Genomic DNA, 57,671 nt, shown 5'->3' with positions numbered 1-57,671 from the left:
CATTGCACTGAGTATGGCTTGCTCTGAGTGTGAATCTAAAGCAGATGTTGCCTCGTCAAAAATTAAAATAGGGGATTTTTTTAAAATAGCCCGTGCGATTGCGATACGCTGCTTTTCACCGCCTGATACCTTTAATCCACGTTCACCTACAAGCGTTTGGTCACCTTTATCTAGGCTGTTAATAAACGCCCTTAAATGGGCCATATCAATTGCTTTGTTTATTTCATCTGCGCTGGCATCTGGGCGACCGTATGCAATGTTTTCTACAATAGTGGTGTTAAATAACACGGTATCTTGGGGCACAATAGCAATGGCTTGTCTTAGGCTTGCCAGTGTTACCTTATGGATGGGCTGTTCATCAATATAGATTGCGCCGCTGTTGAGTTCATAAAAACGATAGAGCAGGCGAGCAAGGGTACTTTTACCTGCGCCACTGGCACCGACAACGGCGACTTTACTTCCTGCTGGCACGTTAAAACTCAACTCATTCAAAATTGGCCGATCGCTGTCATAATGAAACTTAACATTTTCAAAGCGAATAGCGCCTTGTGTTAATGTTAAAGGTTCTGCTCCAGGACCATCATTAATGCTTGGTTTACGTGTTAATAGCCCTAGCATGTTTTCAAGATCAGTGAGGGCGCGGCGTATTTCTCTGTACACAAACCCTAAAAAGTTCAGAGGTAAAAATAGTTGGATCATGTAGGCGTTGATCATCACTAATTCACCAATTGTTAGTGTGCCAGTGACGACCTCTAACGCGCCTAGCCACATGAGTACCGTGATAGCTGCGGCAATGATCAAGGCTTGGCCAGAATTAAGCGCAAGTAACGATAAGCGATTTTTTAATCGTGCTTGTTCCCAACGTGCTAAAAAAGTGTCGTATGTTGAGGCTTCATATTCTTCGTTATTAAAATATTTTACCGTTTCGTAATTTAGTAAGCTGTCTATGGCACGGGTATTGCTGTTGTTATCTGCTTGATTAGCTTCACGAATAAAGCGGTTTCGCCATTGTGTAACGACCACTGTAAAAGTGATGTAAAGTGCAACTGCGAGTAAGGTGACTAACGCAAACCAAGGCGAAAATAAAGTAGCAAAAATAACCGCGACTATCAGAATTTCAAATAGCGTAGGTATAATATTAAACATTAAAAATCGCATTAAGAAACTCAACCCGCTGGTACCGCGTTCAATGTCACGGCTTATACCGCCAGTTTGTCTATCAAGATGAAATGCCAGCTCTAATGAGTGCAGGTGCTTAAATACTTTTAAACCAATATGACGCATGGCATGCTCAGTGACGCGGCCAAACAAGGCATCGCGTACTTCACCAAAAAATACGCTTGCAAAGCGCAGCCCACCGTACAGTAATAGTAATGCGACTGGCACTAGAATAATGTCTTGTAGGTTAGCATCTACGCTGTCGATTATTTCTTTCAGCGCCCATGGCATAAGTAAAGTTGCACCTTTTGCGGCAATCAAAGCTAATGCAGCAAGTGTTACACGGCCTTTAAATACCACAAGGTATGGCCACAATGTAAGAATGCTTTGTTTTAGGTTCATTGCATCTGGATGTTTACTCGTTTGCGTACGTTTGCCCATACCGCGCATGATTTTCCCTTGAAAGTTAAATAGAGCTATTGAATTTTACTAATAGACACCCAATAATAGTGGGGTAACTTACTTTAGATTAAAAAATGACTCAACTTCGCTTATTTATCACTGCTTTAATTTTATTTGCTGCGCTATTTAGTGTGCAGGCAAATGCTGTTGACGGTAATAACGATGTTGTGCAAAAGAATAATGTTAACGTGATGTCTGTGTTAGATAATACACCAGATAGTATTATAAACTCCTACCTATCTGTTTCAAAATCTGCATTTGTAAAAAATAGCGTTAAAAAACAGCCTGAAGATTTAGGTTTTAAAGCTTTACAGCCTCGTTTAACGGCAAATAACTCATCTTTGTTTTTATATCAACGTCAAGTTGAACCAAACTATGAAACTATATTTGAATTTTTTGCCCCAAGTCTTGCGCGTGAGCTTTATTTACGCCCCCTTGAGCCACCCATTATATCTCCTTGGTTTATTGTTTATGAAGGCAAAAAGTCACGTATAAGCGGCTGGAAAGACGCTAATTTACAATATAGTGCAACGCGTACCTACCATATTTAATTTTTCTTTATAATTTTTCGGTTTGAACAACAAATAAATTAATGCGCCTGCATGGCGTGAAATCGGTGCGCGCGCCGGTTTAAAGGACGAATTATGTTAAAAAAATCATTAAAGAAACCGCTATTACAGCGTTTTAAAATTAGCTATGTAGCAATGTTCATTGCACTACTATTATTAGCTGTTAGTGCGTTACCAAATTTATACCCCTCTAAGTCATGGCTTAATATCTCTATTGAGAGTCAGTCGCAGTTAATTAAGAATATACCTTCACAAAAATCAGTCATCGACTTTTTAAATCAGCATAACTTTATGGTTGATCAATCCACCTTGGGGTCAAAATCGGATTCATCCTCTATTAATGTGTTGCTGCAAGTACCTACCAAAAGTGCGGCAGCGCAGCGGGCATTGAAAAGTGAATATCCTTATTTTGATGTAAAAATAGTAACTCATCAAACAAGCCCTGCTTGGTTACAACAGCTTGGTTTAGAACCGATAAAGTTAGGCCTAGATTTAAACGGAGGTGTATTGTTTGTTTTGGATGTGGATTTAGTAAAAGCGCAACAAGAGCAGCTAGATAGCGCTTACGAGCAAACAAAAAGCATTATTCGTGATGAAAAAGCACGGGGTGTTCGAGTGCAAAAAAACGAACAAGGTTTTGAGCTACATGCTTTACGCAGTGCAAAAGAGAGCTTGATTGGCGTACAAGCGCAAGTACTAAAACGTTTTCAGCGCTTAGTTGCAACTAAGCAAACACAAGGAAGTATGACCACAGTGGCGTTTAGTTTTAGTGAACAAGGAAGTAGCACTTTTAATAAAGAGGTTATGAGTCAAACATTAACAACGCTTAGAGGGCGCATTGAGGAGCTTGGTATCACCGAAGCACTCACACAGCGCCAAGGCAAGCAACGCATTAGGATTGAATTACCTGGTGTGCAAGATCCTGCAGAAGCTAAGCGAATTATTGGCGCTACGGCATCTCTTGATTTTTATCAGCTAAAAGAGATCGGCGGTAAAACCTTTAACCTACAAAATGGCGGGACGATTAATTTAGATCCCATTGTTATTTTTTCAGGCCAGCATATTAATAATGCTCACTCTGGGCGAGATGAGTGGGGAAAACCTTTGGTGCAATTGAGCTTAGATAACCAAGGTGGGGAGGCGATGTCAGCGTTTTCAAAACGCAATATCGGTAAGCCAATGGCCACTGTGTATTCTGAATATTATAAAAATGCGCAGGGTGAGGTGGTCAAAAAAAGCGAAGTGATAAATGTGGCAAATATTGCTCAGCATTTAAGTCGTCAATTCAGTATTACTAATATGCAAAGCCCACAAGCAGCGCAAGACTTAGCATTGTTACTACGTGCAGGTTCATTAACTGCGCCTGTCACAATTGTGCAAGAACAAACGATTGGGCCAAGTCTTGGCGCTGAAAACATCACGAATGGTTTAGCTGCGCTGATGCTGGGAATGGGGATCACACTTGCTTTTATGGCTATTTGGTATCGTGGCTTAGGGCTGGTGGCTAATGTCGCACTGGTGCTTAATTTAACAGCTTTGGTTGGCTTAATGTCACTGTTACCAGGGGTTGTGTTGACCTTGCCTGGGATCGCGGGTTTAGTACTGACCATTGGTATGGCTGTAGATACGAATGTGATTATTTTTGAACGTATTAAAGAAGAGCGTCGTAAAGGGCGTGCACCATATCAAGCGATAGAGCAGGGTTATCAGCAAGCATTTACAACTATTTTTGATGCCAATATTACGACCATGATCACTGCAATTATTTTATTTAGCATTGGTTACGGGCCGATTAAAGGCTTTGCGATCACGCTTGCGCTTGGTCTGATCACGAGTGTATTTACAGGTGTTTATGTTTCAAAGGCGTTAAGCCAAGCTGTGTATCTTAAATTAACGAGCAAAACAGGAGCACAGGCATGAAAAAAACTTACTCTAAAATAAAAACGGGCACCACCTTACGCTTATCGGGTTTGGTCTTTAGCATTTTACTTATTATTTTTTCAGTGACGGGTATTGCGACAAAAGGGCTCAATTTTGGTCTTGATTTTACAGGTGGTTATTTAACTGAATTTACGACATCAATAGCGATGAGTGAAGCTCAAATGGCGCAGAAGCTAAGCCATTACCACCCCGATGAGTTTACTTTAAGTGCGCAATCTAACCAACATTTTCAATTAAGAGAATCAGCGCAGGCAAGCAATACGCCATGGCTACAATCATTAACGCAAGACGATACGTTAGGTGTTCAGGTTGTGTCATCGTCTTATTTAGGCTCGCAAGTTGGTGACGAGTTATTTGATGAAGGTCTTTTAGCGTTGTTCTGTGCAATGGTTGCGGTCATGATTTATTTGGCACTGCGGTTTGAGTGGCGTTTAGCATTGGGCGCGGTGGTTGCCTTAATGCATGATGTAATTGTCGTAGCGGGTATTTTTGCATGGCTGCAACTTGATTTTAATTTAACGGTATTAGCAAGCTTGTTAGCCATTATTGGTTATTCATTAAATGATTCAATTATTGTGGCTGATAGGGTACGTGAATTGTTACGCTTAGATACAAAAATGCAAAAAACCAGTGTTAATACTGTTATTAACGAGTCAATTAAAAGCACCTTAACGCGTACTTTGATCACCTCAGGAACGACACTGGCTACAGTTGCAAGCGTATGGCTATTAGCGGGAGCGCCATTAGAAGGTTTTGCAATTGCACTATTTACAGGGATATTAGTAGGGACGTTATCCTCTATTTGTATTGCGGTGACATTGCCGCAACTACTAGGTTTAACACATGAAAATTATCAAACTAAATTGGATGAAAAAAGCCAAACTTTGCTAGATATGCCTTAAAATAAATAAAAACCGCAGCGAATAAGCTGCGGTTTTCAGTATTATGACTATTAACTAAGGTTTATAGTAACGACTTCGGCAGTATCTTGCTGCGAGTCTTGTGAAGGCTGTTTTGGGATCTCAGGTTTATCTAATGCGATATCCCCACCGTCAATCACTTCACCCGTTTTTAAATTCTTAAAATCAAATAATTTATTATCCGCTAAGTGCGATGGGGTGACATTTTGCATCGCAGTAAAAATACTTTCAACACGCCCTGGGTGCTCTATATCCCACTGAGCTAGCATTGCTTTGGTATGTTTACGTTGTAAGTTTTCTTGCGAACCACACAAATTACATGGAATGATAGGGTATGCTTGACTGATGGCGTATTGTTCTATATCAGCTTCTTTACAATAAGCTAGCGGACGAATAACCATGTGCTCGCCGTTATCGCTCATTAATTTAGCTGGCATACTTTTAAGTTTTCCGCCGTAGAACATGTTTAAGAACAGTGTTTCAATCATGTCGTCACGGTGATGGCCTAACGCTATTTTGGTAGCGCCCATTTCGTTTGCAGTGCGGTATAAAATACCACGGCGTAAACGCGAACATAAAGAGCAGGTGGTTTTGCCTTCAGGAATAATATCAGTGACGATGCTGTAGGTATCTTCTTCAACAATCTTATATTCTATATCTTGAGTATCTAAGTACTCAGGTAACACATGTTCAGGAAACCCTGGTTGCTTTTGATCAAGGTTAATAACAAACAGCTCGAACTTGATTGGTGCAACACGTTGGAGATGTTTAAGCATATCAAGTAGGGTGTAACTATCTTTGCCACCAGATAGGCAGACCATGATACGGTCGCCTTCTTCAATCATATTGAAGTCCATAACCGCTTGACCGGTTTGACGACGTAAGCGTTTTTGTAACTTAGATAAGCTGTGTTGAGCTTTGGCTTGAACAGAATGCGACATTACGCCCCCTTGTGAACTATGCGTAAAAATAAGGGGCGCATTATACGCCGAAAGCAGCAATGCTCAAAACATATTTATAGCTTAATTTTTTGTTAATGGGCTGACGTAGCCATCGGGTTTAAGCGCTAATACATCGCAATCGAGGCTATCGATTACATGCTCGGCTGTATTTCCCACTAATGCAGCGCTTAACCCAGTGCGCCCTACAGTACCAATAACCACTAATTCGCTATTTAAACGCGCAGCAACATCAGGAATAACATCTTCGGGTAAGCCTTCTTCAATGGCACACGCTTGGTGTGAAATATTATGTTTGCTAGCCAGCGTATGTGTTGATTCTATATGATGCTTTTTGACTGATTCGTTATATACGCTTGGGTTGAACTCAGGTATTTCGATCGCAATGTTTACAGGCGTTGCTGGATAAGCATTCACAAGGCTTAATTTTGCGTTAGCAAGTTCACATAAAAATTGGGCATCTTTAATAATTCGGTTGTTAAGTGCAAGATGCTGTTCATTCTCACTAATTGCGTTTACGGCTGCAAGAATATTCCCGTTCTCTGGCCACGCATGTTCTTTGACGAGTAACACAGGTGCTGGGCATTTTCGGATCAAGTGCCAGTCGGTTGGGGTAAAAATAACAGATTTAAGAGTGTCATGTTTATGCGTGCCTTTAATGACGATATCAAATTGCTCGCTGATCACTGTATCTATAATGGCTTCATAAGAGCGATTATGCCAAACAACTTTACTTTGTATTTTAATGTCAGGGTATTGGGCTAAAATTTCATCAAGCCATGCTTGGCGATCTTTAACCACGGCATTACGCATTGCTTCGCGCTCATCGCCAGAGAGCATAGTTGTCATTTCATATGAAAAGTCGTAAATGCTCATAAAAGCAGTGATAACGGCACCAGACTTTTTGGCTAAATCAATAGAGCGAGATAAACCATGCTGAGAATCAACGGTTGGGTCAATAACGGCAAGTATGCGTTTGAGGGTGTTCATGAGCTGTTCCTTAACTACTGTATACCTATCGAAGGATATAATTTACATTTCAGACTCATTAGAGTGTAACGTAAATAGCGAGTAGTTAAAGTAACAGCATACTTTATGTTGTGCTAGATCAAGGTTTATTTCGGGTGGATAGCTGCGGCATCACGTAATCCATCACTGTCGAGGATTGTAATGAACTTACCCTCAACTTTTATTAGGTCTGCTTTTTGAAAGCGGCTTAACAGTCGGCTAATTGTTTCGACAGTAAGACCTAGATAATTACCAATTTCACCTCTTGTCATCGTAAAGCGAAACTCTTTACGCGAAAAGCCACGCTCACCAAAACGATTTGATAAATTATAAATAAAACTAGCTAAACGTTCTTCAGCAGACTTTTTATTTAGTAGCAACAACATTTCTTGATCATAGTTAATTTCATTGCTCATTAAACGCATAATTTGTTGACGTAGTTTAGGCAATTTACCTGACAGTTCATCTAATGTATCAAATGGAATTTCGCATACCATTGAAGTTTCTAGTGCTTGCGAAAAGCTTTGGTGGGCCATTTTATTAATAGCATCAAAACCAACTAAATCACCGGCTAAGTGAAATCCTGTTATTTGTTCATCGCCTTGCTCAGATAAAGTATATGACTTAAATGAACCTGAACGAACAGCAAAAATGGCATTTAAACGCGCACCTGATTCAAATAAAAAGTCGCCTTTGTGCAGTGGTTTTTTACGTTCGATGATTTCATCAAGTTTATCCATTTCTTGACCATTGAGTGTAAAAGGTAAGCATAATTGACTGATACTGCAATTGTTACAGCTAATCGTGCAGTTAGTCTTTGCTTTATTGTGTGATAAATTCATCTGTTATATCCATAAAATGTCGGCGCACTAGTCCCTTTAGATTAATGCACTAGCTTGTCAGTTGCAATAATAAGTAGATAAACGCCATACCAAATCAGTAGGCTGCCCATCGTTATCCGCGCCCAAGGGTGATTAAGTAGCTTATGCAATGCTTGTGCGCCCATACCTATACTGAGCATCGCAGGGAAGGTGCCTAGAGCAAAAAATAGCATAACCAGCGCGCCTTCAAATGCGCTATTGCCGGTCATCGCCCAAGTTAATGCAGAATACACTAAGCCACACGGTAACCATCCCCATAATACGCCGTAACCTAGGGCTTTAGGAAGTGAGTTAATAGGCATTAAAAATTTATTTAGTTTAACAATATGCTGCCATACCATTATTTTTCCGAGCGATTCTAGCCATTTCAAACTTGCACCTAAACGCATTACGTAAAGGCCAACTAAAATCATAAAAAGTCCACTTAAAAATGCCAATGCAAGAGAAAGCCAATGGCTTTGATTAGCGAAATGGCTGCTTAAACCCGCCACAAGTGCACCTGCGGCCATGTAACTGGCAGCTCGACCAAGGTTGTAGGCGATTGAAAAGTAGATTGGTTTTGTTTTATCAGTTGCAAGCTGTAAAGAACTGGCAATACCACCGCACATAGCTATGCAGTGGCCACTACCAATGAGACCCATCACAAATGCACTAATAAATAGAGGGTCAATCATTACTTTTGTTATGTTGTTCTTTATCATCTTCAAACAAGATACTATGGCCTTGTTTATTTAAATCAGAAAACTGTTCGCCACGGACAGCCCAGAAAAAAACACCAATTGCGATCATAACGAATAATATAGCAATTGGAATTAGGATATAAATTATACTCATAACTTTAATAACCTCAGGGAGTTACAGATCACAATAATGGAACTTGTGGACATACCAATCACTGCCATCCAAGGCGCTACTAAGCCCAATGCTGCAAGTGGCAGGATAGAACCATTATAAAGCAACGACAGTGCTAAGTTTTGTTTAATTATCCGCCGTGTTTTTTTAGATACGATAAGCAAATGCTCAATTGCGGCTAAGTCACTGTTAAGTAAAACTACGTCAGCTGTATTTTTTGAAATATCAGCACCTGTATCCATTGCAATTGACAAGTGAGCGCTGTTAAAGACAGGACTGTCGTTTACGCCGTCGCCCACCATAGCAACAATTTCATTTTGCTTTGACCAAAGTTCAACTTCACTTTGTTTATCTTGAGGCAGACAACCTACTTTGAAACTATCCAACTTTAACCTTTGAGCAATCTGTTGCCCCGCACTCGACGCATCCCCTGTTAACATATGGCATGTTAAGCCTTGAGCTTGCAAAGAGGCGATTAAGGGTGCTGCATTGTCTTTTACTTCATCAATAAAGTAAAAATTTGCGACAGGCTGTTTATCAACATAAAAAGTTGCTTGTGCATTACATTTACTGTTATCGAACCAGCCACTCTTACCGATAGCGTAATGATGATTATCATCGTGACCAGAAATACCAAGCCCTGGGTGCACGTTAATATCATATAAATGGCGCTGCTCAGGTGTGTACTTATTAAATGCTGTCGCGATAGGGTGCTCTGAATAGCTTTCAAGTTGGGCAGCAAGAGCCAATACTTGTTGTTTAGAGATACTATCAACCAATAAATCAACAGAGTCTATACTGAAACGCCCTTGAGTTAATGTGCCTGTTTTATCAAATGCAACACGTGTTAATTGTGGTAATGTTTCAAGTACATGAGCTTGTTTTATCAGTATCCCTTTGCGAGTTAACGTTGCGACTGCACAGGTCAATGCGGTTGGAATAGCTAAACTCAACGCACAAGGACATGTTGCGACAAGCACAGCAATAGTGATCCAAAACGCATGTGCGGGGTCAACTTGATACCAACCAATGGCTGTTAATGAAGCAAAAACTAATAAACAAGCGACAAACCACTGCGCAACTTTATCTGTTATTTCAACTAACTTAGGGCGTGTGGCGAGTGCGCTGTGTTGTAGTTTAATGATTTGGTTAAGTAAGGTATTTTGGCCTATCTTGTTTATTTCAATTGTGATCACACCATCATGATTTACAGTGCCAGCAAATACTTGATGGTCAATGTATTTCTTAACAGGTAAATGCTCTCCCGTCATCATGGATTCGTCAACCGTTGTGGTGCCCGAGCAGATAACGCCATCGGCTGGAATGGTTTCACCAGGCTTTATTAACACGCGATCATTTAGCTTTAATTTTTTAGCCGCAATTATATGTTCTTGGTCGTCTTTATCTAACGTGCGAGCGGTTAAAGGTAATAGTTTTTGTAAGTTCGCAGTAAATTCACTTGCTTTGAGACGAGCGCGAAACTCTAGATATTTACCGAGTAAAAGTAAGAAGGTAAACATGCAAATAGATTCAAAGTATACTTCACCGACTTGCATAACTGTGGCGTAACTACTGGCAATATAAGCACCAAATATTGCTAATGATACGGGCAAATCCATATTCAATTGTTTTGCTTTAAGGCCATTAATCGCATTAGTTAAAAAGGGTAACGCACTATATAAAATAACAGGGGAGGCAAGGATTAGGCTGATCCAGCGGAAATATTGCTCAAAATTTTCTTCCATGCCTGAAAACATACCGAAGTACATTGCAAATGCAAACATCATCACTTGCATTGTCATCAAACCAGCGACACCTAATCGGCGTATATAGGCTTTAGCGACTAACTGTTTTTGACTTGCTTCTATATCAGCTTGAAAAGGGTAGGCTTTATAGCCAATTTCCATTAATGATTTGATTAATTCACTTAGTGGAGTACGTTCTTTGTCCCATTGGATCATAGCGCGATTAGTTGATGTATTTACATCGACTCGTTTAATCGCCGGTATATTTAATAATTGTTTTTCAATTAGCCACGCACAAGCTGCGCACGTAATCCCTTCAACAGTTAGTAATACCTCACTAATATCATTAGTCTGAGATATAAATTCGTCTTGAATATCGGGGTTATCATAACTGGTGATGAAGGCCAATTGCTCTGGAACGAGCTGCTGAACTTTACCTGCTCGAACAGTCCTAAATTTATAATAGTCAGTCATACCTTGACTGACTATTGTCTCGGCTACAGTTTGGCAGCCAATGCAGCACATTGGTTGTTCGCTACCATCAATATTAACGGTAGCGCTAAAGCCTGAAGGCACACTTTCAAGGCAATGAAAGCAATTATTAGACATAATACTTGGACTACTTATATTCAGGGCTTATAGAAATACTTTGCTCACTTGGCAAAGTAATGTTTTCTTTTAGTTTCCAGCTACCATCAACGGGCTCGATAAATACAGTGTATGTTCCATTTACAAAACTAGGAATAATGGCTGTGAATTCACTTTTTGCGTTGGGCGTCAGGTGTATATCAAAATCATGAGCTTGGATTGTTCTATGATAAAATGATAACTTTAAAGAGTGAATATTGCTTGTGTCACCCTTGGTAAATTTAAAACTTACTTTATCTGCTTCAACACCAAGTTCACCATGCAAGTATAAAGCCTTTGCTTTATCAAATTTACTCAGTTCTAAATTAATCGCTTTACCTTTTTTATAATAATCATCGACGACCATATCGGGGCCATTCCCAATTGCCGTAATAAATAATGATATGCAGCCAATGATAGTAATTGCTGGGAAAAAGATTAAGAACCAAGGCCAGAAATTTTTATACCAAGGAGTAGGGTTCATAAGTAAGCTTAATTTGTTTACGGTGTAGGTATTTTATAGGATTTGAATTAAAAAGACTAAAAAAAAGCCTCCAGATGGAGGCTTTTTTGATCTTAATTAATCTATTGAATTAAAAGATTAATATTTAAACATTTAATTAACGTTTTGCTTATTTATCTTGCGATAAACTGTAAACATAAGCCGTTAATAGATGAACTTTGTCTTCACCTAAAATGTCTTTCCACGCAGGCATTACACCAGCACGACCGTTATTTAATGTTTCTTCAACAGCACGTTGAGAACCACCATATAACCAGATGTTATCTGTTAAGTTAGGAGCACCAAATGGTAAGTTATGGGCAACAGAACCTTTACCATCAACACCATGACATGCAGCACACATGGCAAACTTAGCTTCACCTGCTTTCGCATCTTTTTGGTTAACAGTACGACCTGATAAGCTTAAAACATGCGCGGTCATTTCTTTAACGCCTTGTTCGCCTAAAGCAGCACCCCATGGTGGCATTGCAGCAACACGACCATAAAGTAGTGTTTCTTTAATTTTGTCAGGCGTGCCGCCGTATAACCAGTCTTTATCCGTTAGGTCAGGGAAGCCGTGACCACCACGAGCATCTGAACCGTGACACTGCGAACAGTTCTGAGCGTATAAGCGTTGACCAATTTCAAGTGCTTTGTCGTCTTTAACAAGCATTTCAATATCTTGGCTAGCATAGCCTTCAAATATAGGGCCAAAACGTTTATCTGCATCAACAAATTCTTGATCTAATTGAACTCGCTGACCGTTAGCTAGTGCATCTTCAGTTGCCTTTTTAGACTCTTCTAAAGAAGTAATACCTTGGTTAGAACTAGTCCATTTAAATACGCCTTCCCAATTACCTAAACCTGGGTAAGCGGCAAGGTAGTATACTGACCATGCAAATGTTGCAAAGAACATGTAAGTCCACCACTTAGGCAGTGGGTTGTTTAGTTCTTCAATCCCATCAAACTCATGCCCACAGCTTTCACCCTCTTCAACCCCAGCGTAGTTCTTTAAGTTCCACACTAGTAGGCCAAAAATAATAAATAGGCACGCAAGGGTTAATACAATAACCCATATACTCCAAAAGCTAGTCATTTCTCAGACCCCTTTTCCTCGTTAGAGATTGTTTTGTTATGCTCTTTTTCATCTTCGAAAATGGCATTAGCAGCACTGTCAAAGCGTGTTTTGCTACGCTTGCTGAATGCCCACACAACAATAACAATAAATAATACTAAAATTATCAGAGTTAAAACGCCTCTGTATGTTCCGTAATCCATAATTAATTACTTCAAGTGCGTGCCAAGCTGTTGCAAATAAGCAATAAGGGCTTGCATTTCTGTCGCACCCTTGTTGTTATTCATTGCATCAACTTTGGCAACGTCTGCTATTAGTTCCTCATCACTACCGTACCCTAAACCTGGGTGTGCCGGGTTTTCTGGGTTAATAGCAAATGTGTCACGGAAAATTTTAAGTTTTTTAAGAGTCAAGCTAGTATCAACGCGATTCTCATCTAACCAAGGGTATCCTGGCATATTCGATTCAGGTACCACAGCACGTGGGTCCATTAAGTGAGCATAATGCCAATCGTCTGAGTAACGTTTACCTACACGGGCAAGATCAGGACCAGTTCGCTTTGAACCCCACTGAAATGGGTGATCCCATACTGACTCACCAGCTACAGAGTAATGACCATAACGCTCAACTTCATCACGAAAAGGGCGAATCATCTGTGAGTGACAGTTATAACAACCTTCACGTACATAGATATCGCGACCTTCCATTTCAAGCGCGTTTAATGGACGAAGTCCATCAACAGGCTTAGTTGTGTCGTCTTGGAACATCAGTGGAGTAATCTCTACTAATGCACCAAAGCTGATTGCAAACACAGTTAAGATAGCCATCAGGCCAACGTTCTTTTCAACTATTTCATGCTTATTTTGTGATTTTTTATTGCTCATCATCTCACTCCGTTATGCTAATTGTGCTTGCGCGTCTAATTTCAACGAATCATTCTTCGCTGCAATTGTACGGTAAACGTTATAAGCCATAACTAGCATGCCCGCTACGATGAATACACCGCCTACAAAGCGCATAACATAGAAAGGGTGTGACGCTTGTAGCGATTGGACAAAGCTATACATTAATGTACCGTCAGAATTTACTGCACGCCACATTAGACCTTGCATTACACCTGAAATCCACATTGCAACGATGTATAAAACAACACCTACAGTATGTAACCAGAAATGGGTATTAACTAGTTTCACGCTGTACATACGTCCTTGCGAGAATAGAGCAGGGATAAGGTGATAAATAGCACCAATAGATATCATTGCAACCCAACCTAACGCACCAGAGTGTACGTGACCTACGGTCCAGTCAGTGTAATGAGACAGAGCATTTACAGATTTAATCGCCATCATTGGGCCTTCAAAGGTAGACATACCATAGAAAGACAATGAAACAACTAAGAAACGAAGTACTGGGTCAGTACGTAATTTATGCCATGCACCTGATAGAGTCATTATGCCATTTATCATACCGCCCCATGAAGGAACAAATAAGATGATGGACATAACCATACCTAAACTTTGCGTCCAATCTGGCAGCGCGGTGTAGTGTAAGTGGTGAGGACCAGCCCAGATGTATAAAGAAATTAGAGCCCAAAAGTGAACAACTGATAAGCGATAAGAGTACACCGGACGACCAGCTTGTTTTGGTACAAAGTAGTACATCATACCTAAGAAACCAGCAGTTAGAAGGAAGCCAACAGCATTGTGACCATACCACCACTGAACCATTGCATCTACGGCGCCTGCATAGATGGAATATGATTTAGTTAATGACACTGGAACAGCCATACTATTTACAATATGCAATACAGCAACAGTGATTATAAAACCAGCATAAAACCAGTTAGCAACGTAGATGTGCGATACTTTACGCTTAATTAACGTGCCAAAAAACACGATGGCGTAAACAATCCAAACAACGGTGATTAAAATATCAATCGGCCATTCTAGTTCCGCATACTCTTTAGAACTTGTAATACCTAGTGGTAATGTGATGACCGCAAGCACGATAATTAACTGCCAACCCCAAAATGAAAAGGCGGCTAATTTATCTGAGAAAAGGCGCGTTTGACAAGTACGTTGTACGACATAATATGATGTCGCAAAAAGTGCGCTTGTACCAAATGCGAAAATTACTGCGTTCGTGTGTAACGGACGTAGTCGAGAGTATGTTAACCATGGTGTATCGAAGTTAAGTGCTGGCCAAGCTAATTGGGCAGCAATCAGAACCCCAACACTCATGCCAACGATGCCCCAAATCACTGTCATAATAGCGAATTGGCGTACAACTTTATAGTTATACTCAGTTTGTGATGCTACTGTTTGGCTCATTTTCTGGCTTCCGCTGCAATAAATGCGTTTAGAAATGAATTACCCACTTTAAAAAGTGGGGCCTACTATTACTTCACAAGTATGTTACCTAAAACCCTCAATGCCATGACTGCTTCAGAAAACAAACTCGCGAAACCCTTATTTTGCGGGGAAATGATAAATTTTTTGGCCTAAAAAAGATAGGTCAATTGCATAAAATTATGACATCAATCAATTTTTATCATGTAGTTGTTTACTTTTTGACACACTTTCTTAGTAATTGACTCTGATCGTTTCACTAAACTTGTATTTTAATAGGGGAATTATTAGTATCGCCCTTTACTTTGCTCAAGGATTACAATGTCAATTAAGCATATTATAGTGTTTATTTTTACACTTACCTTATTAATTGCCTGCGATCCGATCACAGCAAATAAAGATGAGATAGCAACAAACTCACAATGTCAGCCTAATCAAGCTTGCACATACCCAAAAAAAGCTAAAATATGGTTAAGTGAGCACCTTATTTCTCCTGAAACTCCCTTTAAAATTAATGTCTCCCTTAGCGACGGTAATATTATCCACAGCGCGAAACTTGAAGGTGTGACTATGTATATGGGTTACATTCCGCTGCAGTTTAAATTACAAGATAATGTGTTGACTGCAAATGCAATGGTCGGTATTTGTTCAGAACGAAACATGACCTGGAAACTGATACTTGAGCTCAAAAACCAAAAAAATCAGATAGAGTCTGTTTATTATTATTTTACAGTAATCTATTAGGGCGTGTTGACCTTTGTGGATTGAAATTTGTTCAACCTAGGGGCGATTTAATCGCGGCGCGAGGTTTGTAACCTAGCGGGCTAAGTAAAAACCGAGTAACAAAGAGTCAATCGCCCCTAGGAAGAACCCTTTGGGCAGCGCATGTTTGGTATTTATACTGCGTTATCACCTATTTATGGGGAACAACCACACGACATAGGCTCTGCCTTGCCTAAATACCAAACATACTGCTGCCAAATCAATCACGAAAGGTCAACACGCCCTAATTTCTAGATTCAATTATTTGAATACCTATTCACTACATAAGCAGCAAGGGTATATCCCCTCGGTTAGTCATATTTCATTACGTGTAGAGTGTGCATTCTGATCATTCTATTCTCTCATTATTTAGGGTCTGTTGACCTTTACAAATTTAACCTTGAAAGGTCAACAGACCCTTAATCTATATTCTTAGGCGTTATTTTTATAAAGGACTGATTCTGATAGTAGAATTACTTGCAACCACTATCTTACATACAACCTTTTTTACTCCAACGGCGCTTCTATCTTGGGTGGGGTGAGTATTTGTTGACGGATAATGAACTTAATCGTCGTTGTTTAGCCATCGAATTCGTTAGTAAAAAAAGTCCATTTTGCGGTTTTTATAAAATGGTGTAATTAAGTTGTAAATTTAGCTTTTTTGGATATTTTCACAAGTAATTACAGTTAATTACAAATTTATCGTTATTAATTTCATTCGTAGTTTAAATGCATTCTTATTTTTTTAATTAATTGTTTTTTAATTGTTTTAATTAATTAACAATGAAACATTCATTCACCTTATTCCCTGGTTTAGGGAACTGTAAAACAGAATTAAAGCCCCTTGTTTTTTTATTCAGTTTTCGTTCAGTTAAATCCCCCTAAGTTGCGCTGCGCTATCTCGACATTCTTAAATAAAACGAGCGCTGCCTAAATTAGGTATTTTTCCAACAAGTAGGGTATTACATGAAAAAATCAATAATTAGCTTAGCTGTTATAACGGCTATTCCTATGTTCACCAGCATTGAAGTTGTAGCTGCTGATGAAGTTCAAGCTATAGAAAAAATTCAAGTCACAGGTTCACGCATTAAACGCTCAGACATGGAAAGCGCAAGCCCAATAACGTTGATCAGTGCCGATGATATACAAGCTATGGGTGCAACAAGTATCGATAGCGTGTTACAAAAAATGACCGCAACAGGCGGAGCAATGACAAACCCTGGGGTTAATAATGGCTCTGGTGGTAACGCTCGTATTGATCTACGTGGTTTAGGCGCGCAACGAACATTGGTACTAGTTAATGGTCGTCGTATGATCAATTCAGGGACTGGCGCTGCATCAACTGTTGATTTAAATACCATTCCCGTATCAATGATCAAGCAAGTTGAAGTGTTAAAAGATGGCGCATCTGCTGTTTACGGCAGTGATGCGGTCGCGGGTGTTGTAAATATTATTTTAAAAGATGATTTTGAAGGCCTTGAATTAAACGCAAATACTGCAATTACAGGTGAGGGTGATGCATCTGAGAATTCAATCGACTTCACAGTCGGTAGCAGTTTTGATAAAGGTAATATCGTGATTGGTATGCAGTACACAGATCGTGGCAAAGCATCTCAAGCAGATCGTGATTTTTCTAAGTGCCCAATAGATGAAGGCGTTGACGGTTTATTCTGTACAGGTTCTGCCTACAATGAAGGTGGCCATATATGGAATGGTAACGGTGCAAAAGGCACAACGGTAAATGCAAAAGGTGAAGATACACAAGTTTCACTAATTGATGATGACGGAGTAACTGGCCGTGGCGGTGATTACCACCGTTACACCAATGAAGACAGCTATAATTACTCACCAACAAGTTACCTTTATACGCCAATGGAGCGTTTAAACTTAACAGGTATAGCAACATACGAACTATCTGACGATACCAGCTTATTTACTGAGTTTACGTATACTAAACGCTGGTCAGAGCAACAAATGGCGCCGCAGCCTGTCTGGTTTGATTTTGAATATACGCAGGCAATGGGCGATTCAATGCTTAATCAAAGCTACGATCAACGAGTTGACCTTGATGGTGATGGTTACCTTGATAAAGATGCGGATGGTAACTACGTAACGCAAGAAATGAACTATAAGTACGGTGATAAAATCTCATATGGTCGCCGTATGTCAGACACGGGTGAACGTTATTTTGAGCAATCAGTAGATACAGTACGTGCTGTGATCGGTGCTGAAGGTCTAATTGGAGATTATGCATGGGATGTGTCGGCTAACTTTGGCCGCAATGACTCGGTTGATAAGCTAAGTAATCTACATAACATGGGCGCAATTGGTGATCAAATTGACGCAGGTACATTTAATCCACTTGATCAACAGGCGTGGGTTTCAGACAATTTCCGCAAAAATGTTTACACTGAAGTAAATAATGGTGGGAGTCAGTTATTTATTCTAGCCGCAGCTGTTAGTGGTGAGTTGCTAGAACTGCCTGCGGGTTATGCAGCATTTGCGGCTGGTGTAGAACGCCGCCAAGAAAAAGCATGGTTCACCCCAGACTCATTAACGGCACAAGGTTTGGCTAATGATCCGCGTGTTGAAGCGACTTCTGGTGGCTTTGATGTCAATGAGGCTTATCTTGAGCTTGCAATTCCATTACTTGCTGATAAACCATTTGCTGAGCATGTTGAGTTAAGTGCAGCCATTCGCGCATTTGATTACAGTACCTTTGGTTCAGATGAAACATGGAAATTAGGCCTAACGTGGAAAGCAAATGATGAATTAATGCTACGTAGTGTTGTGTCTACCGCTTTTCGTGCACCGACAGTCAATGAACTTTACTCAGGTAATTCTCCATCATTTGATCAAGTAGATTACCCTGGCGCGCAAAAACAAGCAGAAGTAACGGTTGGTGGTAATTCAGCGTTAACCCCTGAAGAAGCAGATACATTAACTGTTGGCCTTGTTTATGAACCACAGTGGTTTGATGGTTTCTCAATGACGGTTGATTACTTTGATATTGATATTGAAAATGCAATTACAAAGGTCGATAGTCAGTATATAGTTGATCAATGCTTAAATAATGCGGCTAACGCGACAACGCCATTGTGCCAATCAGCAGGTATTTCTATTGATGCAACAGGACGCATCAAATTTAATAACAAAATACAGAATATAGGCTCTGAAAAAACCTCAGGGTATGATTTGAATTTGGCATATAACTTTGAGGCAGCGGGTCTTAATTGGCGCGCAGGATTAGACACAACTTACCTTGATGAATATGTTAAACAAGTGACTGGAGACCCAGTTGAATACGCTGGTGTGATCACTTCTGGCTCAGGTGGCTATGCAGAAATCAAATCTAATCTTAGCCTTAAAGTTGCTGGAGATAGTTGGGACGCTCAATATAAAGCGCGTTATATTTCAGGTATGGACAGCTTTAAGTGTATAGGTAAGGAAGATACATGCTACGCGCCAACAACACCGAGTGTTGTTTATCATGATGTGAGCGGCTCTTACCTAATTAATGAAACAGTCGCATTGACTGCGGGTATCAATAACCTATTTGATAAGCAGCCTCCATATTACTCTGGTAATAATGATTCAAATACGGACCCGTATACGTATGATGTATTAGGCCGTCGTTTCTTTGCAAGCATGAGCATTAAGTTCTAAGTAACCGACACTTAGATTAAATTACTTTTAAGGCCTAGGGCGTGTTGGCCTTTCGTGATTGATTTTGCAGCAGTATGTTTGGTATTTAGGCAAGGCAGAGCCTATGGTGTGTGGTTGTTCCCCATAAATAGGTGATAACGCAGTATAAATGCCAAACATGCGCTGCCCAAAGGGTTCTTCCTAGGGGCGATTAACTCTTTGTTGCTCGGTTTTTACTTAGCCTGCTAGGTTACAAACCTCGCGCCGCGATTAAATCGCCCCTAGATTGAACAAATTTCAATCCACAAAGGTCAACACGCCCTAGTTTTACTAGGCCTTTTTTGTTGAACAAATCCAAGGGCAGCAGTAAACTAACGTCTGTAACTAAAATTTAGGTTATCTCATATTTAATAGGAGAACTGATTGTTAAAGCAGGATGAAAACTTATCCTTTATTATCGAACCTGAGCTCAGTCCTCGTTCTGAGCAACGCATTGATTTGTATTTCTCTATCCCAAACGAAATGGGTATTAACCCACAAACCTTAACCGAAGAGTCTTACTTCAATAACCACTTTAAATCTTATTTAGCGTATAACGCCAATAATATTCACCTACCTTTAGTACGAAGCCGTTTTGTCAGTAAAAATAAAGGTGAACAGCAAGATTATCGGCAGAACCTTAATCTTTATTGTTATCAAGTCAGATTAGCTATTGAAACGGATATCAAAGAAGCGCTTAAAATAGAAGAACTTGATGAGTTTTATCAACGGGCCATTGAGCTGTGTGAACAAAGCCAAAGCTTACTAAAAAAATTGCGCCGTTATACCCCAGAAGATGAAAAGCTAATTTCATTTTACACTAATGCCGATAATTATTTGAGTTGGCAAATTGAACAGTCATTTTTAAGGTTACTGGATGAAGGCCCACGAAGTAGCGATCACGCAAAAGAACGCACTGATTTGCTGAATTTTTGTAAGTTTGAACAAACATACCGCCAAGAGCAGCAGTACAACTCAGATTCAACACTTAAAGATGCTAACCGTATTACTAATAAAATGCGTTTGTTACAGCGTTTAATTGAGCATGGCGTCGTATTAACAAGACAAACTCGTCATTTAAATAGTTATTTAAAGCGGTTAGTAAAAGGCAGCGTGACGGCAGTTATAATGGCCTTAGTCATGTTGGTTGTACTTAATGCGCGCAGCACTTTTACAGAAGTAACAGCAACATTGATTATTATTCTTGGTGCTATTTACGGTATGCGTGAAATATTTAAAGAAGATATAACCCGGGTTATTTGGCGAGCAATTGTAAAAGGACGGCCGAAGTGGCGCTTTCAATTTAATAACAGTGTTACGAAAGATAAAATTTCAACACAATATATTTGGCTTGAATACACTCGCTTTAAACATATTCCGCAGCAAGTGAGGAATATATTTTCAAAACGACGACAACAGAACAAACAAGCCGCGCAATGGTTACATTTTGCCAGTGAAACGCGAGTTAATGCCAAAGAGTTTTTACCCGGTTATGATAGTTTGCAGCAAACACTGCAATTTAACTTGGCACCTTTTGCTCGTTATTTAAAAAAAGGTGAAGGTAAGCTGTATAATGTTGAAAATAATAAAATATCTAAACAAAGTGTGGAGCGTCGCTATCAGCTAAACTTGGTAGTCGTTTATAGCAGTGCTGATAAAGTAACGCACCAGCGCTATAAAATCACTTTAAATAGAAGTAAAATTGTAAATATAGAGCTGATTTACAGTGAAAAATAATTTTCTCGTTGAGCTGAGTGAAGCTGTTATTCTATTTTCTTTGATCAGTGGCTTGGCTATAAAAACCAGATGGTGATCAGTTACCATCTGGTGAGGCTATTATTTTTCTAGGCCTGTTTTACTATATAACGAGACGCGATCAGAGACTAAAGTGATCTCAATCTTTTTATCACCACCGCCCCATGTGCAGTTAGTGTGTAGCGTTTTTTCAACACATTTGTCAGCTGCACCCAATATTGCTTCAACGTCAGTTTTACTCATACCAATTTCAATTTTTTCGTAATTTTCTAAATTGATTTTTGAACAAGCCGACAACGTTAAAATGGCAGCAACTATTAATAATTTTTTCATTTTTTAACTTCCTTTATTTAGTGTTTGAACTTTCTAATTTGTACTATCATGCCCATTTTCGGGTGGTCAAAATAATGAACTTCATTGCTAATTACACGCTTAAATTGTGAAAAACGAGCACGCTGAATATCGCCTGTAGGTAATGCTTCATTGATGTCGAAATTTGCGTTAATGAAAAGATAATGACGAAGGTAAATATTAAAAACCCCTTCTAGCTCCCAGCTATCGCTGGCTTTTTCTTCTGTGGTAGGTAATGAAGAATTGAAGCTAACTTGATTAATAAAATCATCACTTTGGTAGTTCGCTGTTTTAGCTATATAGGGGGCTGGTATCAGTTGCCCGCCAAATAACGAAATGTGTTCAGATCGTGATTTACTTGCACCTTTAAAACGCCAGCCCGTATGCAATAGCGGTTTCAATCCTTTACGAACAAGTGATTGCTGTTGGGGTATGAATTTTAATTGTTCAGGCGCTAACAGGTACGTTTGCTCCATGTCATCTTTTACAGGGGCTAAAGGGCTTAAAGGCAGTACGTTGTAGCTACTTAGGTAATCAATATTCTCATCACACAAGTTTGAACGACTAACGCTTATTAATGAATCAGTAAAAGAGGCTGAGTTAAAACGACTATCACCATTAATACAATCTTGTTTGGCTTGCTCTTCATAAATAGGTGTCAGTAAATCAAGATTATTAGATTTTTTTATCGGGTCTTTATCTAAGCTGAAATCTTCTTGCATGTAGGGGGCAGGGCGTTGCTTAAAAATCAGCACTTCCACTTCAAACCAGCGTTCAGCAAATGCAGTGCTACTAAATACACAACACAACAATAATAGGGACTTTTTAAACAACATTAATGGCTAACCTTTTTAGAGAAATCTGCAATCATTGCAGTGACCATTTTTAAACGCTCACGGGCACTTGCCTCATTGATCGCAAAACGCAATTTATTTGCGCCATCCATTTTGTACACCTTAGGCGCACTTTGTATCAAACCTATAATGAAGCTAGGATTAACCTTTGTATCTTGGCTGAACTCAAAATAACCTCCTTTAGGGTTTGCCTCAATTTTTTTAATTCCCAGTTCGCTGGCTTTTAGCTTAAGTTGTTGAAGGCTGAATAAGTTTTTAGCCGCATCAGGCAATAAACCAAAACGGTCAATTAATTCAACCTGTAATTCATCCATATCATCTACATTAGCACAGCTGGCAACGCGTTTGTACATGCCCAATCGTGCATTTACATCGTGAATATAATCATCAGGCAACAGTGCTGCTAATTTTAAATCCACTTCGCTTTGTTGTTGTAATAAGTTATCAAGTGTTGGCTCTTTGCCATCACGCAGTGACTTGACGGCTTGCTCAAGCATTTCCATGTATAGGTTAAAACCAATGGTGTGCATTTGCCCTGATTGATCATCGCCAAGTAGCTCACCCGCGCCGCGGATCTCTAAATCGTGAGTTGCCAGCGCAAAACCTGCGCCTAAATCTTCTAGTGACTCAATGGCTTCTAGGCGCTTTACAGCATCTTTAGACAGCGCTTTAGGGTTACCTGTTAGTAAATAAGCGTATGCTTGATGATGGCTACGTCCAACGCGACCGCGCAATTGGTGAAGCTGCGCTAAGCCAAGTTTATCAGCACGATCCATAATAATCGTGTTTGCGGTCGGGATATCAATGCCGGTTTCAATAATGGTCGTACACACGAGCACGTTATATTTTTGATGATAAAATTCACTCATCAATTGCTCTAAATCACGTTCGCGCATTTGCCCATGAGCAGAGGCAACACTTGCCTCTGGTACCCATTCGCTGATCTCTTCAGCAACGCGGTCGATGGTATCTACGTTATTGTGTAAAAAGTAAACTTGGCCACCGCGTTTAATCTCTCGTAGTATGGCTTCGCGTATCAATTCGGCGTCGCGTTGGCGCACAAAAGTTTTAACCGCAAGGCGTTTAGCAGGTGGTGTGGCGATAATTGATAAGTCTCGCATACCACTCATGGCCATATTTAATGTTCTGGGAATTGGAGTGGCCGTCAGCGTTAATATATCTACATCAGCACGTAGTGATTTAATTTTTTCTTTTTGGCGAACACCAAAGCGATGCTCTTCATCAACAATTAATAAGCCTAAATCTTTAAAAATGATATCTTGTTGGATTAGTTTATGCGTTCCAATCACGATATCTAGCTTGCCATTGGCCATTCTTTCAAGTGTGTCTTTTTGTTCTTTTGGAGAATTAAAGCGAGACAAAACGCCCACTTCAATTGGAAAATCAGCGAAACGGTCTTTAAAATTTTCATAATGCTGTTGGGCAAGTAAAGTGGTCGGTACAAGCACCGCGACTTGCTTATCATCATTAATAGCGACAAATGCAGCCCTCATAGCGACTTCGGTTTTACCAAAGCCAACATCGCCACATACTAGTCGATCCATCGCTTGTTTACTTTGCATATCACCGAGCACCGCTTCAATGGCACTGCGCTGATCGTCTGTTTCTTCAAACGGGAAGCCATCACTAAACGCACGATAAGCTGCGCCATCAAGAGCGAATGCATTTCCTGGTTTAGCTTGGCGCTGCGCATAAATATCTAATAGCTCAGCTGCAACATCACGCACTTTTTCAGCTGCACGCTTTTTAGCTTTGTCCCATGCATCAGATCCAAGTTTATGAAGCGGGGCGCTTGCTTCTTCACCACCAGAGTAGCGGCTTAGCATATGCAGTGCTGACACTGGGACGTAGAGTTTTGCTTCACCCGAGTAGGTGATAGTGACAAATTCAGTGACTAGACCTGCGGCGTCAATGGTTTGTAGCCCTTGGTAGCGGCCAACACCATGATCAAGGTGAACAATAGGCTGGCCTACTTTTAACTCAGCTAAATTACGTATTAGTGCATCTTGGCTTGCTTCGTATTTATGCTTTCGACGACGTCGTTGCGATACTTTTATGCCGAGTAATTCTTGTTCAGTAATAATAGTCAGCGGTGGTTTACTGCTTAGCACAACACTTTGTTCAAGTGGGCTTACAATTAAGCCAACATCACTGTTACTTGCTGTAAATTCATCAAACGTATTAAATTCTTTTAACTTTAATCCACTCGGTTTTAGTATTGCCAGTAATGACTCACGGCGACCATCCGATTCAACAGACAGTAAAACACGGCCTTTTTGTTTTTTCTGTGTACTGACGTAGTCAATAAATGCGTGATAGGGCTCATGTAGCTTATGGTCAATACGGATTGCAGGGAGTTCTAATGTGGCTAAGTTTTTATTACCCGCTTTGGTAGGTAGCTTAGCCTGCGAGAGTTTAATGCGGGCAAAGTTACCTAAATTTGAAAACAGCTCATTAATGGGTTGATATAAGCTGACAGGTTCAAGTAGTGGGCGCAGCGGATCAACACGACGGTTTTCATATCGGACATTTACGTCATGCCAAAAATTATCCGCGGCATGTTCAACATCCCCTAATTGCATTACCGTCGTTGTATCAGGGAGGTATTCAAAAATAGTGGCTAATTGATCAAAAAATAGCGGCATGTAATATTCAATACCTGCCGGCCAGTTTCCTTTAGTGACTTGCATATAGACTGAGTCTTGCTCAGAGCTAGCTCCAAATTTTGAGCGGTAATTAATACGAAAACGCTCTATATCAGCTTCGTTTGTTGGAAACTCATGGGCAGGCAGTAACTCTATTTTTTCTACTTTATCGTCAGAGCGTTGGCTTTCAACGTCAAATAAGCGAATTGAATCAAGCTCATCATCAAAAAAGTCAAGCCTAAAAGGATGCGGGCTACCCATTGGGTATAAATCAACAATAGAGCCTCGAATTGCATACTCACCGTGTTCCATTACTTGTTGCACATGTAAATAACCAGCTTGCTCTAAGTTATTGCGCAAGCTATGGGTATCTAAAATATCACCCACTTTAAAGTTTATAGTGGAGCCATAAATAAATGATGCAGGAGCAGTGCGTAGCATTAGGGTTGAAACCGGCACAATTAATACACTTTGTTGTTCTTTTTTGAGCGTATTTAATGTTGCTAGGCGCGCTGAGATAATATCTTGGTGTGGCGAAAAATGATCATAAGGAAGAGTTTCCCAATCAGGAAACACCATGACCGGATGATTTGGTAATAAGTACTCTAATTCAGTTTCTAAGCGCAAGGCACTGGGCGTGTCAGGTGTGACGATTAATACCAAACCGTCTTGTTGCTGAACCCCTTGAGCGATAGCAATACTTAATCCGCTACCGGTGAGTTGCCCCCATTGAATTTTATCTTTTTGAGATTTTACCCAAGGCAAGGCTGCCCATTGCGCAAACGCCATTTATTACTCCTTTATTTGACCTCGCAAGGTCACTATTTTAGTCGCGATAGATTCTAGTTAAGTCTTGGTAATGATCGATTCGACGATCCCGTAAATACGGCCATATACGTCTTACGTTTTCTGAGCGTTTTTGATCAAGTTCGATTACTAAAATTTGTTCATCAGTTGTATTAGCCTCAGAGAGTAGCTCACCTTGAGGGCCCGCAATAAATGAATTCCCCCAAAATTGAATACCGTTACTTTGAGCACTCGGGTCATTTTCATGGCCAACACGATTACAACTGATCACAGGGACCCCGTTTGCTACGGCATGCGCACGTTGAGAGATCACCCAAGCATCTTTTTGGCGAGCTTGTTCGCCTTTGTCATCACGCGGATCCCAGCCAATAGCTGTTGGGTAAATTAGTAGCTCAGCACCGGCCATAGCCATTAAGCGTGCGGCTTCAGGAAACCATTGATCCCAACATACTAACACGCCAAGTTTACCAACCGAGGTTTGAATTGGTTCAAAACCAAGATCACCTGGTGTGAAGTAAAATTTTTCGTAAAAGCCTGGGTCGTCAGGAATGTGCATTTTACGGTATTTGCCCGCAATAGTGCCGTCTTTTTCAAGTACGACGGCTGTATTATGATAAAGCCCTGTTGCACGTTTTTCAAAAAGTGACGCGACAATAACAATGCCAAGTTCTTTAGCAAGTTGGCCTAAAGTATTACTGCTAGGGCCAGGTATTGTTTCAGCTAAATCAAATACATCAACGTCTTCAGTTTGGCAAAAATAAAGACTGCGATGGAGTTCTTGAAGCACCACTAATTGCGCGCCTTGGCTTGCGGCATCGCGAATACCTGCGATTGATTTTGCCATGTTTTCGTCGGCATTATCACTATTTGTTTGTTGCACTAGGGCAACCGTTAACTTATCAGGGCTATTCACTTAGGGCCTCCGGCTAAAAATCCACGCGGTAATTGCATGGTAATACAATGTAAACTGCCAAATTGTGCAATGATTGGTAAACAATTCACACCAATAATTTTATGACTAGGGTAGGCGCTTTGTATACGTTCAAGGGCTAATGCGTCATTGCTGTCATTATACGTCGGTACAAGCACGGCATTGTTAATGATTAAATAATTCGCATAGGTTGCAGGGAGCCTATCATTGTCAGCGTTAAATACAGCTTTAGGCCATGGCAAATCAATTAATGTGTATGGTTTGCCTGTGTGAGTTGTAAAGCTTTTAAGCTGTTTTTCCATCGCATCTAGGGCGCTGTAATGCTCGTCATTGTTGTCGTCACATTTTACATAGACAAGGGTATTGTTAGGTGCAAAGCGCACGAGAGTATCAATGTGACTGTCGGTGTCATCACCGGCTAAGTAACCATGGTCTACCCATAAAAAGTCGTTTGCACCCAGCTGAGTACGTAAAACGTGCTCAATATCATCAGTGCTCAGTGACGGGTTACGATTTTGGTTGAGTAAACACTCGCGTGTGGTGAGCAATGTACCGTGTTCATTTATTTCAATACCCCCACCTTCAAGTACTAAATCAATGGCTTGATATTGATTATTGGAATGAGCGAGTTGTTTGACAAGCACTGCATTAATTTGATTATCCAATGTGCTTTCAAACTTGTTACCCCAGCCATTAAACGTGAAGTCGTTTATTGTTAGTTCTGCGGGGTTATCAAGCGATGCGCAGGTCAAAGGTCCATGATCGCGTGCCCATGTATCATTACATGGAGTCACTACAAAATGCACGCGACTTAAATCAACATCATTGGTAAGCAATAATTGCGTTATATGTGTTTTAAGTGTGTCATCGTGCGCGACGATCACTAACTGTTGAACGTTACATATATGTTGGCAAAGCTGTACATACACGGGCTCAACAGCGGTTAAATTATCACGCCAATCAGTGGCTTGATGAGGCCATGTTAGCATGACAGCGTCTTGCTCGGCCCATTCGGGTAAAAGTCTAAAGTTCATGGATTTAATAAACAAACAAAGGTGTTGCTAGTTTAGCATTTCGGCCGAAGAAGTCAGCTTTTTCATGGTTAATGTTCAGGTTTTGTTGGTGTGTTTGTGCTTTTATCGTTTTGGAATGATCCATCTAAAGGCGTATCGAGCGCTTGCTGTTGTTGGCGTTTTTTGAGCTGTCGCGTTTGTGCATGTAAAGTAGCGCGAACAACGAGTTCTTGATCTGAATCACGAATGGCAATAAATAGCAGCGTATATTGATATTGATCGTCATCTTGCTTTTCAATCGCAACGACTTCGGTATAACAATAAACGGCAGATGCTTCATGCTGTAAAAACAATTTTGTGCGAAATGTGTGACCTAATGAATACACGCTATCTGAGGTGAATTTAACACCGCCACCGCCATAACTATCGCAGTACATTGTATTATCTTCGGGCTGTTCTGATGCCAATATATGGCTCATTATTAGGTCTATTTTACGCGATTGTGCTTGTAAAAATACGGCAAGTTCTTGTGCTATATCGCCTAAGTTACGCAGTGGCCGTAATGAACTTAACTCTAATTCACTGACTTCATTGGCAAGCTTAAATAATGGGGGAATATCAGCTTCGAGTTGTGCGAGAGTTTTGGGAACCGCATGAGGGTCAACTGCAAATAGATTTACACGGTTACTTTCATCAATTTGAAAATATTGCTCAAACTCAGTTAGTTTTTCATTGTTCATATTAAGGCTCCTCGACGCACGAACTATTATAGTAGCGCTCGCGAGAAGAAATTGCTAGTTATCTGACACCCATAAAAAAGGGCAAACTACTGTTTGCCCTTATATTTTTAATCGCTATTAATTATAAATTACTTTCAGGTGTATCTACATTTTCACGCTTATGATGCAGGGCTATTTCATCCGCTAGCTCAGTGCGAGAACGTTTTTCACTTAGCTTACGATCTGTTAGCCAGTAAAAGAATAATGGTACAAAAAACACGGCTAAGAAAGTGGCGGCCATCATGCCACCCATCACGCCTGTACCAACGCTATGACGTGCACCAGCTCCTGCGCCAGAGCTAAGTACCAATGGAACAACACCTAAAATAAACGCTAATGATGTCATAATTATTGGCCTAAAACGCAAGCGTGCTGCTTCAAGTGCTGCGGCGCTGGCACTCCAGCCTTGTTGGTGCTTCATAAGGGCATATTCAACAATTAATATGGCATTCTTACTGGCCAGGCCAAGGAGTGTTACTAAGCCAATTTGAAAGTAAACATCGTTTGTCATGCCGACTAACCAAATTGACACCAGTGCGCCAAATGTACCAAATGGTAGTGCAAGCATAACTGATAATGGTAACGACCAGCGCTCGTATAAAGCCGCAAGAATTAAAAATACCATAATAACAGCCAGGCCAAGTGCGATACCTGTAGTGCCAGAACTTCGTTTTTCTTGGAATGCAGAGCCTGTCCAATCGTAGGTCATATCAGGTGGTAACACGGCTTTTGCGATGCGTTCCACTTCAGCAATTGCTTGACCAGAGCTATAACCGGGAGCTGCATTACCGAGCAGTTTTACCGCCGGTAAATTGTTGTAGCGGTTAAGGCTCTCAGGCCCGCGGCTAAAATCGACATTTGTAAATGCAGACATTGGCACCATGGTTCCTTGGTTGTTTTTAACATAAATACGGCCAATGTCATCAGGCTTCATCCTAAACTCAGCTTCAGCAGACATCAATACCTGCCATGCACGACCAAACTTGTTAAAGTCATTTACATAGTAAGTGCCCAGCGTGCCGGCAAGGGCAGTAAAGGCATCGTCAATTTCAATACCCATTGCACGTGCTTGTTCGCGGTCAACATTTACTTTTAGCTGTGGGGCATTAGGACGCCAAAGCGTTTGCAAGCCACTTAAAACAGGACTCTTTTGTGCTTCAGCCATCATCATTCCCATGGCTTGTTGTAGTTTCTCGGGGCCACCAGCACCTTTGTTTTGAATATAAAACTCAAAACCACCGGTACTGCCTAAACCAAAAATAGCAGGGGGATTAAATGCAAGTACTAAGGCTTCGTTAATATGTGCAGTTTTCATAAACAGCTCATTGACGAGGCTTTTTGTATCTATCTCGCGTTCATCCCAATGTTTTTGGGTAACAAACAAGGTCGCGGCACTATTTTTATAACCGCCACCAATAAAGTCAAAGCCTGTAAAAGCAACCACGTTTTCATTAGCTGGGTTTGATTGCACTGCTGCAATTACTTCTTTTACTACTTCCTCAGTGCGTTCAAGCGATGAACCATCAGGTAAGAAAATAGCGGAGATGTAATAACCTTGATCTTCATCAGGGACTAAAGAACCAGGGGTATTTTTCCAAAGTCCAATAGTAATAGACACCATGCCAATCATTAATAATAAACCTAATGCGCCACGGCGAACCATATAGCCAACCGCGCCAACATATTTACTGGTTATTTTAGTAAAAATACGGTTAAACCATAAAAAGAAGGAGGCTGTTTGTTTATGTTCTTGTTTTAAAATAAGTACACATAACGCGGGGGTCATGGTCAATGCGACGACACCAGATAAACTCACTGCAATTGAGATGGTAATCGCAAACTGGCGGAATAACTCACCGGTTAAGCCACCTAAAAAGGCTATGGGCACAAATACAGAGCAAAGTACGAGTACAATCGCGACGACCGGACCTGATACTTCTTTCATTGCTTTTATGGCAGCTTCGTGGGCGCTGACATGCTCTTCATGCATAATCCGTTCGACATTTTCCAGTACAACAATGGCATCGTCAACAACAATACCAATGGACAGCACCATACCAAACAGAGTGAGTGAGTTAATAGAATAACCAAGCATGTACATACCAGCAAAGGTACCTAATAAAGACACTGGTACCGCTAATGTTGGAATTAGCGTCGCGCGCCAATTTTGTAAAAACAGATACACGACCAAGAAAACCAATATCATTGCTTCAATAAGCGTGATCACAACTTCACGAATAGACACTTCAACAAAGCGAGTGGTGTCGTAAGAGTTTAAATGCGCAAGACCGACAGGGAATTGTTGTTTAATTTCGGCCAGTACACCATTTACTTCTTCAGCTACATCAAGTGCATTTGCACCAGGTTGTAAAAATATACCTAAAAGTACGGCTTCTTTACCGTTAATAGTACCGCTGAAATTGTAATCTTTTGACCCTAATTCAACACGTGCAATATCTTTCAAACGTAAACTACTGCCATCTAAATTTGAACGAATGATAATCTCTTCAAATTGGCTTGGCTCAGACAAACGCCCTTGTGCGGTAACACTATAAACCAGTTCTTGGGCTGATTGGGAGGTTGGCGTAGCGCCAATTTTACCCGCAGCGTATTGTGAATTTTGTGAGCGAATAGCACCTGCTATTTCTTCAACGGTAACACCTAATTGACTCATTACATCTGGGCGTAACCAAATACGCATAGCGTAATCTTTCGCACCAAATATTTGTACGCTGGTGGTTCCAGGTATACGTTTAATACGATCTAAAATATTGAGGGTAACGTAATTTGAGGTCCACAAGCTGCTGCGGCTTTCATCGGGAGAATAAAAGGCATGAACTTGCAAGAAGCTTGATGAGCCTTTTTGAACAACCACACCTTGACGACGCGTTTCTTCAGGTAGGCGCGCTTCAACTTGCTTAACGCGGTTATTGACGTTCACAGCCGCTTGGTCAATATCGGTACCAATTTCAAAGGTTACCTCAATCGTGGTTGCGCCTGAGCTGGTTGATGTAGAAGCCATGTACATCATGCCTTCAACACCAGTGATCGCATTCTCAATAGGCGCTGCAACGGTTTGTTCAAGCACCTCAGCAGATGCACCCGGATAAGCTGCAGTTACTTGCACAACAGGAGGGGCTATTTCAGGGTATTGTGCGATGGGTAAACTGCGCATTGCAGCTAAGCCAGCCAATACAATAACAATTGAAATAACAAATGCAAAAATAGGTCTGTCTATAAAATAACGAGAAAACATAATACTCCCTGCGCCTATTCTGCGCTTACGCTGTTTGTTGCATTGTTAACGGCTACCGGCATGCCAGGGAAGAAGATACGTGCCATACCATCGACAATTATTTCATCCCCTGCGTTAATGCCTGATTTAATTAACCAAAAGTTTTTATCACCAGCATTTGCTGGCTTTTGCACCCACTCACCAACAACAACAGGCGCAGGTCGGGCAATAGTGCCACCTTGCTCACCTTTAGCTACAACGTAGACAAATTTCCCCATACCGTTATCAAGTACCGCGCGCTGTGGCACAACAAACGCATTTTTACGCACTGCACCTTTTAAACTCACGCGAACAAATTGACCCGGACGAAGTTTAAAATCAGGGTTGGGTATAATAGCTTGTAGTTCACTGGTGCCCGTATTTGGGTTAATGCGTACATCAGAGAAGTTAACTAGGCCACTTTTGCTATATATAGAACCATCTTGCAGTTTAATGCTAGTTTGCCAATGACCGCTTTGTGGCAATGTTAGTGAACCGTTAGCTTCATCTTGGCGCATTTGCAATTGTTCACGCTCCGAAATACCAAAACGTAAACGGATAGGATCAAGCTGGGTTATTTGCGTTAGCAGTAAATCAGGACCTGAAACATAAGTGCCTTCAGAGACAAATTCACGGCCCATAACACCTGCAACAGGCGCTTTAACTTGCGCATACTCGAGATTTAATTGTGCTTCTTTTAACGCAACTTTAGCGGCTGCTAAATTAGTTTTCGCGATGTCTGTAGTCGAGCTGGCGTTATCATAATCACGTTGTGAAACAGATTTTTCAGCGCGCAGTTTACCTAATCGCTTTACATCTCTTTGTGCTTGAACGAGTGATGCTTTTGCGCCGTCAAAGGCGGCTTGGGCACGTTCTAGCGCTAATTGATAAGGTTCTAAATCAACGGTGAATAAGGATCGGCCTTTTGTCACTGTTTGACCTTCGTCAAAGTTACGTGATTCTAAAATACCGGTTACGCGTGCTCTTACTTCAACTTCTTTTGAGCCAGAAAGTGTTGCAGGTAATTCAATTGTAAAAGGCGCATCTTCAGTTGCGGCAATCACGGTTGCTACAGAGGCTGGTTGCATAGCCGCTTGCGGTGTTTGTGGGGCTTCACTGCAACCTTGTAAAAGTAAGGCTGTTGAGGCAAATAAAAAGAAAGAAAGAGACAATTTTGATAGTGCGAAAGACTGACGCATGTTTACTCCACAGTTCCAATTGTTAAGTATAATATTTTAAGCATGTATTAAGCTGCCTGAGTATGGCATTTAGCTGGTTTTATGACCAGCATGTAAAGACAAATTACTTTTATTCAGCTTAAGTAAACGCAAGTGTATACCTTAATTTTTAATAGGTATACACTTGCGTTTACTTTTTTACTCTTAGCATTCAAATACAAAAAATAATGCTACAATGTTTGTATTGATATTGGGGGCATTATGGAATCGAGTAATAACAAACAAAATGATGTGCTATGTGCTGCGATACATGAATTTGCGCGCCGTGGGTTAGCGGGTACTACGATGGAAGCCATCGCTAAAAAAGCCACTGTATCTAAGCGTACGCTTTATAAGCACTATGCAAACAAGCAAGCACTATTTGATGAAGTTGTATCATTACTTTTAGCACGCATTGCACAATTACAGAGTTACCAATACTTAAAAGACATACCAATTTATGATCAGTTAAAAGATTTGGCAAAGCTCTGTTTATCTTTGGGCAATGATGAAGATTACCTAACATTGTCACGTATTGTGATTATTGAATCTATGCGAGATAAAGAGCAAGCAGCTCGCCTTGAAGTAAAGTTTTTAGACTGTGAAAAAGGCCTACTAACGTGGTTTGAACAAGCTCAAAGCGCGGGTGTACTTAATGATGTACCTGCTGATATTGCCGCTGCATTTTTTTATGGTGGTTTAAAAAAAATGGCGTATTGGGAGCAAGTGATTAAATGGAAGCCCGCTTTAGATGAAGCGCGCTTAGAGCAGCTTGTGGATTTAACATCGCGCTTTTTTATCAGTGGCATCAAGCTTGAAAAGTAAAAACTTGATGCTGGGTATCAACTGATTGCCCTAGGATTAATTAAAGACTGACGTTATTATTTAAGTAACGCTACTAACTCAGTTAAATCATTCACCTTGTAGTCAGGTGTTTTTGCAAGCGGATAGAGTGCTTTACCAGGGCGTGCTATAAATGCCGTTTGTAAGCCTGCTGCTTTTGCGCCCGCAACATCCCATCCGTGCGCGGCTACCATTAGTGCTTCTTCAGGTTTTACCTGTAATTTTTGTAACGCCCATTGATAAGCACGCAAGTCAGGTTTATAGATTTTAATATCTTCAATGCTGTAGCGCGCTGCAAAAAAGTCGGTTAAACCGGCACTTTCAAATTGTGTTTTAACCCCGTTATTTGATGAATTAGTTAAACTAACTAATTTATAACCACGATCTTTGAGTATTTGCAGTGCTGCTTTTACATCCGAGTGAGCCGGAAGACTCAGTAGTGGTGTAACAATCGCTGTTTTTGCTTGCTCAACATTGAGTTTAATCGCGTTATTTTGCGCAACCATTAGCAGCGATGCCACACCAATTTTTCCAAAGTCTTGATAGTCACCAATTGCCGTACTTACCAAAGAGTGATGCAACATAGTTGAAAACCATAATGGTAGTAAGTCTTCTCGCCCGCCCAACGCAGCCCCAATAGATGTTCGCATAGATTCAAGATCGAGCAGGGTTTCATTTACATCAAAAATAATTACTTTTGGTTGCGCTAATGTCTTTTCAGCTGCCATAAGATCGCCTCCTATAAATTGACAAGCTACAAGTAAGCTTAATGTTAGCGTTTTAAGTTGTTTAAACAACACCATAATATTAACAGTCCTGTTGTAGTGCATTTAAAATAGCACAGGGCTCTGCGCGTAATGTGTAATCACTATTAACAAAAGCATAAATCACATGACCTTTTTGGTTAATGATATAGGTGGCAGGTAGAGGGAGTTGATAGCTATTGTCTCCATTGGCAGCAGGGATATCTAAACCAAATTGTGCATAAATAGGTTTTAATCGCTCATCTAATGTAAACACTAAACCTAATTGCCTAGCAACTTTGTTACTCGTATCAGAGAGTACATTAAAGGCTAATTCATTCTTTTCAAAAGTTGATAATGATGCATCAGGGAGCTGTGGCGATATCGCAATCAGCTGAGCATTTACGGCTTTAAACTCAGGAAGCATCTCGTTGAGGGCTTTAAGTTCTAAATTACAGTACGGGCACCAGCCACCGCGATAAAAATTAATAATGACGGGGCCTTGCTCTAATAGCGTAGATAGAGTGACGGGTTCATTAAGGTGATTATTTAACGTAAAATCATTTATTGACTGGTTTAGTTTTAATGCATTAAATTCAATATGCTGTGCAATTAAATCTTCAGTGGTAGCATCCATAAGTGCGAGAATGTCGCTAGGCACTTTAGCAATTTTGGCTAGGTTGTAGTCGTCTATTTGTGCTTTTAAAGTCATGATTAGTTTTCCTGTTTATCATTTAATATAAGCGAGTATAGTGTTTGGTTTAATTAAATAAACACTACAAAAACGAAAGCTTAATTCGAAAAATTCAAACGCTTTAAAAGGGTTGGTTATGTACAGCATTAGTGATTTAGAAACATTTATAGCGATTGTGGAAAATAAAGGTGTGTTAGCTGGGGCAAGTGCACAAGGGCTTTCGCCTGCAACAGTGAGCCATCGGTTGGCTAAGCTTGAGCGAGAATTGTCGACGGTTTTAATATTTAGAGATAGTCGCCGTATGCGTTTATCCCCAGAAGGGAAGATATTTTACCATCGTATCGGCACCATCTTGGAAGCGCTACACGATGCGGAACATAGTATCGGTGCTCGAGGTTCTTCTGTTAGCGGTTTGCTCAGGGTGACTATGCCTCCTTGGGTCTTTTCGAAGTTTGTAATGCCCAAATTAAGCGAGTTTGAAGAACGTTACCCTGATTTACAGTTAGATTTTTTAATTTCTGATAACTTCGTAAATGTTGTTGATGATGCTCAGGATATTGCTATCCGAGTTGGAAAACTGAATGATTCAGGGTTACTTTCGCGCAAAGTAGTAAATAATCGGCGTATTCTATGTGTAGCACCAAGCTATGTAGAAAAGCACGGCATGCCTACTAGTTTTTCGAAGTTAGTCAATCATTATTGGGTCTGTTTACCTTGGCAGCGTCAATTAAAGTTACTAAATGAACAACAGGAAATTGTAAATTTGAATGCCAAAACACGGTTTACGATTTCTAATTCTGACAATATGACACAAGCCGCGATTGCTGGACATGGCATTGCCATAAAGTCAAAATTAGCTATCGCAGAAGAGTTACAAAGTGGTGCATTAGTAGAGGTGTTACCCGGTATTTTGGCTGACGATGATGCACCTGTATGGTTTTTAAAACCGCAAAATAGTTTAACAACGCAAAAAACAGAAGTTTTCTATGCTTTTATGAAGTCGATATTTGAATAATAACGCTCTGATTAAAGCGATTGTATTTAATTTGTTACTTTTTTGCACCCATAATAACGACAATTTAACAATTAACCTTGTAATTGGCGCTAAAACTCGTAGTCTTAGCGTATTCATATTAACAAGGGGCAGTTAAGGATGACGCGAGGAACAAAAGTAACGACTACATTTATTGAATTGTCTGCACAACTACGACGATTTGTATCACGAATAGTACTACCTGACGATGTTGAAGATATCGTACAAGAAACCTTTGTTAAAAGTTATGAAGCCGATTTAAAGCAAGATATAAAATATACTCACAGTTATATGCTAAAAACGGCAAAAAATTTGGCGCTTAATCACATTGCGAAATGGGATAACCAATATAATGATTCTCTTGATAGCAGTGATGATTATCAGCAAAATTTATCATCGATGCAGTTAGAAGATGAAGTTACATCTAAAGAGCGATTCTTACTTTTTTGCAGAGCAACAGAGCAATTAAGTCAACCAGTACGTAAATGTTTTATATTAAAAAAAGTCTATGGCATGAGCCAAAAAGAAATTGCTGCGCAAATGAATTTAAGTGAAAGTACTGTTGAAAAGCACATTGCTAAAGGGTTACTAAAAGCAATGCAATACATGCAGCAGCAAGAACATCCTTCAGAGTCTGTCGCCGATAAAGACACCCTTACCAGGAGGGTAGGAAAATGAGTAATATTCATCAATTTTCATCAAAAGACGCAATTCAAGCCAAAGCAAGCCGCTGGATAAGTGCTATGGATCGTGGTTTGTCGGATACTGAACGTGCCGCATTCCAAGTATGGGTAAAGGAAAGTAAAGCACACCAAGACGCTGTATTTGAGCTTGCCCAATTGTGGGATGAGTTGAGTGTATTGAATGAATTGAGTAGTCTGTTTCCTAATAAACAAGTGCCTTCACAGCACAGTGCACCGCGTTTTAGTTTTTCTGTGGCTGCGAGTATCTTTGCTGCTATGTTGGTTGCCAGTTTTATGTTTATCGGCATTGAGCATTGGCCTAGCGCTCCACAAGAGCAGGCTAAATATAGCAAAATTTATCGCACTAAAGTGGGTGAGCAAGCAACGTATGTGTTGCCCGATAGCACGATTGTTCAGCTCAATACCAATAGTTTATTAGAAGTGGCCTACACACAAAATCGCCGACAATTGATTTTAACGCGCGGTGAAGGGCGTTTTAATGTGGCAAAAGATGCATCACGACCTTTTAGTGTCATGGCGGGTGATAAATCGTTTACAGCATTAGGGACTGTCTTTAATGTACAACGCAATGCAGCTTCTGATTTAGAGTTGGTTGTAACTGAAGGCAAAGTGATGATCACAGACCCTGCGGTTGAAGTAAATGCAGAGCACTTTGTGCAATTACAAGATGCAAGTAACGACACACTTGAAGTAAAAAATATTAATGCCAGTATTGTGATCTCAGGTGAAAAAGCATTAATAAAAGAAAGTATCACAAAGCCGATTAAACAATTAACACAAGATGATGTTCAGCGAGATTTAGCATGGCAACATGGTATGCTAATTTTTAATGGAGAACCCCTGAGCGAAGCGCTGCAAGAAGTAAGTCGTTACACTGCTACGCGCTTTGAACTAACGGATCCAGCGTTAGCTTCACTTAAAGTTGCAGGTGTTTTTAAAGCGGGTGATATTGCTGGTTTACTTGATAGCCTTAAATTAAATTTAGCCATTGATCATGAACGATTAGGTGAACATATTGTTAGCCTAAAACATAGCAATAACAGCTAAGCATGCCTACTTACTTGTTTAAATAAAGTGTTGTAAGTTACGATGGTAAAACTAAAAAGTAAAAAAATAATCAATAAAAAGATAAAATTACGTAGCGGATTTTTCTTCCTCAACTGTTTGTATAAGTTGCGCAGTAACCAAACATACACCCATTGTGGTCTATCAGTATTTGCATCGATAGCATTGAGTTTCAATGTACACGCAAATACTGTCCAGTCACAGATGGTGCAATTTGATATAAAAGCGCAGCGAGCAGATCTAGCACTGATTGACTTTGCAAAACAGACAGAACAAACCGTGGTTTTTTCATTTGAACTGGCAAAGCAGTACCAAGCCCAATCAGTATTTGGTTATTACACTCAGTTAGATGCATTAAATACAATGTTGCAAAATACTGAGCTCGATGCGGTTGTTGATCAAAATGGTTTACTGAGTATAAAACTCAAACAAATCAACAGGAATGATAACAACATGATGAAGCTTTCAGGGGTCAGTGCAGCTGTATTACCACTTTTAATGGCAGCTAACAGCCAAGCCGTTAATGCACAAGAAGAAACAGCAAAAGAAAACATCGAAAAAATAGCCATTGTCGGCAGCCGTGTAGCGGGCCGTTCAGTTGAAGATTTACCTGTTCCAGTTGATATTTTAAGTGCCGAAGCGCTTGAAAACACAGGCCAAACCGAAGTTGGCCGTATGTTACAGTCTATTGCCCCTTCATTTAACTTTTCAAGCTCGTCAATTAGTGATGGTACCGATGCATTACGCCCTGCGACATTGCGTGGTTTAGGTCCAGACCAAACACTCGTCCTGATCAATGGTAAGCGTCGCCATCAAGCGAGTATTATTCACATCAACACTTCAGTGGGGCGTGGAACTGCGGGTACAGATATGAACGCGATCCCAGCTTCAGCGATTAAACGTATTGAAGTCTTACGTGATGGTGCGGCCGCACAATATGGCTCTGATGCAATCGCGGGTGTAATTAATATTGTTTTAAAAGATGCCGATGATGGTGGTAAAGCGGCCATTAATTATGGTCAATATTCTGAAGGGGATGGCGAAACCGTCAATCTTGATTTTAATAAAGGGTTTGCATTAGGTGATGAAGGGTATGTAAACGTGACTCTTAATTACAGAGACCGCGCCCCGACTAACCGCGCCGGCTTGCATGGTTCTTGCCAATTTTATGGTTGTAAAGAACTAAGCAAAGGCGTATTTTTAGCCGGTGATCCACGCGAGTTAACAGCGGATCGTAATACCTTTCGAATTGGTGATGCTGATTCACAACAATTTGGTTTGACTGTCAATACCGGGTATGAACTTGGCGATGGCGAGCTTTATGGTTTTATTACTTACTCAACGCGTGATAACGAATCGGCTGCGTTTTTCCGTCATAATGCAAATGCCGTTGGTAATCCAGTATTGCAAGATAACGATGCGACAATACCGTTAGGTTTCTTACCAAAAATTAATACGACTATCGACGATATTTCGTATAACTTCGGCTATAAAACACAGTTTGATAACGACGCAAGCTTAGATTTATCCTATACCTACGGTGAAAACAGCATTGGTTACACGACGAGTGACACAATTAATGCATCTTACGCAAACTTTTTACGTTATGACCAAGGTTTAAGTGCTGCTGACATACGAGCGACGATCCCACGCGAGGCCTATGCCTATGGTATGGAGTTATCACTTCAAACAATCAATCTTGATTTTACGCAAGATTTTGATGACTACTCATTTGCAATGGGCGCCGAAATTCGTACCGATGAATTTAGAATACTGGCAGGTGATGAATATGCGTATCGGGATTACGACACAAATAACGGGGTAAGTATTTACAAGGGGTTAAGTAATGGTGTCGGCAGTGAGGACGCAGATTTTGGTACGCAAGGTTTTGGTGGTTCATCTCCAGCGTCATCTGTTGATGAGTCGCGTGATGTAATTTCATTCTATATAGACGCAGAAGCGTATGTGATAGACGATGTAATCTTATCCGGCGCACTTCGTTATGATAATTACAAAGGCTTTGGCGATACTGTTAATTTTAAATTGGCGGGTAACTGGTCAGTAACTGATGATATCTCACTTCGTGGTGCGTTGAGCTCAGGTTTTAGAGCACCGTCTATGCAGCAGTTGTATTTTAATAACGTAAGCACGCAGTTTATAGGGGATAATGGCAATTTAGTGGCTAAACAGGTCGGTACGTTTAGAAATGATTCAACCCTTGCGCAAAGTTTAGGTATTCCAAAACTAAAAGAGGAAAAATCTCAAAACCGCAGTCTTGGTATTGTTTATAATGTGACTGACAACATTAATGTAACGGTTGATTACTATTCAATTGATATTGACGACCGCATAGTTATCAGTAACCACTTAGGAGAAGGGCTTTCAGAGGAGTTAACTAAGGATTTAGTTAGCGCAGGGGTAGGCGCTGCTCAGTTATTTTTAAATGGCGCAGATACTGAAACGCGTGGTGTAGATTTTGTAACTACATGGAATACTGAAGGGCTCGGTGGCACGCTTGATTTTACACTTGCCGCTAATTTTACGAAAACAGATGTAGTGTCAATATTTACGCCTGATGGCTCTAGTTTAGAAACTGTGCCCGCAGATAGTGTATTTTCTAGTCAAGAAATTTCTATTATTGAAGAGTGGCAGCCAGAAGATCGCATTAATTTAAGTGCACTTTATAAACGTGATGATTGGACTGTTAATTTATCTCTGAATCGTTTTGGTGAATACACGGTAGAAGATGTGGATCGTCAAACCTATTCGGCGGAAATCTTAACTGACGTAAAAGTGAATTATTTTGTTACAGATAATTTATCGGTTAATATTGGGGCAAATAACTTGTTTGACGTTTACCCAGATAAAAATATTATCGGCAATACTCGTTCTGGCACAATTGTAGACGCTGAAGGTAACACAGTTATAAGTAGCCGTGGCATATTTGAGTACTCACGCCGTTCCGCTCCATTTGGCTTTAATGGTGCTTATTATTATATCGGCGCAGAATACCGTTTTTAATAAATAACTTTCCTATTGTTATTTAATATTCAAAGGGCTTAAAGGCCCTTTTTTCGCTTTGATCTGTCATAAAAATTTCACTGTTTTTTTAAGTTGAAATCTTCAATACTATCTGGACTAGGCCAGATTGAGTTGGAAATTACAATGAATGATTATTTACTACTAACCCCAGGGCCGCTAAGCACCTCTGATACAGTAAAAAAAGCGATGCTAAAGGATTGGTGTACGTGGGATGATGAATATAACCAAGGTGTAGTTCAAGCAATTCGAGCTAAGCTGGTGGCACTTGCTACGGCACATCCAGGTTACACCAGTGTGCTAATGCAAGGCAGCGGAACGGCGAGTGTGGAGTCTGCTCTTGGTAGCTTAATAAAAAGCAGTGATAAATTGTTGGTTATTAATAATGGGGCGTATGGTGAGCGAATAGGCGAAATTGCTGCCTATTTGAATATTAATACACACATTATCAATTACACCGAAACCCAACTACCGAATGTAACTGATATTGAAGCTGTTTTACTAAACGACTCTGACATTACGCATATAGCAATGGTTCACTGCGAAACAACCACGGGTATGTTAAATCCAGCCGAAGCAGTGGGGCAGTTGGCGAAAAAGCATAACAAGGTGTTTGTTTTAGATGCAATGAGCAGTTTTGGCGGGATCCCTTTCGATTTGGCCGATTGGCATGTTGATGTGATGATTAGCTCGGCAAACAAATGTATTCAAGGTGTACCAGGTTTTGGTTTTGTGATTTGCAAACAGCACATTATAGCGCAAAGTGAAGGCGTTTCACGTTCCCTTTCTTTAGATCTCTTTGCACAGTGGCACTGTATGGAGAAAAACAATGGTAAGTGGCGTTTTACTTCACCAACTCATGTTGTACGGGCTTTTTATCAGGCATTAGTCGAACTTGAAGAGGAGGGAGGGATCACAGAGCGTTATAAACGTTACAAGGAAAATCAGCATATTCTTGTCGCGGGAATGAAAAAGCTTGGTTTTTCTCCTTTATTAAATACGTCAGTGCATTCACCGATTATTACTTCGTTTTTATCACCAACAGGACAGGGTTACGATTTTAAAACGTTTTATAATACACTAAAAAATCAAGGGTTTGTGATTTATCCGGGTAAAGTGTCAGATGCGGATTGCTTTCGTATTGGTAACATTGGCCATGTATTTGCAGCCGATATGCATCGTTTGATTGACGCCGTTGCAAGTAATCTTTATTGGCAAGATACAGTATAAATTGAGCTATAAAAGCGATATTAGACGTATCGCTTTATTGGCCTTCGACAATCATTTCAATCGCATTGTGTAACCAATATTCAATATTATGATCAACCAATTTTTCTTGCTCATCAAAACGCTGACGCACTACTTTTAAGCATGGTGTACCACTGTTTTTTTCAAGCATCTCGCAGACATCGTCAGGAAGCACCGTTACGCTAATAATGCTCTGTTCTTTTACTACATTTGTTGCATACTGTTTGGCCATGATCTCGGTAATTGAGCTATTTAACGAATGCTTATTAAGACCGTCAAAGCGCTGCGCATCACAAAAAATGTCTTCAAACATGACTGCACGATTGTCTAAGCTACGCACTCGCTGCAGATGATATAGGCTCTGTGCGCTAAAAATATCGGTAAAATTAATATTATCAATTTTGTTCGCACTCACTAAACGTGTTTGTGCTGTGAAGCCTTGCTGCTTAGCAAGTTCGTAGAAGTTAACTTTTGTTGCGGGATGCCATTTTAGTTTATGTGGAGTGACAAACCAGCCTTTTCGTTTTTGACTATAAATTAATCCTTCTGCTTCTAATCGGATCAATGCCTCACGCACAGTGATACGTGTAGAGTTGAAGTGCTCTTGTAAAGCCCGCTCTGATGGCAGCTTACTGCCCGTGGCAATTTCGTCTTGCTGGAGTAGGGCGAGGATATAATTGCGAATTTCTTGAAATAAAAGCATAGTTTTTATGTTTTCCACTGATTATCCGATAGCTTAGTCGGTATTAATGACATTAATAAGATCTAATTTTTATGTGTGGGCTTTGTTGTTGCGCTACCAAGGCACATTGTGCATCGTGAGAAAGCTGCGCACAGGTCCTATCGTAGTCAGTGTTTGCGTAAGTTAGAGACAAAAACTAATTTCTACCTCTGTTGAAGTAATGATAGGAAAGTCTTGTTTAGACATTGTATATTACCTGAGTGATTGCGTGTCAACTTTTGCTGCACTACCGCTGAGTTTAGCTAAGTAGCAGTCGATTTTATGCGGTTGCAAGTTTAAATCTTCAGCCAATTCTTTACGGCGAATAGCATTACGCACAATATAGGCGCCAGTGGTTCGAATAGGCTCTATTGGGAATTGCTTAAGTGGCTGATTTACTAATCCGCAGTGTTGCCATTGTGGATTATTATTGAGCACCATAGCTGAGAGTATTTTTGCGCCTAAATAAGACTGAACAATACCATTACCAGAATAACCACCAGCATAAAGCACGTGTGGGTGTGCGTTTAAATGTCCAAAAAAAGGAAAGCCAGTGGCACTTCTGTCAGATGGCCCAGTCCATGTGCGTTCGATAGGCAGTTCATGCCCTTTGAAAAAATGAGCTAATGAGCTATCAAGTAATTTTTTATAGTGACTTGGTTGATCAAATTTGGGATGTACTTTATTGCCATAACTGAAAAAATTTCCACCTTTGCCAAGCATTAAACGCCCATCTAAGGTGCTGCGGTAATAGTTAACAAAAGTACGAGAATCAATAATTGCACTACCATGATTTAACTTGAGTTGCTCGAGTACATCAGGTATTGGTTTGGTGATGATCATGTCACTTGAAACCAAGACTACTGAGCGAGAAAACTTGTTTTGTAAAGTGGGTAGCCACGCATTAACAGCAAAGATAAGGGTATTACAAACTAACGCCCCTTGATTGGTGGTGACATTTATTGGCTCATGGTCATGATGCTGTATATAACGACAATGCTCAATAACATCAACCCCCATTCGTTGGGCAACACGCTTAAGCCCTCTGACTAATTTTGCTGGTTGGATACTGCCGCCATGAGCAGAAAAATGAGCATGCAAATTTTGTTTTGAGCCTGTTTGTAATAGTTGCTCAGCAGTGCACTTTTGCCAAGAATTGAGGTTAAATTGATCTAAACAATCCAAAGCGTTATCAAGCAAGCCCAGTTGTGCACGGTTAGAGGCGGTATAAAAACATCCGTCAATTCTGCAGTCACAGTCAATACCTTGTTCTTTTGTGAATGCGTTTATTTCATGCACGGCTAGTTCAGATTGCTTAACTAAAAATAGCGCGTTATCTAAACCAACAAGCTTAATTAGGCTAGGAAGCTTTGTTGACCAGGTTAGCATTGCACCACCATTTCGCCCAGATGCACCTTGGCCGCATAATCCTTGCTCAATAATGGTTACTTTTTTTGTAGGGTGTTGTTGCTTTATATTGATTGCAGTCCAAAGACCGGTGAACCCGCCACCAATAACGCATACATCAGTGTGATGCCCTTGGGGTAATAAATGAAAAGGCGCAGCGGCCTCCTCATTTATAGCGCTATCAAACCAAAAAGGTTGATATGTCATTAAGGGCGCTCTCCACGTGCAAGTCTTGCTTCAATTTGCATAAGGATAGGCTCAATATCAGCGAGTGAATCAATCACGTAATGTGCGCCACTGTAATAAAGTTGCTGGTAGGCTGTACGGGTAAGTTCATCTTGTTCGGTTTGTGAACATGCTTGCCATTGTGACTCTGTTAGGCCCACTGCATTGCCTGTTAATGCAACGCCGACTGTCCACATTCCGGCGTTTAAGCCTTCTGCAATTCCAGGTGCTGAGTCATCGACTTTAACGCAATGTGCGACATTGCTGATCCCCAATACATTTACATTTTCAAGGGCCATCCAAGGACCTGGGCGAGATCCTGCTGATAATTCATCGCTGCCCACGCTGTGATCGGGTTTATAACCATATTCAGCCGCCGCAACTTCTAATATATCCATAACTTGGCGAGGATAACCTGAGCAACTGCCTATTTTCAAACCTTGTTGCTTTAAGCGATTTAACACCGGTAATACCCCTGCAATTGGCATTGCTCGCTCAGCGACTTTGGCTTTTTGTAATGGCATAAAAGTCTCGTAAATATGATCAATTTGGTCATTACTCATAGGCGCACCAAACTGCGTTTGCCAACGCGCTTTAATATCAGCAAGTGATCCTAATGTTGCGATGTGATCCCATTTACCCATGCCCATTGGAATGCGCGCTTCTTGTAAACTGATTTCGAAATTAAACGCGGTTTTAAATGCTTCAACAAAAATGGTGGTTGGAGCAACTGAGCCATGATCAACAACCGTGCCGGCCCAATCTAAAATGAGTGCTTCTAACTTTGTCATAATGTTCCTTAAATATTTATAGAGGCCAATGTTGGCGCAGATGTTTTTTGTGTAGATAAACGAATTGAAAAGTAACTTAATGAGCACAGTACTAAAAAGCCAGCCACAGTGCCGACCCAGTAACTGGCGGTAATAAAGAAGTTCAGCCAACTGATTTCAGGCATTACAAAGGTACGATAGAGTAAAATGCCCACAGAGCCTAAATAGCCAGCAGAGTCGGCTAGATATATTAAAAACCCTGCGTTAGCTGTTGAACCAACGGCAGAAATCATTCGATCAAATAAGAAGCAGTTATAGGGAATGTAGCTAATATAAAGGCCTGCACCGAGTAACACCATCCAAGCTTTGGCGCTAAGTAATTGGCTTTCAAAAGCCAAAGTGCTGCTTATAAGTAAGCAAGCGCCAAATAATATAAATGCATGATTAACGTAAAATGCGGTTTTATTATTTTTCACCAGTACCATTGCGCCCAAAGCGATTAGTACGATGAGTGCCATACGGATCCCCGCATAAGCAAAAATAGCAGGCTCTTGCCCGTACCCCAGTGCTTGCCATATTTCCGCTGCAAAGTTGTCACGAAAATCACGAAAGCCTGTAAAGAGTAAAAAGCTCAATATCAAAGCGCTGATACCAAACCAATAACGTTTAAAAAACTGCCAGCGTGCTTTGGCATCCATAGGTAAGCGCTGTTGACGGGCTTGCTGATCTGCCAAGGTTGGATCAGGTAATAATGTTAAACATTTAACACTCAGTAATAGTATCGGCAAAAAAAGCGCGCCGGTTGCAGCAGGCATCCACAGTTCAGGTACATTTAAAGTGTCAATTAGCCATTTGCCAACACTTCTGACTAAACCAGAGGCGAGAATAAAGGTAACACTGAGCACCGCACCAAGAATTTCAGAGGTGCGCCTGCCTTCTAAAAAACTAAACACAATTCCCCAAATCATGCCAAGCGATAAACCGTTAAAAAACAGCCAGACAATATTAAAACCAACCGGTGTGATGGCAAATAAAATCAGCGATAATTCGGCACCCGCGATCATGGCAATGATCGCTAGACCGCGTTGTTGGTGACGCATTTCTGCAATGACCTTAACGCCTATAAACTTAGCGCATAGATAGCCTAAAACTTGTGAAAGAATTAAAGCTATTTTAAAGCTGACTTGCCAGCTCGGATCGTCAAACTCGGTATAACTATTTGCAGTAAAGGGCTTTCGAAAAGCGTACATACAAAAGTAAGTCATAAACGCAGAGCTGGCGGCGAATAAAACAAAGCCAATACCGTGAGCACGTTTTAGCCATTGTGGTTGAGTAAACATAAAGCAATCCTTTGCGGGGCACAGCCCCGCACAACATAGAAGTGATCAGAATTGGTAATTAATGCCAATCATGCCACGCACACCGTAATATTCGACTTGCAGAGGGCGACTCTCATCGCCTAAGTAATATTTAAGTGGCTCGTTAGTTAGATTGTTTAACTCTAAATAAACTAATGCATTATCGTTAAGCTGATATGACGTAGTAAAATCAACACTGGTGTTATCGCCATAATAGCTATCAGACTGTGAGTTGCTGCCATGCTCTTCGATATATTCGCCTTTATAGTTAAGCGCAATTCGCGCAGCAAAAAATGAATCATCGTAGTACAAGGTAAAGTTATATAAGTTATCGGCTTGGCGTGAAATCGCGACCTTGTCGGTTCTGCCTGGGATGCTCATTTGTGAATCCATAAATGTAGCATTGACCATAACGCCCACACTTTCCAAAGCAGGATTAATAAAGGCTAAGTCACGATTAAAAGCCATTTCAACTCCAGCAAGCCACGCGCTATCCCCATTTTCTGGGCGAATAATATTGACGCTACTTTTGTTGCCAAACTTACCCATTGAACTACTTTGAAAAATAGGGTCGCTGATATCTTTGTAGAACACCCCCGCAGAAATTAAACCGACTCTTTCAAAAAAGTACTCAGCCATAAAGTCGAGATTATTTGAATAAGTAGGATCAAGTTCTGGATTACCAGTAACAAGTTCGTTTTCTGCTTCTAAATAAGTTGCGCCAGGGGTAAGGGAGCCAAAATCAGGACGAGAAAATGAGCGAGTTAACGCTAAGCGATAGTTTGTTTGCTCATCAAAATGATAGGTAAGGTGCAATGCTGGTAACACAGAGAGATAATCGTTACTTGCGCTGCTAGGGATGACTTTATCCTCGTCAGCTAAATACAGGTAACCGTCAACTTTCGTATCGGTTTGTGTTAATCGTAATCCTCCTAACATTTCCCACTGGCTATTAAAAGTATAAGTTGCCATTGCGTATAACGATGCGTGCTGTTCACTCACATCAAAATTACGACCAAGTGCACCGCCATTTTCGACTAAAGCAGACTCGCTTTTATCAAGTACAAATTTTTCTTTATTTTTATTCCAAAATTGTGCCAAAGCATCAGTAGCGGCAACCTGCGAAAATTGACTTTGATAGTCAATATTTAGCTCATTTAAGTAGTCATTTCTGCCTGGTTGATCTGACAAACTAAAGTCACTTAATGTAGGTGCTACGCCATACTGAGCTTCATCCCATGCGTAAAACTCATCACTAAAACGCGCTACGCGTTCTTTATCACGATATTTAGCACCTACTTTTAATATTAAATCGCTGTCTAGTTGCCATTCAAAATCTGTGCTGGCGACAATTTTATCTTTTTCGTTAACGAATACTTTATAAAGCTCTACCCAAGAGAGCTTTGCTTTACTGGGATCGAATGAAAACCCATTGGGTAAGTGATTACTGATTGCATTCCAAGGATCGCTGCCGTTATCAACCGTGTTATAGGCATAATTTTTACCCGTTCCACGGTCTTCTAGCCCTTGATAGCCGACATCTTTTTGATCAAATCGCACGACAAAATAGCTGTTGTCATCGGTATTAGGCGTATCACCATAACGAAACTCGTTTTCGTAACTAGAGAGTTTCCATGAAAGGGTTTTGTCGTAACCGAAGTAGTGCTCACCGGCAATCTCGAAACCGGTCATTTCAGTAATTAATTCATTTCGGATATGTTGTACTTCTGCGCGGTTTTTATCAAAGCGCATGCGATGTTTGTAATGCGTTTCATCATCTATTAGTGTGCCATACATAGCTGTAGCACTTAAAGTTCCTTGCTCTAACTGATATTCAATAGCACCATTAAGGCCATAGGTTTCGCGTGTACCCGTGTAATCACGTAGCTCTAATCGATAAATACCTAAGCCGTCATTACCGCGACGAGGTTCATAGTTATCAGTGGCCCAATCTCGTTGCCAAGCGGTCGCATTAATTAAGAACCCTAACTTGTCATCAAGGAGTCTATCTCCGTAAAGCACATTAGCGGAGTAATTTGTACCATCAGCTAATTCATTTTGGCCAATAGCAAGATTGGTATTAAATACAAAATCATCGGGTGCTTTTTTGGTTACAAAGTTTACGTTGCCGCCAATCGCATCGCCTTCAATATCAGGTGTAAGCGCTTTAGATACTTCGACAAACTCGATGAGTTCACTAGGGAAAAAGTCAAATGCAGTGGCGCGGCTGGTGGTTTCTTCCTCGGCGGTAGGTAAACGATCGCCATTTATACTTGCAGAGCTCCACTGTGCTGGTAAACCGCGAACGGCAACAAAGCGACCTTCGCCTTGATCTCGCTCAATTGATACACCTGGGATACGTTGCACAGCCTCAGCAGCATTTCGGTCGGGGAGTTTACCAATCCCATCTGCAGAGATTATATTTTTAATGCTTTTAGCATTTTTTTGGTTATTTGCAGCGGCCATTTCACCACGTTGAATGTGTCCTACGGCAATAATTTCTTCAATAGCATTATCGTTTGTTACTGCGAAGAGGGTGATTGGTTTTAGTTTTTTTACCTCATCTTCTGCAATATTTATATCAATTAAATAAGGTTGATACCCTAAGTAAGATACTTTTAATTGATAACTACCCGCATCAAGCTTAGGTAGTTCAAATTGGCCTTGATAGTTGGTAACCGTACTTTTATCAGTGCCTACAATGCTAATTAACGCACCTGATAAATGTGTTTTTTTATCTTTAATTGTACCTACAAATGTTGCGTTTTGAGCAACTGTATTATGGGTAACAAGTAATGCACTGGTACTTAGTAATATTGCCGTTGCTATTGCATGTCGTTTCATTATTAGTTCAGCCTCAAGTTTAAAATATCTGGTCTAGACCAGCCTTGTTAAAGCTAATAATAAACGGCTATCTTTACAAACATGTGACGAAAAGATTTATTTATGAAAAGGGCCGAAAGGCCCTTTTATAGTTTTTAGTGGGAGGTGAGTGCTATAGGGTAATTATTATAGTCTTTAATATTATTCATTACGGTCACTAATGTTTGATGTGTACTGTTTTCGTTCGCGGCAATTTGTACGGTAGTAATTTCATATTTGGCTGCGAACATGGCGAGATTAGTTGCAACTTGGTCTAAATCAATTAACCGTCCGGAAAAATATACCGCATTACTTTGGTCAATGGTGAAGCGCGCATTTTTAGATTGCTTATCTATTTGAGGGTTATCTACAGGGCGTTGTAACTCAATACCTACGGGTTTAACAAATGAAGTTGTAACAATAAAAAAAATTAATAATATAAACACAATATCAAGCATGGGCGTCATATCTGCCTCGGCGTTATTTTGTTTTACATGTTGTTTATTTCTCATAATGGAACCTTATTATATTTATTAAGTTTAAATAAATGCTGCGGCGCCACAGCGGTATTAGGTACCTATTAGTAAGACTAGTAGAGTGAAAATGAGCTGTGGTTAAATAAATATTTTATTTTTATTAATTCTTTGCGCTGCATTGTTATAAAGGTTAATTTTATGCGGGCATAAAAAAGCCCAGCGTGAACACTGGGCTTTGTATAACAAGTTTGATTAATGCTTTTGCATACGGCTCATTTCTGTATGGCAGCTTTGCATTGTTAACAGTACTTTTGATAATGCAGCTTCGCAATCATGTGGCTGTGGTTTTTGCATGGCTGACTTTATTTCTTCGAGTGTTTTGTCTTCTACTTCTTCTAGCTCTTTAACGTAGGTTTGGTCGTTATTTGAGCTGAACTTAGTAATAAGCGCGGTGTAAGCACGGCGAGCTTCAACAGCAAAAGAGGAGCCATCTTCTCGTTCACCTTGTTCATTAATAGCGTAAGGTTGTAAGCTTTCAATGCTCACTTTACGTGCGTCGATCATACGTTGAAAAAGTGCACCTATGGCAGGATCTTGAACTTTCTCCTGAGCTTTTTCATAAAAATCGATGCCGCTGTTCATTACTTGGATAATGTCAGTGATATGATTTACTTCTGTTCCTTGATGGGTATTCATAATGTTGACCTCTTTAAGTTAAATGAATATTAAAGTTCAATTAACTTAAAGCAATGGTCATTCCATTATTTTGTTTGTGTTATACGTTTGATTTTAAAGCGTTATTTTAATTTTGCAGACTCACTTAGAAATAGACGTAAGCAAATTTTACACAGGAGTATGTAAGACTGTTACTTTAACTCATCAGCAACTTCAGCTACTTTTTGCCTTAACCAAATATGACTTGCGTCTCTGTGCAGTAACGGGCTCCAGATCATATCTAACTCAAAAGGTGGAATTGGGAAAGGAGGATCGAGGATCTTTAAACCTGGGTCATCTAAATAAATATTGGCGGCCTTTGAGGGTAATGTAGCGACTAAGTTTTGCTCTTTTGCTAAATGAATTGCGACATGATAATTACGTGTAAAAGTGGCAATGTTACGATGCTTACCAAAGTGGGCGAGTGCTTCATCTACCCAGCCCAGTTTTTGCACATCTTTAGGATCCATGCCAACACCCACACCAAAGCCTGTTTTACTTACCCAAATATGCCGTGCTTTTAAATAACTATCTAGACTAAAACTTTCAATTATCGGGTTGTCAGCCTTAACTAAACAACAAAAGCTATCTTTCCATATACGTTTATGATGAAACGATTGCGGTAAATTTTCAAAACGATTGATCGCCATATCGACCTTACCATTTTCAACATCATGAAAGGTTACATCGCTTGGAGTCAAAATGTCTAAAGTGGTGTCAGGTGCTTCTGTATGCAGCTTACTGAGTAGCTTAGGCGCAAGTGTACTGGCTGCGTAATCACTAGCCATAATACGAAACACGCGTTTACTTTGGCTGGCTTCAAACTCGCGGTTAGGAGCAAGTGTCTCTTCGAGTGTCATTAATATACCGCGGATCACTGGCTGTAATTCAAGCGCTCGCTCTGTGGGTACCATACCATCACTTGTGCGAACTAAAATGGGGTCGTTAAATAAGTTACGTAAGCGTTTTAGGCCATTGCTCATTGCAGGCTGTGTGATGCTCAGTTGGTTTGCGGCACGCGTAACATTACATTCGCGTAATAACGTATCCAAATAAACAAGTAAATTTAAGTCTATTTTGCTGATGTTCATTGTGTGTCCTTTCGTTTACCAACTATGGATAAAACGCTGTGAGCTAGGGTATGGATAAATGTGGCTAACAAGGCCATTTTTAACATTTTTTTGCGCTTGTTGCCAAAATTCGACATCGAGTAATTCAGGATGCGTTTGCGTAAAAATCGATTTATAACAAGGGTTTGGCATTACAAAGGTGCATAATTGCTCTGGGAAGACATCTTGGGGTGCCACAGAGTAACTTTGTTCGTTAGTTAAGTAATCATCGTAGGTTTTTGGTTTAGGTAAGGCTCGAAAATTCATATCAGTAAGATATTGGACTTCATCGTAATCGTAAAAAATGATTCGCTTGTGATTACTGACCCCAAAATTTTTCAAAAGCATGTCGCCAGGGAAAATATTTACCGCAATCATCTCTTTCAACGCTTGCCCGTACTCGATAATGGCAGTACGTGCATCTTCTTCGTTGGCACTTTCTAGAAATAAGTTCAGCGGTGTCATTCTTCGCTCTATATAGAGGTGTTTTATAATCAACAAATCCCCCTCAATCACCATTGATGACCCTATTGTTGCCTTTAACTGTGTTAATAATGTAGCGTTAAAGCGTGCCAGTGGGAATACGACGTTAGAATACTCTATGGTGTCAGCCATCCGGCCGACTCGGTCATGGCTTTTAACTAATTGGTAGCGTTTTAGAACAGTGTCACGACCAAAAGGCTTACTCTCACCAAATTTGTCTTTAATTATTTTGAACACGTAGCCAAAAGAAGGTTGCGTGAATACCATCATCACCATTCCCGGTGTGCCTGGGGCGATAATAAAATCGTCGTTTGAGCGCTCTAGGTGCGTTAAAAATTCACGGTAAAACTCGGTTTTTCCTTGCTTGTGAAAACCAATCGCGTTGTACAGTTCAGCAAGGGTTTTATTCGGCATTAGCTGATTTAAAAAACGGACTAATGCAGAGGGCGCATGGGTTTCAACCATAAAATAAGCACGGGCAAAACCAAAAATAACCCGCATTTGTGATGATTTAGTGAGTAGGGCGTCTAAATATAAACCTTTATCTTCATGGTGAAGAACGGCAATAATAAAAGGCTGCACACCGCTTTGCGAAACAACACGGCCTACAATGTAGGCGGCTTTATTACGATAAAAGGGAGTTTGTAATATATCAAAACGCATTTGCCATGCACTGTGGTGTGTATCTGGCGCTTGTTTATAAAATGCTTTAACAAGTAAGCGAATATCGCGTTCTAAGTCATTAAAAGAGGCTTTAAAGTCAAATTGCTCAATAATTTTACGGATCGTGGGTTTTAAGCCATCAATAACAGGAAAATAACTACGATACTCTGCTTCAATTGGTAACGCAGGGGCATCAGCGAGTGTGGCTTTAACAAAAATGAAATTATTATTAAAATAACGACGATGAGATAATCGACAAAAAACAGAGTTGTAAAATGTTTCAGCTAATTCTGCCTGTGGGTGAAAAAGCAAGAACTGTTGATAGTGCTGCTTTGTTGCAAGCCATAGCGATTCATCAAGTTGTGTTGTTAGGTACTCGTCTTTGAGTTGTTGCGTTGTTTCATTTACTCGGTCATCGTAATAACTGATCCGCAAACGACTAATTTCGTGCATTTTAGACCAGTCTTTATGCGCAAAGGCAAGCGGGGCTTGTGCTGTAATTTTTTGAAATAATAAATAGTGCTTTTTAAAGCCTTTTAAAATGAATTCGGCAATCTCGTGCGCGCACATATGGCTACTCCTAGAATACGGTGTAGAGTATATGCTCTACTGATGTTAAGAGTATGCTAAATATTAGTAAAACCCAATAGCTTATTCATAACGTTTTAACTTTTTTTCTAATGCAGCCAGTTTTTTTTCTGTTGATTTTTTCTTTTTTGCGTAGGTTTTATCGATTCGTTTGATCTGCTTTTTAATGTCTTTTGCAGTGTGCTTTTTATCATCATCACTCATCAGGCGTGTTAGGCGTTCTTGCTGATTATATTCAGCGGTATCGCGTTTACGGCTTAAAATTGCAAGTGTATGTTTTACGCTGCGGATCTCGCTATGGAGGTTGCGTACTATTTGTTCGCGCTCAAGTGCATTGAGGGATTTAGTATGATCAATTTTGGATGAGTCTGCTACGTTAGCCGTTGTGACTTTATGCTGGGTTGCTTGTCCACTGCATGGGAATTGACTGAAGGTCGTTACTTTATCCGTGATGCATTTATAGTAATGAGTATCATTAGCTATTAGGCTTGATGTGAAAAGAACGATAAAGAAAATAAAAAAAATTGCGGGTGATTTCATTACTTTTAACCTTCCTTAGTCAGGTAATAATAAAAACTATAACCTAACTAGGGCAAATCGCAAATTAAATGCTCAAGCCCTAATAGACATCTATAAGGGCTGTTGTGTAGGCTAATGCGTAAATGTTCTTAGCTTTTTAATACTATGTACTAAAAATGGGATATCTAAACTTTGCTCAATTGAAAAGCCTTGTGCAGCAGATATATTTTTATAATTACCCTCAGAATCAATCAAAGTAATGCGATCTTTTTTGTACGCAATGAAGACACCTTGTGAATAATTAACACCGATATCATCTTTTTTACTATATAAATTAACGCCCAGCATGCTTTGTTTTGTAACATTAGAGCAGTTTAAGTATTGGCCTACACTGGTAGCAATGAGATCGCTTGGTTGGATTAGGCCATCAGCTCGAGTGACTTTTTTATCTGAGCTATATAAAGTAGAGACACTAACAATACTATTGTTATCAGTCGCCAAACTAAAAGCGAAAATATGGGTGTTATTATCACGAACTGTGGTCTGTGCATCTGCATTTACGATACGGATTGCAGCACCATCTGTTTTAGCTCCATTTATATATGTGAAATCTTCAAATCCAGTGACCGAAAGGCTACGACGTTGTGTTTGCCACACCGGAAGATTCTGCTCGTCCATAAGTACTGCTTTATAATAAGCAGGCAGGCCATAAATTAGACTAAAAAGTGCATCTTGATGATCAACAGCTTGTAAAAACTGCTCTGTTTTATATAAGTCTGTATGCTGCTTAGCAAACTCATCTAGATTTGCTGTAGAGCTAAATACTAAGATATCAATGGTTGCGGGCGTAAAATTTTCGCATCGGGTTAGTGGTGAAGGGGCACTATAATTAATATTTTGCGATGTGAGTTTAACATTGTGTGCCTGCTTGTAGCTTTCAATATCTAATAAATCATTCTTTGCTAATAAACTTTTAGCCGTGGTTGGATAAGATAGCGGCAACACGTTGTCTTGCTTGGTGATATCAAATTTTAAATTAGCATCAGCCCAAATATGAATACTGTGGCTCATAGCAAAACATACTAATAAAAATGAGCTGGCGTATCGTGCGAACTTATACTGTTTTAAACGTGCTAAATGATGCCAAGTATAGTTACTTGCAAGTAATTGAAATGCAAAAATAAGTATGACAATCCCGCCAGCAAGTAAACTGGTTAACCCCGGGCTGCTGGTTAATCTATGCCATAATAAAGTCACAATTTCAGGCAATGCTGAACTACTTAAGTGATAACCTAAATTAAAATATACGTAAGCGTCAAGCGTAAGTAGTGATGCTCCGCAGGTTGCAAGAATGGCGGCCATTCCACGAATATGCCGAGGGTAGGGGAATATAAGGCTTAACGGAAAAATCGTCAGCACAAAGGCAATAAAGGTAATAAAGCTAGTGTGGCTAAGCCAAGTAACTAGCATATAAACATACCCGATTGCAGTTGTCGGTGGCGAGTCGGCAAATAAGTAACTTAAACTAATAAGCAAAACTAAACCAATATTAGCGAAGGTGAACCAATGGCCCCAACTTAATAATTGACTCGCTTTAGACGAAAACTGATTGTGCTGCGATAAATTCATAAAGTTTATTTAACCGATTGCGCAAGTGCTTTCGCAAAGTTATCCGCAACGGCTTGTCTTTTCCCTGTTGGTACATGCTCTTTTAAGATATGCGTGATAGAATTTCCTAAACACATAAGACTTAAATCAACCGGCGCATTGTGTTTAGTTAACACATCAATGAGTTGATCGACGATTTGTTCTACTTCATCATTAGAATATTTTGATAAGATTGGCATCAGTTGGTTCAATAAAAGAGTTATATTCTCATATTTTAACACCAGAGGCGTGAAAAACAAAGATGGCAATAGATGTTAAAAAGTTAGTCGTTCATTATGTAGACAAAAAAGACGACGATACGCAAATTCATTTGCGCAATGACGAAATGGCAGTGAATGAAAAAGTCGCTGTATTCATCGAGCAACTGCATCACGCATATAACGGTAAACCAGGTAAAGGTTATTGTGCATTTAGCGGAGATAAAAATAGTGTGGTTGCATCTGCAATGCAAAGTTATCGTAATGACGAACTTGGCTTTTGGCACATGACAGAGCAAGCAACTACTGTATTAAAAGAAGAATTAAATAAGTATGCGTTTAACGAAACCGGCTATTTAATTTTTTGTCATTACCAATACGTCGCAACGGATTATATGTTGATTGCGATGATCAACATTAAAGAGCACTATTCAATTACCTCTGAACTTGATTTAGCCTCATCACGTCATTTAGATATATCTCGCATGCAACTTGCTGCACGTATTGATTTAACTGCATGGGATACTCAAGCTGAAGATAATCGTTATATTTCGTTTATTAAAGGGCGAGCTGGGCGCAAAGTAGCCGACTTCTTTTTAGACTTTTTAGGCTGTGAAGAAGGCATTGATCCTAAGCAGCAAAGTCAAGTGATGCTCAGTGCAGTTGAAGATTACCTATCAGAGCAACAATTTGATAAGTCTGAAAAAGACGACTTGCGAAAACAAGTTTTCGATTATTGTAATGATTGTGTCACCACAGGTGAAGACGCGAATGTCAGCGAATTATCCGCAACCTTGACTAAAGGTGACGACAACCCGTTTGAAAGCTTTTGTAAAGAGCAAAGTTATGATTTAGAAGAGTCATTTCCAGTTGACAAGAAAACAGTGACAAGTATGGTTAAGTTTTCAGGTCTTGGTGGTGGTGTAAGCATTAGCTTTGAACGTAAGCATTTAGGTGAACGCGTTATGTATAACGACGCTACTGATACGTTGGTTATCAAAGGCATTCCGCCTAACTTAAAAGATCAGTTACAGCGCTTTATGGAAAATGAGAAAGAGTAAGCTTAAAACAGAGTTACAAATAAAGCCGCGAGATCTGACGCGGCTTTATTCTTTGTTTGAGTTGTACTTACTGTTAATTTTCTATGAACTTCACAGTAATATTACTTTTGTGTTTTGCACGTAATTTTTAACCCAATTACAGAACTTCTTGGCCTAAAGTCTGATTGAGCATGACAGGCAAAATTACGATGATTCCATCTCCAGTTGCCTTTTCCATAGCGAAGCGTGTTTTCAGTCTGATCTTCTAGTCCCATTTCCATCATTCGTTTATTGATATCAGAAAAAGTGGCGTTGAAAAAACCATTGTTGTCAGGCGTAGATGAAAAATTTCTTGCGTACAT

General features: G+C 40.2%; 48 protein-coding genes (2 of these 48 cut by a window edge). 13 read left to right on the top strand and 35 right to left on the bottom strand.

All coding sequences use genetic code 11. The annotated features are described in order from the left end of the window. Positions 1–1,560: the 5' portion of an ABC transporter ATP-binding protein/permease gene (locus ACJJVX_RS15490; RefSeq protein ID WP_054453517.1), read on the bottom strand. It extends 192 nt beyond the left edge of the window; only the first 1,560 of its 1,752 coding nucleotides appear in the window; it begins with the start codon at positions 1,558–1,560; its stop codon lies off the left edge, out of view. Between the two features lie 134 nt (positions 1,561–1,694). On the opposite strand from ACJJVX_RS15490, the gene ACJJVX_RS15485 reads away from it, so the two are divergent. The 3 genes from ACJJVX_RS15485 (at position 1,695) to secF (ending at position 5,032) form a co-directional block, all read left to right on the top strand. Further along, positions 1,695–2,171: a hypothetical protein gene (locus tag ACJJVX_RS15485; RefSeq protein WP_405632268.1), complete on the top strand. Its 477-nt coding sequence runs from the start codon at positions 1,695–1,697 to the stop codon at positions 2,169–2,171. A 93-nt stretch (positions 2,172–2,264) separates the two neighbouring features. Further along, a complete protein-coding gene (gene secD / locus ACJJVX_RS15480) occupies positions 2,265–4,109 on the top strand; it encodes a protein translocase subunit SecD (protein ID WP_405632265.1) in 1,845 nt (614 codons plus the stop codon). Next, positions 4,106–5,032 (top strand): protein translocase subunit SecF, encoded by a 927-nt coding sequence (gene secF / locus ACJJVX_RS15475; RefSeq protein WP_405632263.1) that lies wholly within the window; start codon positions 4,106–4,108, stop codon positions 5,030–5,032. Before secD ends, secF begins: the two co-directional genes overlap by 4 nt. 50 nt (positions 5,033–5,082) lie before the next feature. On the opposite strand, the gene ttcA is transcribed toward secF, so the two are convergent. From ttcA to ccoN, 11 genes are all read right to left on the bottom strand, one after another. Further along, positions 5,083–5,991 carry a tRNA 2-thiocytidine(32) synthetase TtcA gene (gene ttcA / locus ACJJVX_RS15470; protein ID WP_054203508.1) on the bottom strand — a complete coding sequence of 303 codons (909 nt, stop codon included), beginning with the start codon at positions 5,989–5,991 and terminating at the stop codon, positions 5,083–5,085. A gap of 81 nt (positions 5,992–6,072) precedes the next feature. Continuing rightward, positions 6,073–6,999, bottom strand: coding sequence for a universal stress protein UspE (uspE, locus tag ACJJVX_RS15465; protein WP_054453367.1), 927 nt, complete (start codon positions 6,997–6,999; stop codon positions 6,073–6,075). Positions 7,000–7,124: 125 nt separating this feature from the next. Further along, positions 7,125–7,859, bottom strand: coding sequence for an FNR family transcription factor (locus tag ACJJVX_RS15460; RefSeq protein WP_054203510.1), 735 nt, complete (start codon positions 7,857–7,859; stop codon positions 7,125–7,127). Positions 7,860–7,900: 41 nt separating this feature from the next. Continuing rightward, positions 7,901–8,572 carry a sulfite exporter TauE/SafE family protein gene (locus ACJJVX_RS15455; protein WP_405632260.1) on the bottom strand — a complete coding sequence of 224 codons (672 nt, stop codon included), beginning with the start codon at positions 8,570–8,572 and terminating at the stop codon, positions 7,901–7,903. Beyond that, the gene (ccoS, locus tag ACJJVX_RS15450; RefSeq protein ID WP_054203512.1) at positions 8,565–8,732 is read right to left on the bottom strand and encodes a cbb3-type cytochrome oxidase assembly protein CcoS; all 168 of its coding nucleotides are present in this window, start codon (positions 8,730–8,732) and stop codon (positions 8,565–8,567) included. Before ccoS ends, ACJJVX_RS15455 begins: the two co-directional genes overlap by 8 nt. After that, positions 8,729–11,104 (bottom strand): heavy metal translocating P-type ATPase, encoded by a 2,376-nt coding sequence (locus ACJJVX_RS15445; RefSeq protein ID WP_405632256.1) that lies wholly within the window; start codon positions 11,102–11,104, stop codon positions 8,729–8,731. The genes ccoS and ACJJVX_RS15445 overlap by 4 nt, the downstream gene beginning before the upstream one ends. Before the next feature lie 10 nt (positions 11,105–11,114). Further along, the gene (locus ACJJVX_RS15440; RefSeq protein ID WP_054203514.1) at positions 11,115–11,606 is read right to left on the bottom strand and encodes a FixH family protein; all 492 of its coding nucleotides are present in this window, start codon (positions 11,604–11,606) and stop codon (positions 11,115–11,117) included. 148 nt (positions 11,607–11,754) lie between these two features. Next, entirely contained in the window at positions 11,755–12,720 is a 966-nt protein-coding gene (gene ccoP / locus ACJJVX_RS15435) for a cytochrome-c oxidase, cbb3-type subunit III (protein WP_054203515.1), read from the bottom strand. Beyond that, entirely contained in the window at positions 12,717–12,902 is a 186-nt protein-coding gene (locus ACJJVX_RS15430) for a cbb3-type cytochrome c oxidase subunit 3 (protein ID WP_054203516.1), read from the bottom strand. The genes ccoP and ACJJVX_RS15430 overlap by 4 nt, the downstream gene beginning before the upstream one ends. A 6-nt stretch (positions 12,903–12,908) precedes the next feature. Continuing rightward, a complete protein-coding gene (gene ccoO / locus ACJJVX_RS15425) occupies positions 12,909–13,583 on the bottom strand; it encodes a cytochrome-c oxidase, cbb3-type subunit II (RefSeq protein ID WP_054203517.1) in 675 nt (224 codons plus the stop codon). 12 nt (positions 13,584–13,595) lie between these two features. After that, a complete protein-coding gene (gene ccoN, locus ACJJVX_RS15420) occupies positions 13,596–15,029 on the bottom strand; it encodes a cytochrome-c oxidase, cbb3-type subunit I (RefSeq protein WP_054203518.1) in 1,434 nt (477 codons plus the stop codon). Positions 15,030–15,368: 339 nt separating this feature from the next. Here ccoN and ACJJVX_RS15415 point away from each other — a divergent pair, with 339 nt between their 5' ends. The 3 genes from ACJJVX_RS15415 (at position 15,369) to ACJJVX_RS15405 (ending at position 21,230) form a co-directional block, all read left to right on the top strand. Then, on the top strand, positions 15,369–15,791 hold the full coding sequence (locus ACJJVX_RS15415) for a hypothetical protein (RefSeq protein ID WP_054203519.1): 423 nt from the start codon (positions 15,369–15,371) through the stop codon (positions 15,789–15,791). Positions 15,792–16,775: 984 nt separating this feature from the next. Continuing rightward, entirely contained in the window at positions 16,776–19,475 is a 2,700-nt protein-coding gene (locus tag ACJJVX_RS15410; RefSeq protein ID WP_054453375.1) for a TonB-dependent receptor, read from the top strand. 402 nt (positions 19,476–19,877) lie between these two features. Then, the gene (locus tag ACJJVX_RS15405; RefSeq protein WP_054203521.1) at positions 19,878–21,230 is read left to right on the top strand and encodes a hypothetical protein; all 1,353 of its coding nucleotides are present in this window, start codon (positions 19,878–19,880) and stop codon (positions 21,228–21,230) included. A 99-nt stretch (positions 21,231–21,329) separates the two neighbouring features. Here the strand turns inward: ACJJVX_RS15405 and ACJJVX_RS15400 are convergent, their stop codons facing one another. The 8 genes from ACJJVX_RS15400 to ACJJVX_RS15365 all read right to left on the bottom strand — a co-directional run bounded on the left by ACJJVX_RS15400 (position 21,330) and on the right by ACJJVX_RS15365 (position 33,122). Further along, complete coding sequence (locus ACJJVX_RS15400; protein ID WP_054203522.1) at positions 21,330–21,581, bottom strand: hypothetical protein; 252 nt, start codon at positions 21,579–21,581, stop codon at positions 21,330–21,332. A gap of 17 nt (positions 21,582–21,598) precedes the next feature. Next, positions 21,599–22,435 (bottom strand): peptidoglycan binding protein CsiV, encoded by an 837-nt coding sequence (locus tag ACJJVX_RS15395; protein ID WP_405632251.1) that lies wholly within the window; start codon positions 22,433–22,435, stop codon positions 21,599–21,601. Further along, positions 22,435–25,908, bottom strand: coding sequence for a transcription-repair coupling factor (gene mfd, locus ACJJVX_RS15390; RefSeq protein ID WP_054203524.1), 3,474 nt, complete (start codon positions 25,906–25,908; stop codon positions 22,435–22,437). The genes ACJJVX_RS15395 and mfd overlap by 1 nt, the downstream gene beginning before the upstream one ends. Before the next feature lie 37 nt (positions 25,909–25,945). Next, positions 25,946–26,839: a carbon-nitrogen hydrolase gene (locus ACJJVX_RS15385; protein WP_054203525.1), complete on the bottom strand. Its 894-nt coding sequence runs from the start codon at positions 26,837–26,839 to the stop codon at positions 25,946–25,948. Then, positions 26,836–27,891 (bottom strand): agmatine/peptidylarginine deiminase, encoded by a 1,056-nt coding sequence (locus ACJJVX_RS15380; RefSeq protein ID WP_054453380.1) that lies wholly within the window; start codon positions 27,889–27,891, stop codon positions 26,836–26,838. Before ACJJVX_RS15380 ends, ACJJVX_RS15385 begins: the two co-directional genes overlap by 4 nt. A 68-nt stretch (positions 27,892–27,959) precedes the next feature. Then, positions 27,960–28,610 carry a PilZ domain-containing protein gene (locus ACJJVX_RS15375; protein WP_054203527.1) on the bottom strand — a complete coding sequence of 217 codons (651 nt, stop codon included), beginning with the start codon at positions 28,608–28,610 and terminating at the stop codon, positions 27,960–27,962. Positions 28,611–28,731: 121 nt separating this feature from the next. Further along, entirely contained in the window at positions 28,732–31,905 is a 3,174-nt protein-coding gene (locus ACJJVX_RS15370) for an efflux RND transporter permease subunit (RefSeq protein WP_054203528.1), read from the bottom strand. A 14-nt stretch (positions 31,906–31,919) separates the two neighbouring features. Then, positions 31,920–33,122, bottom strand: coding sequence for an efflux RND transporter periplasmic adaptor subunit (locus ACJJVX_RS15365; protein WP_054203529.1), 1,203 nt, complete (start codon positions 33,120–33,122; stop codon positions 31,920–31,922). Between the two features lie 240 nt (positions 33,123–33,362). Here ACJJVX_RS15365 and ACJJVX_RS15360 point away from each other — a divergent pair, with 240 nt between their 5' ends. Further along, the gene (locus ACJJVX_RS15360) at positions 33,363–33,965 is read left to right on the top strand and encodes a TetR/AcrR family transcriptional regulator (RefSeq protein WP_054203530.1); all 603 of its coding nucleotides are present in this window, start codon (positions 33,363–33,365) and stop codon (positions 33,963–33,965) included. A gap of 56 nt (positions 33,966–34,021) precedes the next feature. On the opposite strand, the gene ACJJVX_RS15355 is transcribed toward ACJJVX_RS15360, so the two are convergent. After that, entirely contained in the window at positions 34,022–34,786 is a 765-nt protein-coding gene (locus ACJJVX_RS15355) for a haloacid dehalogenase type II (RefSeq protein ID WP_064435484.1), read from the bottom strand. 4 nt (positions 34,787–34,790) lie between these two features. After that, the gene (locus tag ACJJVX_RS15350) at positions 34,791–35,438 is read right to left on the bottom strand and encodes a peroxiredoxin-like family protein (RefSeq protein ID WP_054203532.1); all 648 of its coding nucleotides are present in this window, start codon (positions 35,436–35,438) and stop codon (positions 34,791–34,793) included. A 118-nt stretch (positions 35,439–35,556) separates the two neighbouring features. On the opposite strand from ACJJVX_RS15350, the gene ACJJVX_RS15345 reads away from it, so the two are divergent. The 5 genes from ACJJVX_RS15345 to phnW all read left to right on the top strand — a co-directional run bounded on the left by ACJJVX_RS15345 (position 35,557) and on the right by phnW (position 42,491). Further along, positions 35,557–36,435, top strand: a complete 879-nt coding sequence (locus ACJJVX_RS15345) for a LysR family transcriptional regulator (RefSeq protein ID WP_054453388.1) — start codon at positions 35,557–35,559, stop codon at positions 36,433–36,435. Positions 36,436–36,573: 138 nt separating this feature from the next. Further along, positions 36,574–37,131 (top strand): sigma-70 family RNA polymerase sigma factor, encoded by a 558-nt coding sequence (locus ACJJVX_RS15340; RefSeq protein WP_054203534.1) that lies wholly within the window; start codon positions 36,574–36,576, stop codon positions 37,129–37,131. Next, positions 37,128–38,204 carry a FecR family protein gene (locus ACJJVX_RS15335; protein WP_054453390.1) on the top strand — a complete coding sequence of 359 codons (1,077 nt, stop codon included), beginning with the start codon at positions 37,128–37,130 and terminating at the stop codon, positions 38,202–38,204. Before ACJJVX_RS15340 ends, ACJJVX_RS15335 begins: the two co-directional genes overlap by 4 nt. A 42-nt stretch (positions 38,205–38,246) precedes the next feature. Further along, a complete protein-coding gene (locus tag ACJJVX_RS15330; RefSeq protein ID WP_405632243.1) occupies positions 38,247–41,243 on the top strand; it encodes a TonB-dependent receptor plug domain-containing protein in 2,997 nt (998 codons plus the stop codon). A 144-nt stretch (positions 41,244–41,387) separates the two neighbouring features. Further along, positions 41,388–42,491: a 2-aminoethylphosphonate--pyruvate transaminase gene (gene phnW, locus ACJJVX_RS15325; RefSeq protein ID WP_405632241.1), complete on the top strand. Its 1,104-nt coding sequence runs from the start codon at positions 41,388–41,390 to the stop codon at positions 42,489–42,491. Positions 42,492–42,525: 34 nt separating this feature from the next. On the opposite strand, the gene ACJJVX_RS15320 is transcribed toward phnW, so the two are convergent. The 12 genes from ACJJVX_RS15320 to ACJJVX_RS15265 form a co-directional block, all read right to left on the bottom strand. Further along, entirely contained in the window at positions 42,526–43,230 is a 705-nt protein-coding gene (locus ACJJVX_RS15320) for a GntR family transcriptional regulator (RefSeq protein WP_405632238.1), read from the bottom strand. Positions 43,231–43,443: 213 nt separating this feature from the next. Continuing rightward, positions 43,444–44,844 (bottom strand): FAD-dependent oxidoreductase, encoded by a 1,401-nt coding sequence (locus ACJJVX_RS15315; protein WP_054453397.1) that lies wholly within the window; start codon positions 44,842–44,844, stop codon positions 43,444–43,446. Continuing rightward, complete coding sequence (phnX, locus tag ACJJVX_RS15310; protein WP_054203539.1) at positions 44,844–45,653, bottom strand: phosphonoacetaldehyde hydrolase; 810 nt, start codon at positions 45,651–45,653, stop codon at positions 44,844–44,846. Before phnX ends, ACJJVX_RS15315 begins: the two co-directional genes overlap by 1 nt. A gap of 8 nt (positions 45,654–45,661) precedes the next feature. Then, on the bottom strand, positions 45,662–46,972 hold the full coding sequence (locus ACJJVX_RS15305) for a DUF5690 family protein (RefSeq protein WP_054453398.1): 1,311 nt from the start codon (positions 46,970–46,972) through the stop codon (positions 45,662–45,664). A gap of 45 nt (positions 46,973–47,017) precedes the next feature. Beyond that, positions 47,018–49,834, bottom strand: coding sequence for a TonB-dependent receptor (locus ACJJVX_RS15300; protein ID WP_405632235.1), 2,817 nt, complete (start codon positions 49,832–49,834; stop codon positions 47,018–47,020). A gap of 134 nt (positions 49,835–49,968) precedes the next feature. Then, a complete protein-coding gene (locus tag ACJJVX_RS15295; protein WP_054203542.1) occupies positions 49,969–50,364 on the bottom strand; it encodes a biopolymer transporter ExbD in 396 nt (131 codons plus the stop codon). A 216-nt stretch (positions 50,365–50,580) separates the two neighbouring features. Beyond that, positions 50,581–51,024 (bottom strand): PA2169 family four-helix-bundle protein, encoded by a 444-nt coding sequence (locus tag ACJJVX_RS15290; protein WP_054203543.1) that lies wholly within the window; start codon positions 51,022–51,024, stop codon positions 50,581–50,583. A 170-nt stretch (positions 51,025–51,194) separates the two neighbouring features. Beyond that, positions 51,195–52,133: a LysR family transcriptional regulator gene (locus tag ACJJVX_RS15285; RefSeq protein WP_054203544.1), complete on the bottom strand. Its 939-nt coding sequence runs from the start codon at positions 52,131–52,133 to the stop codon at positions 51,195–51,197. A gap of 15 nt (positions 52,134–52,148) precedes the next feature. Continuing rightward, a complete protein-coding gene (aceK, locus tag ACJJVX_RS15280; RefSeq protein ID WP_405632231.1) occupies positions 52,149–53,867 on the bottom strand; it encodes a bifunctional isocitrate dehydrogenase kinase/phosphatase in 1,719 nt (572 codons plus the stop codon). An 81-nt stretch (positions 53,868–53,948) separates the two neighbouring features. After that, entirely contained in the window at positions 53,949–54,425 is a 477-nt protein-coding gene (locus ACJJVX_RS15275) for a hypothetical protein (RefSeq protein ID WP_054203546.1), read from the bottom strand. Between the two features lie 111 nt (positions 54,426–54,536). After that, a complete protein-coding gene (locus ACJJVX_RS15270; protein ID WP_405632228.1) occupies positions 54,537–56,033 on the bottom strand; it encodes a DUF3413 domain-containing protein in 1,497 nt (498 codons plus the stop codon). 5 nt (positions 56,034–56,038) lie between these two features. Beyond that, positions 56,039–56,251: a DUF1414 domain-containing protein gene (locus ACJJVX_RS15265; protein ID WP_016707302.1), complete on the bottom strand. Its 213-nt coding sequence runs from the start codon at positions 56,249–56,251 to the stop codon at positions 56,039–56,041. 62 nt (positions 56,252–56,313) lie between these two features. Between ACJJVX_RS15265 and yejK the strand changes: the two genes are divergently transcribed. Then, positions 56,314–57,330: a nucleoid-associated protein YejK gene (yejK, locus tag ACJJVX_RS15260; RefSeq protein ID WP_054203548.1), complete on the top strand. Its 1,017-nt coding sequence runs from the start codon at positions 56,314–56,316 to the stop codon at positions 57,328–57,330. Positions 57,331–57,431: 101 nt separating this feature from the next. On the opposite strand, the gene ACJJVX_RS15255 is transcribed toward yejK, so the two are convergent. After that, on the bottom strand, positions 57,432–57,671 hold the final stretch of the coding sequence (locus ACJJVX_RS15255; protein WP_054203549.1) for a DUF4124 domain-containing protein. Its footprint extends 408 nt past the window's final position; only the last 240 of its 648 coding nucleotides appear in the window; its start codon lies beyond the right edge, outside the window; its stop codon occupies positions 57,432–57,434.

It is taken from the genome of Pseudoalteromonas sp. Ld20 (assembly GCF_045064175.1).
Lineage (GTDB): Bacteria > Pseudomonadota > Gammaproteobacteria > Enterobacterales > Alteromonadaceae > Pseudoalteromonas > Pseudoalteromonas neustonica.
This window is presented reverse-complemented; position numbering and strand designations above follow the sequence as displayed.

Excerpts from the sequence above, each read along its gene's own strand:
- ACJJVX_RS15485 (WP_405632268.1), top strand. The coding sequence starts at position 1,695 with ATGACTCAACTTCGCTTATTTATCACTGCTTTAATTTTATTTGCTGCG.
- secD (WP_405632265.1), top strand. The coding sequence starts at position 2,265 with ATGTTAAAAAAATCATTAAAGAAACCGCTATTACAGCGTTTTAAAATT.
- secF (WP_405632263.1), top strand. The coding sequence starts at position 4,106 with ATGAAAAAAACTTACTCTAAAATAAAAACGGGCACCACCTTACGCTTA.
- ttcA (WP_054203508.1), bottom strand. The coding sequence starts at position 5,991 with ATGTCGCATTCTGTTCAAGCCAAAGCTCAACACAGCTTATCTAAGTTA.
- uspE (WP_054453367.1), bottom strand. The coding sequence starts at position 6,999 with ATGAACACCCTCAAACGCATACTTGCCGTTATTGACCCAACCGTTGAT.
- ACJJVX_RS15460 (WP_054203510.1), bottom strand. The coding sequence starts at position 7,859 with ATGAATTTATCACACAATAAAGCAAAGACTAACTGCACGATTAGCTGT.
- ACJJVX_RS15455 (WP_405632260.1), bottom strand. The coding sequence starts at position 8,572 with ATGATTGACCCTCTATTTATTAGTGCATTTGTGATGGGTCTCATTGGT.
- ccoS (WP_054203512.1), bottom strand. The coding sequence starts at position 8,732 with ATGAGTATAATTTATATCCTAATTCCAATTGCTATATTATTCGTTATG.
- ACJJVX_RS15445 (WP_405632256.1), bottom strand. The coding sequence starts at position 11,104 with ATGTCTAATAATTGCTTTCATTGCCTTGAAAGTGTGCCTTCAGGCTTT.
- ACJJVX_RS15440 (WP_054203514.1), bottom strand. The coding sequence starts at position 11,606 with ATGAACCCTACTCCTTGGTATAAAAATTTCTGGCCTTGGTTCTTAATC.
- ccoP (WP_054203515.1), bottom strand. The coding sequence starts at position 12,720 with ATGACTAGCTTTTGGAGTATATGGGTTATTGTATTAACCCTTGCGTGC.
- ACJJVX_RS15430 (WP_054203516.1), bottom strand. The coding sequence starts at position 12,902 with ATGGATTACGGAACATACAGAGGCGTTTTAACTCTGATAATTTTAGTA.
- ccoO (WP_054203517.1), bottom strand. The coding sequence starts at position 13,583 with ATGAGCAATAAAAAATCACAAAATAAGCATGAAATAGTTGAAAAGAAC.
- ccoN (WP_054203518.1), bottom strand. The coding sequence starts at position 15,029 with ATGAGCCAAACAGTAGCATCACAAACTGAGTATAACTATAAAGTTGTA.
- ACJJVX_RS15415 (WP_054203519.1), top strand. The coding sequence starts at position 15,369 with ATGTCAATTAAGCATATTATAGTGTTTATTTTTACACTTACCTTATTA.
- ACJJVX_RS15410 (WP_054453375.1), top strand. The coding sequence starts at position 16,776 with ATGAAAAAATCAATAATTAGCTTAGCTGTTATAACGGCTATTCCTATG.
- ACJJVX_RS15400 (WP_054203522.1), bottom strand. The coding sequence starts at position 21,581 with ATGAAAAAATTATTAATAGTTGCTGCCATTTTAACGTTGTCGGCTTGT.
- ACJJVX_RS15395 (WP_405632251.1), bottom strand. The coding sequence starts at position 22,435 with ATGTTGTTTAAAAAGTCCCTATTATTGTTGTGTTGTGTATTTAGTAGC.
- mfd (WP_054203524.1), bottom strand. The coding sequence starts at position 25,908 with ATGGCGTTTGCGCAATGGGCAGCCTTGCCTTGGGTAAAATCTCAAAAA.
- ACJJVX_RS15380 (WP_054453380.1), bottom strand. The coding sequence starts at position 27,891 with ATGAACTTTAGACTTTTACCCGAATGGGCCGAGCAAGACGCTGTCATG.
- ACJJVX_RS15375 (WP_054203527.1), bottom strand. The coding sequence starts at position 28,610 with ATGAACAATGAAAAACTAACTGAGTTTGAGCAATATTTTCAAATTGAT.
- ACJJVX_RS15370 (WP_054203528.1), bottom strand. The coding sequence starts at position 31,905 with ATGTTTTCTCGTTATTTTATAGACAGACCTATTTTTGCATTTGTTATT.
- ACJJVX_RS15365 (WP_054203529.1), bottom strand. The coding sequence starts at position 33,122 with ATGCGTCAGTCTTTCGCACTATCAAAATTGTCTCTTTCTTTCTTTTTA.
- ACJJVX_RS15360 (WP_054203530.1), top strand. The coding sequence starts at position 33,363 with ATGGAATCGAGTAATAACAAACAAAATGATGTGCTATGTGCTGCGATA.
- ACJJVX_RS15355 (WP_064435484.1), bottom strand. The coding sequence starts at position 34,786 with ATGGTGTTGTTTAAACAACTTAAAACGCTAACATTAAGCTTACTTGTA.
- ACJJVX_RS15350 (WP_054203532.1), bottom strand. The coding sequence starts at position 35,438 with ATGACTTTAAAAGCACAAATAGACGACTACAACCTAGCCAAAATTGCT.
- ACJJVX_RS15345 (WP_054453388.1), top strand. The coding sequence starts at position 35,557 with ATGTACAGCATTAGTGATTTAGAAACATTTATAGCGATTGTGGAAAAT.
- ACJJVX_RS15340 (WP_054203534.1), top strand. The coding sequence starts at position 36,574 with ATGACGCGAGGAACAAAAGTAACGACTACATTTATTGAATTGTCTGCA.
- ACJJVX_RS15335 (WP_054453390.1), top strand. The coding sequence starts at position 37,128 with ATGAGTAATATTCATCAATTTTCATCAAAAGACGCAATTCAAGCCAAA.
- ACJJVX_RS15330 (WP_405632243.1), top strand. The coding sequence starts at position 38,247 with ATGGTAAAACTAAAAAGTAAAAAAATAATCAATAAAAAGATAAAATTA.
- phnW (WP_405632241.1), top strand. The coding sequence starts at position 41,388 with ATGAATGATTATTTACTACTAACCCCAGGGCCGCTAAGCACCTCTGAT.
- ACJJVX_RS15315 (WP_054453397.1), bottom strand. The coding sequence starts at position 44,844 with ATGACATATCAACCTTTTTGGTTTGATAGCGCTATAAATGAGGAGGCC.
- phnX (WP_054203539.1), bottom strand. The coding sequence starts at position 45,653 with ATGACAAAGTTAGAAGCACTCATTTTAGATTGGGCCGGCACGGTTGTT.
- ACJJVX_RS15305 (WP_054453398.1), bottom strand. The coding sequence starts at position 46,972 with ATGTTTACTCAACCACAATGGCTAAAACGTGCTCACGGTATTGGCTTT.
- ACJJVX_RS15300 (WP_405632235.1), bottom strand. The coding sequence starts at position 49,834 with ATGAAACGACATGCAATAGCAACGGCAATATTACTAAGTACCAGTGCA.
- ACJJVX_RS15295 (WP_054203542.1), bottom strand. The coding sequence starts at position 50,364 with ATGAGAAATAAACAACATGTAAAACAAAATAACGCCGAGGCAGATATG.
- ACJJVX_RS15290 (WP_054203543.1), bottom strand. The coding sequence starts at position 51,024 with ATGAATACCCATCAAGGAACAGAAGTAAATCATATCACTGACATTATC.
- ACJJVX_RS15285 (WP_054203544.1), bottom strand. The coding sequence starts at position 52,133 with ATGAACATCAGCAAAATAGACTTAAATTTACTTGTTTATTTGGATACG.
- aceK (WP_405632231.1), bottom strand. The coding sequence starts at position 53,867 with ATGTGCGCGCACGAGATTGCCGAATTCATTTTAAAAGGCTTTAAAAAG.
- ACJJVX_RS15275 (WP_054203546.1), bottom strand. The coding sequence starts at position 54,425 with ATGAAATCACCCGCAATTTTTTTTATTTTCTTTATCGTTCTTTTCACA.
- ACJJVX_RS15270 (WP_405632228.1), bottom strand. The coding sequence starts at position 56,033 with ATGAATTTATCGCAGCACAATCAGTTTTCGTCTAAAGCGAGTCAATTA.
- ACJJVX_RS15265 (WP_016707302.1), bottom strand. The coding sequence starts at position 56,251 with ATGCCAATCTTATCAAAATATTCTAATGATGAAGTAGAACAAATCGTC.
- yejK (WP_054203548.1), top strand. The coding sequence starts at position 56,314 with ATGGCAATAGATGTTAAAAAGTTAGTCGTTCATTATGTAGACAAAAAA.